This window comes from Shuttleworthella satelles DSM 14600 (assembly GCF_000160115.1).
GTDB lineage: Bacteria > Bacillota > Clostridia > Lachnospirales > Lachnospiraceae > Shuttleworthia > Shuttleworthia satelles.
In genome coordinates this window covers 57672-115342 of record NZ_GG665867.1, presented here as the reverse complement: position 1 = coordinate 115342, position 57671 = coordinate 57672, and the positions used below count along the sequence as shown (strand labels likewise).

Annotated in this window: 48 protein-coding genes (2 of these 48 cut by a window edge); 47 read left to right on the top strand and 1 reads right to left on the bottom strand. The window is 54.2% G+C overall.

Annotated features, from left to right (window positions below; genetic code table 11):
* The 35 genes from uvrB to pyk all read left to right on the top strand — a co-directional run.
* Positions 1 to 1517 carry the 3' portion of an excinuclease ABC subunit UvrB gene (gene uvrB / locus GCWU000342_RS07295; protein WP_006906728.1) on the top strand. Its footprint begins 478 nt before the window's first position, so the window shows 1517 of its 1995 coding nt (coding positions 479–1995); the start codon falls outside the window, past its left edge; it ends in the stop codon at positions 1515 to 1517.
* 11 nt (positions 1518 to 1528) lie between these two features.
* A complete protein-coding gene (gene uvrA, locus GCWU000342_RS07290) occupies positions 1529 to 4399 on the top strand; it encodes an excinuclease ABC subunit UvrA (RefSeq protein WP_045001068.1) in 2871 nt (956 codons plus the stop codon).
* Positions 4400 to 4632: 233 nt separating this feature from the next.
* Entirely contained in the window at positions 4633 to 5265 is a 633-nt protein-coding gene (eda, locus tag GCWU000342_RS07285; RefSeq protein WP_006906726.1) for a bifunctional 4-hydroxy-2-oxoglutarate aldolase/2-dehydro-3-deoxy-phosphogluconate aldolase, read from the top strand.
* Between the two features lie 274 nt (positions 5266 to 5539).
* The gene (gene mreB / locus GCWU000342_RS07280; protein WP_006906725.1) at positions 5540 to 6538 is read left to right on the top strand and encodes a rod shape-determining protein; all 999 of its coding nucleotides are present in this window, start codon (positions 5540 to 5542) and stop codon (positions 6536 to 6538) included.
* A gap of 274 nt (positions 6539 to 6812) precedes the next feature.
* Positions 6813 to 9065, top strand: a complete 2253-nt coding sequence (gene recD2 / locus GCWU000342_RS07275) for an SF1B family DNA helicase RecD2 (protein WP_006906723.1) — start codon at positions 6813 to 6815, stop codon at positions 9063 to 9065.
* A 48-nt stretch (positions 9066 to 9113) separates the two neighbouring features.
* Positions 9114 to 9890 carry a ComF family protein gene (locus GCWU000342_RS07270; RefSeq protein WP_006906722.1) on the top strand — a complete coding sequence of 259 codons (777 nt, stop codon included), beginning with the start codon at positions 9114 to 9116 and terminating at the stop codon, positions 9888 to 9890.
* A 68-nt stretch (positions 9891 to 9958) separates the two neighbouring features.
* Positions 9959 to 10354, top strand: a complete 396-nt coding sequence (locus GCWU000342_RS07265) for a hypothetical protein (RefSeq protein WP_006906721.1) — start codon at positions 9959 to 9961, stop codon at positions 10352 to 10354.
* Positions 10351 to 11295, top strand: a complete 945-nt coding sequence (locus tag GCWU000342_RS07260) for a hypothetical protein (RefSeq protein WP_006906720.1) — start codon at positions 10351 to 10353, stop codon at positions 11293 to 11295. Before GCWU000342_RS07265 ends, GCWU000342_RS07260 begins: the two co-directional genes overlap by 4 nt.
* The gene (gene cdaA / locus GCWU000342_RS07255) at positions 11292 to 12326 is read left to right on the top strand and encodes a diadenylate cyclase CdaA (RefSeq protein ID WP_006906719.1); all 1035 of its coding nucleotides are present in this window, start codon (positions 11292 to 11294) and stop codon (positions 12324 to 12326) included. Before GCWU000342_RS07260 ends, cdaA begins: the two co-directional genes overlap by 4 nt.
* The gene (locus tag GCWU000342_RS07250) at positions 12316 to 13551 is read left to right on the top strand and encodes a CdaR family protein (RefSeq protein ID WP_006906718.1); all 1236 of its coding nucleotides are present in this window, start codon (positions 12316 to 12318) and stop codon (positions 13549 to 13551) included. Before cdaA ends, GCWU000342_RS07250 begins: the two co-directional genes overlap by 11 nt.
* 72 nt (positions 13552 to 13623) lie before the next feature.
* Positions 13624 to 13902, top strand: a complete 279-nt coding sequence (locus GCWU000342_RS07245; protein WP_006906717.1) for an HPr family phosphocarrier protein — start codon at positions 13624 to 13626, stop codon at positions 13900 to 13902.
* A gap of 205 nt (positions 13903 to 14107) precedes the next feature.
* Positions 14108 to 15271, top strand: a complete 1164-nt coding sequence (gene glf, locus GCWU000342_RS07240; RefSeq protein WP_006906715.1) for a UDP-galactopyranose mutase — start codon at positions 14108 to 14110, stop codon at positions 15269 to 15271.
* Positions 15272 to 15312: 41 nt separating this feature from the next.
* On the top strand, positions 15313 to 16839 hold the full coding sequence (locus tag GCWU000342_RS07235) for a sugar transferase (RefSeq protein WP_006906714.1): 1527 nt from the start codon (positions 15313 to 15315) through the stop codon (positions 16837 to 16839).
* Complete coding sequence (locus GCWU000342_RS07230; protein WP_006906713.1) at positions 16840 to 17652, top strand: glycosyltransferase; 813 nt, start codon at positions 16840 to 16842, stop codon at positions 17650 to 17652.
* Positions 17649 to 18656, top strand: a complete 1008-nt coding sequence (locus GCWU000342_RS07225; RefSeq protein WP_006906712.1) for a glycosyltransferase family 2 protein — start codon at positions 17649 to 17651, stop codon at positions 18654 to 18656. The genes GCWU000342_RS07230 and GCWU000342_RS07225 overlap by 4 nt, the downstream gene beginning before the upstream one ends.
* Positions 18657 to 18796: 140 nt before the next feature.
* On the top strand, positions 18797 to 19576 hold the full coding sequence (locus GCWU000342_RS07220; RefSeq protein WP_006906711.1) for an ABC transporter permease: 780 nt from the start codon (positions 18797 to 18799) through the stop codon (positions 19574 to 19576).
* A 14-nt stretch (positions 19577 to 19590) separates the two neighbouring features.
* Positions 19591 to 20331: an ABC transporter ATP-binding protein gene (locus GCWU000342_RS07215; protein WP_006906710.1), complete on the top strand. Its 741-nt coding sequence runs from the start codon at positions 19591 to 19593 to the stop codon at positions 20329 to 20331.
* 2 nt (positions 20332 to 20333) lie between these two features.
* A complete protein-coding gene (locus GCWU000342_RS07210; RefSeq protein WP_006906709.1) occupies positions 20334 to 21383 on the top strand; it encodes an EpsG family protein in 1050 nt (349 codons plus the stop codon).
* 112 nt (positions 21384 to 21495) lie between these two features.
* On the top strand, positions 21496 to 22854 hold the full coding sequence (locus tag GCWU000342_RS07205) for a hypothetical protein (RefSeq protein ID WP_006906706.1): 1359 nt from the start codon (positions 21496 to 21498) through the stop codon (positions 22852 to 22854).
* A 90-nt stretch (positions 22855 to 22944) separates the two neighbouring features.
* The gene (locus GCWU000342_RS07200) at positions 22945 to 24168 is read left to right on the top strand and encodes a UTP--glucose-1-phosphate uridylyltransferase (RefSeq protein ID WP_006906705.1); all 1224 of its coding nucleotides are present in this window, start codon (positions 22945 to 22947) and stop codon (positions 24166 to 24168) included.
* Positions 24169 to 24258: 90 nt separating this feature from the next.
* Positions 24259 to 25296: a glycosyltransferase family 2 protein gene (locus GCWU000342_RS07195; protein WP_049921653.1), complete on the top strand. Its 1038-nt coding sequence runs from the start codon at positions 24259 to 24261 to the stop codon at positions 25294 to 25296.
* A gap of 104 nt (positions 25297 to 25400) precedes the next feature.
* The gene (locus tag GCWU000342_RS07190; protein ID WP_006906703.1) at positions 25401 to 27209 is read left to right on the top strand and encodes a glycosyltransferase; all 1809 of its coding nucleotides are present in this window, start codon (positions 25401 to 25403) and stop codon (positions 27207 to 27209) included.
* Positions 27210 to 27223: 14 nt separating this feature from the next.
* Positions 27224 to 28312: an LCP family protein gene (locus tag GCWU000342_RS07185; RefSeq protein WP_006906702.1), complete on the top strand. Its 1089-nt coding sequence runs from the start codon at positions 27224 to 27226 to the stop codon at positions 28310 to 28312.
* Positions 28312 to 28830 carry a GtrA family protein gene (locus GCWU000342_RS07180; protein WP_006906701.1) on the top strand — a complete coding sequence of 173 codons (519 nt, stop codon included), beginning with the start codon at positions 28312 to 28314 and terminating at the stop codon, positions 28828 to 28830. The genes GCWU000342_RS07185 and GCWU000342_RS07180 overlap by 1 nt, the downstream gene beginning before the upstream one ends.
* A gap of 82 nt (positions 28831 to 28912) precedes the next feature.
* Positions 28913 to 31579 (top strand): YfhO family protein, encoded by a 2667-nt coding sequence (locus GCWU000342_RS07175; RefSeq protein ID WP_169304669.1) that lies wholly within the window; start codon positions 28913 to 28915, stop codon positions 31577 to 31579.
* A complete protein-coding gene (locus tag GCWU000342_RS07170) occupies positions 31545 to 32489 on the top strand; it encodes a glycosyltransferase family 2 protein (RefSeq protein ID WP_045000867.1) in 945 nt (314 codons plus the stop codon). The genes GCWU000342_RS07175 and GCWU000342_RS07170 overlap by 35 nt, the downstream gene beginning before the upstream one ends.
* A gap of 12 nt (positions 32490 to 32501) precedes the next feature.
* Positions 32502 to 33278: a glucose-1-phosphate cytidylyltransferase gene (gene rfbF / locus GCWU000342_RS07165; protein WP_006906698.1), complete on the top strand. Its 777-nt coding sequence runs from the start codon at positions 32502 to 32504 to the stop codon at positions 33276 to 33278.
* Positions 33279 to 33280: 2 nt separating this feature from the next.
* The gene (gene rfbG, locus GCWU000342_RS07160; protein ID WP_045000865.1) at positions 33281 to 34351 is read left to right on the top strand and encodes a CDP-glucose 4,6-dehydratase; all 1071 of its coding nucleotides are present in this window, start codon (positions 33281 to 33283) and stop codon (positions 34349 to 34351) included.
* Between the two features lie 54 nt (positions 34352 to 34405).
* On the top strand, positions 34406 to 35740 hold the full coding sequence (rfbH, locus tag GCWU000342_RS07155) for a lipopolysaccharide biosynthesis protein RfbH (RefSeq protein WP_006906696.1): 1335 nt from the start codon (positions 34406 to 34408) through the stop codon (positions 35738 to 35740).
* Positions 35741 to 35842: 102 nt separating this feature from the next.
* Entirely contained in the window at positions 35843 to 37699 is a 1857-nt protein-coding gene (locus tag GCWU000342_RS07150) for a thiamine pyrophosphate-binding protein (RefSeq protein WP_006906695.1), read from the top strand.
* Positions 37700 to 37702: 3 nt separating this feature from the next.
* Complete coding sequence (locus GCWU000342_RS07145; protein WP_006906694.1) at positions 37703 to 38614, top strand: NAD-dependent epimerase/dehydratase family protein; 912 nt, start codon at positions 37703 to 37705, stop codon at positions 38612 to 38614.
* Positions 38611 to 39153 (top strand): GtrA family protein, encoded by a 543-nt coding sequence (locus tag GCWU000342_RS07140; RefSeq protein WP_006906693.1) that lies wholly within the window; start codon positions 38611 to 38613, stop codon positions 39151 to 39153. The genes GCWU000342_RS07145 and GCWU000342_RS07140 overlap by 4 nt, the downstream gene beginning before the upstream one ends.
* A 220-nt stretch (positions 39154 to 39373) precedes the next feature.
* On the top strand, positions 39374 to 41263 hold the full coding sequence (locus tag GCWU000342_RS07135; protein ID WP_006906691.1) for a trypsin-like peptidase domain-containing protein: 1890 nt from the start codon (positions 39374 to 39376) through the stop codon (positions 41261 to 41263).
* 241 nt (positions 41264 to 41504) lie between these two features.
* Positions 41505 to 42437 (top strand): carbamate kinase, encoded by a 933-nt coding sequence (gene arcC, locus GCWU000342_RS07130; protein WP_045000863.1) that lies wholly within the window; start codon positions 41505 to 41507, stop codon positions 42435 to 42437.
* Positions 42438 to 42557: 120 nt separating this feature from the next.
* A complete protein-coding gene (gene pyk, locus GCWU000342_RS07125; RefSeq protein ID WP_006906689.1) occupies positions 42558 to 44000 on the top strand; it encodes a pyruvate kinase in 1443 nt (480 codons plus the stop codon).
* A gap of 142 nt (positions 44001 to 44142) precedes the next feature.
* On the opposite strand, the gene GCWU000342_RS07120 is transcribed toward pyk, so the two are convergent.
* Positions 44143 to 44529, bottom strand: a complete 387-nt coding sequence (locus GCWU000342_RS07120) for a metal-dependent transcriptional regulator (RefSeq protein ID WP_006906688.1) — start codon at positions 44527 to 44529, stop codon at positions 44143 to 44145.
* Positions 44530 to 44803: 274 nt separating this feature from the next.
* Here GCWU000342_RS07120 and GCWU000342_RS07115 point away from each other — a divergent pair, with 274 nt between their 5' ends.
* From GCWU000342_RS07115 to GCWU000342_RS07065, 12 genes are all read left to right on the top strand, one after another.
* Entirely contained in the window at positions 44804 to 46414 is a 1611-nt protein-coding gene (locus tag GCWU000342_RS07115) for a xylulokinase (RefSeq protein WP_006906687.1), read from the top strand.
* 176 nt (positions 46415 to 46590) lie between these two features.
* Positions 46591 to 47286, top strand: a complete 696-nt coding sequence (locus GCWU000342_RS07110; RefSeq protein WP_006906686.1) for an L-ribulose-5-phosphate 4-epimerase — start codon at positions 46591 to 46593, stop codon at positions 47284 to 47286.
* Positions 47287 to 47463: 177 nt separating this feature from the next.
* On the top strand, positions 47464 to 47718 hold the full coding sequence (locus tag GCWU000342_RS07105) for a heavy-metal-associated domain-containing protein (protein WP_006906685.1): 255 nt from the start codon (positions 47464 to 47466) through the stop codon (positions 47716 to 47718).
* A 36-nt stretch (positions 47719 to 47754) separates the two neighbouring features.
* Positions 47755 to 47952: a FeoA family protein gene (locus GCWU000342_RS07100; protein ID WP_330360274.1), complete on the top strand. Its 198-nt coding sequence runs from the start codon at positions 47755 to 47757 to the stop codon at positions 47950 to 47952.
* Between the two features lie 84 nt (positions 47953 to 48036).
* On the top strand, positions 48037 to 48261 hold the full coding sequence (locus GCWU000342_RS07095; protein ID WP_044960070.1) for a FeoA family protein: 225 nt from the start codon (positions 48037 to 48039) through the stop codon (positions 48259 to 48261).
* A 9-nt stretch (positions 48262 to 48270) separates the two neighbouring features.
* The gene (gene feoB, locus GCWU000342_RS07090; RefSeq protein ID WP_006906682.1) at positions 48271 to 50580 is read left to right on the top strand and encodes a ferrous iron transport protein B; all 2310 of its coding nucleotides are present in this window, start codon (positions 48271 to 48273) and stop codon (positions 50578 to 50580) included.
* A gap of 134 nt (positions 50581 to 50714) precedes the next feature.
* Entirely contained in the window at positions 50715 to 50867 is a 153-nt protein-coding gene (locus tag GCWU000342_RS10520) for a FeoB-associated Cys-rich membrane protein (RefSeq protein ID WP_156784526.1), read from the top strand.
* 467 nt (positions 50868 to 51334) lie between these two features.
* Positions 51335 to 54001: a valine--tRNA ligase gene (locus GCWU000342_RS07080; RefSeq protein ID WP_006906680.1), complete on the top strand. Its 2667-nt coding sequence runs from the start codon at positions 51335 to 51337 to the stop codon at positions 53999 to 54001.
* 79 nt (positions 54002 to 54080) lie between these two features.
* The gene (locus tag GCWU000342_RS10655; RefSeq protein ID WP_006906679.1) at positions 54081 to 54227 is read left to right on the top strand and encodes a hypothetical protein; all 147 of its coding nucleotides are present in this window, start codon (positions 54081 to 54083) and stop codon (positions 54225 to 54227) included.
* Positions 54228 to 54236: 9 nt separating this feature from the next.
* A complete protein-coding gene (locus GCWU000342_RS07075; protein WP_006906678.1) occupies positions 54237 to 55721 on the top strand; it encodes a tetratricopeptide repeat protein in 1485 nt (494 codons plus the stop codon).
* A gap of 134 nt (positions 55722 to 55855) precedes the next feature.
* Complete coding sequence (locus GCWU000342_RS09995) at positions 55856 to 57280, top strand: DUF975 family protein (protein ID WP_006906677.1); 1425 nt, start codon at positions 55856 to 55858, stop codon at positions 57278 to 57280.
* A gap of 157 nt (positions 57281 to 57437) precedes the next feature.
* Positions 57438 to 57671: the start of a response regulator transcription factor gene (locus tag GCWU000342_RS07065; protein WP_006906676.1), read on the top strand. 480 nt of this gene lie beyond the right edge of the window; the window shows 234 of its 714 coding nt (coding positions 1–234); the start codon lies at positions 57438 to 57440; its stop codon lies beyond the right edge, outside the window.

Below are 57671 nucleotides of genomic sequence, written 5' to 3'. Positions count from 1 at the left end.
TCCGCCCGGGAATGGAGATTGACCGGGATGACGCCATTAAATCTCTGATTGATATGCAGTACACGAGAAGTGACCTGGATTTCTCCCGGGGAACCTTTCGCGTCCGGGGAGATGTCCTGGACATCTTTCCAGCTGTGGCCAGCGACTATGCCTACCGGCTGGAGTTCTTCGGTGACGAGATCGACCGCATCCTTGAGATCGATGTGCTGACCCAGGAGGCCAGGCACGAGATGGAGCATGTGGCCATTTTCCCGGCCAGTCACTATGTTGTGCCCCAGGAGAAGATTGACGCGGCCTGCAAGACCATTCAGGAGGAGCTGGACAGCCGGATCCGCTATTTCAAGCAGAATGATAAGCTCCTGGAGGCTCAGCGGATTGCGGAGCGAACCAATTTTGACATTGAGATGCTGCGGGAGACAGGCTTCTGCTCCGGGATTGAGAATTACTCCCGCCATATGACTGGGCAGAAGCCCGGCCAGGCCCCCTACTGCCTGATCGATTACTTTGGGGATGACTTTCTGATGATTATTGATGAGAGTCATATCACCCTGCCCCAGATCCGGGGAATGTACAATGGGGACCAGGCCCGGAAGCGGTCTCTGGTAGACTACGGATTTCGCCTGCCCTCAGCTCTGGACAACCGTCCTCTCAACTTCGCGGAATTCGAGAATAAGATCGACCAGATGCTCTTTGTGTCGGCGACACCCGGGGACTATGAGGCGGAGCACGAGCTGATGCGGACGGAGCAGGTGATCCGGCCCACAGGCCTTCTGGATCCGGAGATTTTCGTGCGCCCTGTGGAGGGGCAGATTGACGACCTAATCGGAGAAATCCGCGGGGAGACGAAGAAGGGACACAAGGTTCTGATCACGACCCTGACCAAGCGCATGGCAGAGGATCTGACCGACTATATGCTGGAGCTGGGAATACGGGTCAAATACCTGCACTCCGATATTGACACCTTAGAGCGGGCCCAGATCATCCGCGACCTCCGTCTGGATGTCTTCGATGTCTTAGTCGGCATCAACCTCCTGCGCGAGGGACTGGATATCCCGGAGATCACTCTGGTGGCTATCCTGGACGCGGACAAGGAGGGCTTCCTGCGCTCTGAGACATCCCTGATTCAGACCATTGGCCGCGCGGCCCGTAATTCAGAGGGCCATGTCATCATGTATGCGGACACCATCACGGACTCAATGCGGCTGGCCATTGAGGAGACCAACCGCAGACGGGCTATGCAGCAGGCCTATAATGAGGAACACAAAATTACGCCACAGACCATCCGAAAGAAGATCCAGGAGGTCATCGCCATCTCCAGGGAGCTGGCGAAAGAGGACGCCGCTTTTTGCAAGGAACCGGAGGATATGTCCGCAGAGGAGCTGGAGGAGCGGATCCTGGATATCCGCAAGAAGATGGAATCCGCGGCGGCAGATCTCAACTTTGAGCGGGCAGCGGACCTGCGCGATCAACTGATCGACCTGCGCCGGCATCAGGAGGATGCGAAGAAGCAGAGATGAATGAGGTAACTATGGCTGACAGCAGTAAGCGCAAATACATTAAGATCCGGGGCGCCAATGAACATAATTTAAAGAATGTGAGCCTGGATATTCCCAGGGATGAATTCGTTGTTCTGACCGGCCTGTCCGGCTCAGGGAAGTCCTCGCTGGCATTTGACACCATCTTCGCGGAGGGCCAGAGACGATATATGCAATCTCTCTCTTCCTATGCCAGGCAGTTCTTGGGACAGATGGAGAAGCCGGATGTAGAGAAAATCGAGGGCCTGCCGCCGGCGATTTCCATCGATCAGAAGTCCACCAGTCACAATCCGCGATCCACTGTTGGAACGGTGACGGAGATCTATGATTATTTTCGCCTGCTCTATGCCAGAGCAGGGATTCCCCACTGCCCCAACTGCGGCAGGGAGATTCACAGGCAGACGGTAGATCAGATGGTGGATCAGATCCTGGCCCTGCCTGAGAAGACCAGGATTCAGCTGCTGGCGCCGGTGGTTCGCGGTCGCAAGGGAACCCACGAGAAGCTCTTTGCCTCCGCCAGAAGGTCCGGATATGTCCGCCTGATTGCGGATGGAAACCCCTATGAGCTCTCCGAGGAGATCCGGCTGGAGAAGAACATCAAGCACAATATCGAGATCGTGGTGGACCGCCTGGTAGTCAGGCCCGGCATCGAGAAGCGACTGACAGACTCGATCGAAAACGTCCTCAAGCTGGCCAACGGTCTCATGATTGTCGATGTGATCGGAGGAGATCCCATCCGCTTCTCGGAGTCTTATTCTTGTCCTTACTGCGGGATTTCCATTGATGAGATCGAACCGAGAACCTTCTCCTTCAATAATCCCTTTGGAGCCTGCCCTGAGTGCTTCGGCCTGGGCTATAAGATGGAGTTCGACGAGGATCTGATGATTCCGGACAAGAGTCTCTCCTTCAATGAGGGCTGTGTGCAGGCGATGGGCTGGCAGTCGGCCAATGACGGAAAGTCCTTTACGAATGCCATTTTAAAGGCCCTGTCCAGAGAGTATGGGTTCTCACTGGATACTCCCTACGAGAAGCTGCCCAAAAAGATCCGCGATATGTTTATCAATGGCTTTCCCAAGAGCGTCAAGGTCCACTATAAGGGGCAGAGGGGCGAGGGGGACTATGACATTCAGTTCGAGGGACTGGTCGCGAATATGAACCGCCGCTACCGGGAGACGGCATCTGACTCGATGAAGGCGGAATATGAGACCTTCATGCGCTTTTCCGACTGCCCCCTCTGCCATGGGCAGCGGTTGAAGCAGGAGGCCCTGGCAGTCACTGTGGCGGGTAAGAATATCTATGAAGTGACCAATATGTCTGTCAAAAATCTCCTGACCTTCCTGCGGGAGATTGACGATAAGCTGACGGCTCAGCAGCACAAGATCGGCGATGTGATTTTAAAGGAGATCCGTGGGCGCGTGGGATTCCTCAACGATGTAGGTCTGGATTACCTCTCCCTGGCCAGAGCGACAGCGACCCTGTCCGGGGGCGAGGCCCAGCGGATCCGCCTGGCCACCCAGATCGGTTCCGGACTGGTGGGGGTCGCCTATATCCTGGATGAGCCATCCATCGGCCTGCACCAGAGGGACAATGACAAGCTTCTGGCCTCTCTGCGCGGTCTGCGGGATCTAGGGAATACCCTGATTGTCGTTGAGCACGATGAGGATACCATGCGGCAGGCGGATTTCTTGGTGGATATCGGACCGGGAGCCGGTGAACACGGGGGGAAGCTGGTAGCCGCTGGCAGCGTGGAAGATATTATGAATACGCCGGAGTCGATCACGGGCGACTACCTGGCGGGCAGGCGCAGGATTGATCTGCCCGGAGAGCGAAGAAAGCCCAGCGGTAAGCTGAAGATCAAAGGGGCAGTGGAACATAATCTCAAGAATGTCAATGTGGAGATCCCCCTGGGCGTCATGACGGTTGTGACCGGGGTATCCGGCTCCGGCAAGTCCTCTCTGGTCAATGAGATCCTCTATAAGTCCCTGGCTAAAAAGCTCAACCGGGCTCGTCTGGTCCCGGGGAAATATAAGAAGATCGAGGGCGCGGAGCAATTGGATAAGATCATTGACATCGATCAATCCCCCATTGGCCGCACGCCCCGTTCCAACCCCGCTACTTACACAGGGGTCTTTGACATGATCCGTGACCTCTTCGCCGGGACCCCGGACGCCAAGGCCAGAGGCTATAAGAAGGGACGCTTCTCCTTCAATGTCAAGGGAGGCCGCTGTGAGGCCTGCGCGGGCGACGGTATCATTAAGATTGAGATGCACTTCCTGCCGGATGTATATGTACCCTGTGAGGTCTGCGGGGGCAAGCGCTATAACCGGGAGACCCTGGAGGTCAGGTATAAGGGAAAGAGCATCTATGACGTTTTGAATATGACGGTGGAAGAGGCCCTGGAGTTCTTCGCCAATGTGCCGACAATCCGCCGCAAGATTCAGACCCTCTATGATGTCGGTCTGGGCTACGTGCGCCTGGGGCAGCCCTCTACGGAATTGTCCGGGGGTGAGGCCCAGCGGATCAAGCTGGCCACAGAGCTGTCTAAGCGGAGTACGGGCAAGACCATCTATGTGCTGGACGAGCCCACGACGGGACTGCATTTTGAGGACGTCAACAAGCTGGTCAAAATTTTGCGCCAGCTCTCTGAGGGAGGAAATACCGTCGTCGTCATCGAGCACAACCTGGACGTGATCAAGTGCGCCGATTATATCATCGACCTGGGTCCGGAAGGGGGCGATGGAGGAGGAAGAGTGATCGCCAAGGGTAAGCCGGAGGAGATCGTCAAGGTCCAGGAAAGCTATACCGGAGAGTACCTCGCGCCCTACCTCAAGACTGCAGCAAAAGGACAGCAGGTGAGAAAATGACAGGTATCCTGGAATGTATGAGAGGACTGGGGTTGCGACAGGTACCCTGCAACACGTGAGGGGACAGATAACCTGCCAGGTGACCTGCAATCCATGAGAGGTTGAATGGCTCGCAAGAAATGCCCTTCTGCGCAATATTTACAAATAAATAAGCAAGTTTATAGATTTCACCCGATCGAGAGGGGTGCTACTCTAAAACTATCTGATGACTGAATTCGAATGAGGAGGCAAGAATGAATCAGGAAGAGTTTATGCAGAAACTGGCGGCGATTAAGGTCTGTCCCGTTGTTGTCATTGACGATGCTGAGGATGCCGTACCTCTCGCCAGGGCCCTGGAGGCCGGGGGACTTCCCATGGCGGAGGTGACCTTCCGCACGGAGGCTGCCGCAGAATCCATCGCCCGTATTGCAAGAGAAGTTCCGGGAGTGATTGTCGGCGCAGGGACAGTTCTTGACAGAGAGCAGTGCGCAAGAGCCATCGACGCGGGTGCGCAGTTCATTGTCGCCCCCTCTTTCTCTGATGAGGTGGCGCAATACGCAATCGGCCATGGCGTTGCCTACTGCCCCGGCACCTGTACACCGACAGATATCGCCAATGCCCTGCGCTACAATCTGCCCATGGTCAAGTTCTTCCCCGCGGAGGCATACGGCGGTCTGAAAACGATCAAGGCACTGGCCTCCGTCTTCCCCCAGCTCAAGTTCATGCCGACCGGCGGTGTGAATCCGCAGAATGTCAACGACTATCTGGCCTTCGACAAGATTATCTCCGTTGGCGGTACCTGGGTCTGCAAGAAGGATCTGGTCAGGGCAAAGGACTGGGATGGCATCAGCAGGGCCTGCCATGAGGCTTACGAGCTGACCCACTGACCCTGAGATCAGGCGCCGCTCGGGAGAACCTGGGAGAATCCGGGAGAACCTGTAAAATTATCATTTCAAAGTGCTCCGGCCTGGCCGGGGCGCTTTTTTTGACTGGAACCGGAGCAAACCATTTCCTAAATTGAAATACGCGGATGATTCGCTATAATAATTAAGTAGTCCGCCCGGAAGCGGGCAGCCCATTTGAGAGATGACTTGTGATCCCGTGCGACGCCCCTGTGGGGGGCGAGGGATCTGCAGATAGAAGAAGGGGAAGGAGTTCCGAATGAATTCAACGGATATCGGTATTGATCTGGGTACGGCCAGCATTCTTGTATATGTGAAGGGTAAGGGAGTTGTTCTCAAGGAGCCCTCCGTAGTCGCTTTTGACCGTGACACCAACAAGATCAAGGCGATCGGTGAGGAGGCCCGTCTCATGATTGGCCGTACGCCCGGCAATATTATCGCGGTGCGGCCACTGCGTCAGGGAGTGATCGCAGACTACACGGTCACGGAGAAGATGATCAAGTACTTTGTTCAGAAGGCCATTGGCAGGCGGAGCTATCGCAAGCCCCGCATTTCCGTATGCGTGCCCTCAGGAGTCACGGAAGTGGAGAAGAGAGCGGTCGAGGACGCTACCTATGCGGCCGGCGCCAGAGAGGTCGCCATTATTGAGGAGCCAATCGCGGCCGCAATCGGGGCCGGGATCGATATCTCCAAGCCCTGCGGCAATATGATTGTCGATATCGGCGGAGGAACCTCTGATATCGCTGTAATCTCCCTGGGAGGCTCTGTGGTCAGCACATCGATAAAGATCGCCGGAGATAACTTCGACGAGGCTTTGGTTCGCTATATGCGCAAGAAGCACAACCTTCTGATCGGCGAGCGCACCGCGGAGGACATCAAGATCAAGATTGGCAGCTGCTATCCTCTGGATGAGACAAAGACGATGGATGTCCGCGGCCGGAATCTGGTTACCGGCCTTCCCAAGGTGATCACGGTTTCCTCGGAGGAGACGGAAGAGGCCCTGCACGAGCCAACGGTCCAGATTGTCGAGGCGGTGCATTCCGTCCTCGAGAAGACGCCTCCGGAGCTGGCAGCCGATGTGGCTGATCGGGGAATCATCCTGACCGGAGGAGGTTCCCTCCTTCGCGGTCTGGAACAGCTGATGGAGGAGCGCACCGGAATCAATGCGATGACGGCGGAGGAACCCATGACCTGTGTCGCGATCGGTACCGGCAAGTATGTAGATCTCTTGAGCGGCGATAAGCTGACGGCAGATTGAAGATTTTTGCTGATCTGTCTGAAAGCGCCGGGCTGCAGTTCACAGTCGGTCGTCTGGCTGTCAGTCGGAAATTTTTTGAAAATGCTGAGTCCCATGCAGATATCCGCCTGTTTTCAGCGGGGATGATGCGTGGGACTTTTTATGACGCTGGAGTCCACATCCCGTGCCTTCTATTGTCCGCAACAGTAGAAGGATCACAGAGCGATTGAAGCCGGAGCCATTGGCCTGCCCGACCATGTCGGACGGTGCTTTGGACTGCCGATGAGGAGTGAGCATGGAAATCCATGGCTATGTAGATCACATCATCTATCACAATATGGAGAATGCCTATACCGTGATGTCTGTGGCGGTCAACGGGGAACAGGAGGTGGTTGTCGGAACATTTCCGGGAATTTCAGAGGGAGAGAACCTGACCCTCCAGGGGGAATATGTCATGCATGCCTCCTACGGAGAGCAGTTCAAGGCGACTTCCTATGAGGTCCGCCCGCCGGAGGATGCCGTGGCCATGGAGCGCTACCTGGGCAGCGGGGCCATCAAGGGGGTGGGGCCAAAGCTGGCTGCCCGTATTGTCAAGACCTTCAAGGGAGACACCTTTCGGGTCATGGAGGAGGATCCGACCCGCCTGTCCAAGATCAAGGGAATCTCCGAGAAAATGGCCCTGGATATCTGCGGACAGATCATAGAGAAAAGGGATACCCGTGAGGCTATGGTCTTCCTGGAGAGCTATGGGATTCACTCGAATTTAGCCATGAAGGTATATAGGCAGTATGGCTCCCAGGTCTACAGCGTCATTGCCAACAATCCCTACCGCATGGCTGAGGATATCAGCGGAGTGGGCTTTAAGATCGCGGATGAGATCGCGTCTAAGGTCGGGATCAGCGCCAGCTCCGAATACAGGATCCAATGCGGCGTCCTCTATATCTTGAATCAGGCTGCTTGTTCGGGTCACACCTATCTGCCAAAGGAGCTTTTGCTGCGGAATACGGCACAGATGCTGGGACTGGATCCGCAAGATGTCGAAGCCAATCTTATGAACATGGCCATGGAGAAGAAGATTGTCATCCGGGGCCGGGAAGATCCGCAGGTCTATGCGGGGGCATTTTACCGCATGGAAGAAATGACGGCGGGGATGATGCTGGCTTTAAATCACAACTATCATGTGGAGGATGACCAGATTGAAGCGGCAATTGCCAGACTGGAGCAAGGCGAGCGGATGGAACTGGATCCCCAGCAGAAGGAGGCGGTCACCACAGCCATTCGCCATGGGGTCTGCCTGATGACCGGCGGGCCGGGGACCGGGAAAACCACGACCATTCGAGCCATGCTCAACTATTTTCTGGACCAGGGTCTCAATGTACAGCTTGCCGCCCCGACCGGTCGGGCGGCCAAGCGCATGTCGGAGGCGACCGGATGTCAGGCGAAAACCATCCATCGTCTCCTGGAGGTCAGCGGTGGCGCGGGAGAGGAGGGAGAGTCTCTGGGGAGATTTGAGCGCGACCAGTTCCACCCCCTGGAGGCAGAGGTCATCATTGTCGATGAGATGTCCATGGTGGATATTTCCCTCATGCACGCTCTGCTCAAGGCGGTCGCTGATCAGACCCGCCTGATTCTGGTCGGCGATATCAATCAGCTGCCCAGCGTTGGTCCGGGAAACGTTCTGCGGGATCTGATTGATTCGGGGGCCTTTCCGACCGTGCGGCTGGATCGGATTTTTCGCCAGTCTGAGGCCAGCGATATCGTGGTAAATGCCCACAGAATCAACCGGGGACAGACCGTCATTCTCGACAATAAGAGCAAGGACTTCTTCTTCCTGGAGAGAGAGGACGCGGATCATATCATCAGCGTGACCCTGCAGCTGATGCGGGATAAGCTGCCTGCCTATGTGGGGGCGGACATGTTCGACATCCAGGTCCTGACTCCCAGCAGAAAGGGACTGCTGGGGGTGGAGAGACTGAATGAAATTCTGCAGAAATATCTGAATCCCGAGGGGGAGTCCCGAAGGGAATACCGCTGCGGGGAGAGGATCTTTCGCGAGGGCGATAAGGTCATGCAAATCAAGAACAACTATCAGATGGAGTGGGAGGTTCGCAGCGAGTACGGCCTTGTCTTCGACCGGGGGACCGGAGTCTTCAACGGGGACATGGGGCGGATTGAGGAGATAGATCACTTCAGCCAGAGCCTGACGGTCCGCTATGACGAGGATCGTCTGGTGACCTATCCGTTCAAGCAGCTGGATGAACTGGAGCTGGCCTACGCGATCACGATTCACAAGTCTCAGGGGTCAGAGTATCCGGCAGTCATTATCCCGCTGCTGGACGGCCCCCGTATGCTCCTGAACCGCAATCTGATCTATACGGCGGTGACCCGCGCCAGATCCTGCGTCACCCTGGTGGGGAAGGAGCAGATTTTCCGGCAAATGTGTGACAACAACACGCAGGCCAGACGGTTCTCCGGGCTCTGTCAGCGGATCACAGAGCAGGTACAGACGCAGGAAAAGATGAATCAGATAACCCGGGAAAATGCCTGAGAAAAATGCTAAAATCGTAGATGAAAAGAGAGATGCGGGAGCATCATTATGAAATGGACGTCAATCATCTATCCGCCCACCTGTCCCGGATGCGACAGAGTTCTTCGACCGGAGGAGAGAGAAAGGGGCTTTTGCGGCTCCTGCCTGGAGCAAATCGTTCTGGCGGAGGAACCCTGCTGCAAGATCTGTGGCAAAGCGCTTGGCGACGAGAGACAGGAGCGCTGCGCGGACTGTCGGAAAGAGGAGCACCTCTTCACCCAGGGGAAGTCTCTCTTCATCTACAGGGGGCCTATGAAGGAGGCTATGTACCGTTTTAAGTACTCGCGCAGGCTGTCCTACCGGAGGATTTTCGCGGCGGAGGCCCTGAGGCGGTATGGGGCGGACCCGGATTGTCGGAGGGGGAAGAGAAATGGGGAGAATGCCATTTTGGCCGGAGCGGACTGGCTTGCCCGGATCCGAGTCAATTGGATTGTCCCGGTGCCCATGCACGCGGCCAAGGAGCGAAGGAGAGGATACAATCAGGCAGCCGTCTGGGGCCAGGGCCTGTCAGAGGCGGTGGGGATTCCCATGCTTTCTCGACTGCTGATTCGGACCCGGGATACAGCTCCCCAGAAGACTCTGAGCAGGGAGAAGCGGAGGAAGAACCTGGAAGGGGCTTTTGCCCTGGCCAGGGAGGATATCTGTCTGCGGGGAAATCGGATTCTTCTGGTGGATGATATCTACACCACAGGGAGCACCTGCGACGCCGCGAGCAAGGTCCTGCTTGAGGCGGGAGCGGAAGCGGTTTATCTGCTGACCATCTGCATCGGGCGGGATGATCTCTGAGGGACCCTTATGATATAATCACAGGAGAATTTGGCCTGTTACCGGGAGGAAAACGAAAGGGGCATAGCATGCTCAACGTTGATCGGGTCAGGTATATGACCCAACTGGCAATGTTCGAGAAGAACGAACTGCGGGAATACGCAGGAACCCAATCCTATACAAGAGACGATTATGTTCATACGAAGCTTCTTTTAGGACTGATCGCGGGGAGCATTTTCTACGCGATCGCTTACGCTGCCGGCATCGCTCTTCTGCTTGCTTTTGTGGTCAAAAGGATCAATTCGACTTTTCTGATTCTCGCGGTGACGATAGGACTTCTGGTCTACCTGCTGTTCATCTACATCTACCTGCGCGGGGTGGGGCAGAGGGCAAGAAGACGTTATGACAAGGGCCTTGAAGTGATGGCTCATTTTCAGGATCAGCTTGAGGGCCTGGAAGAGATCTACCGGAGGGAGGAAGAATGAATCTCTTAATTCAGTTAGAATCCCGCATAAACCGATTGATCAGTCGCCATGAGAAGGGGGCCGTCCGCGCAATGCGGGGAGCCTGTACTCTGGCCAGCCTTCTGGTGATTAACGGCTACTTCGGCTACCTGCCCTTTTTCAGATCTCCTCTGATGATTGTGGGGCTGACAATCTTTTGCGCCATGATTCCCTTGAGCGCGAGTTCGCTGGTTATTATGGGAATCCTGCTTCTGGAACTCTTCGCCCTGTCGACTCAGGTCGCCCTGGTGGGCCTGGGGCTCTTTCTTGTGGCCTTCTTTGTCACGAATTTCTATGGGGCCAAGCACCTTCACAATATTGTCTTTCTGCCGCTGGCCTATCCCCTGCAAATCCCCTATGCCCTGCCCATGATCTCCGCGCTGACCGGCGGCGTCCAGGAGGTGGCTGGGATCATCTGCGGAGGGATCCTCTCCTATTACTTCCTGCTTGTGCGAAGAAATTCCGCCCTGCTGATGGAGGGGGGCAAGGCCGCCTCCCTTCCCGGACTGCTCATGAGCAACATGTTCAGCAACAATCTCTTTTACTTCTATATGGTGGCGCTCATGCTGATGTTCATGGTCACATACACGGTCAGGGAGCGCGCCGTGCATCAGAGCTGGAGACTGGCGGCGGGAAGCGGAATCGTGACGGAGTTTCTTGTCATGATGGTGGGTTACCTTCTGACCGGCAACCGGGGACGCATCCTGAGTCTCTTTATTGTCAATGTCATCCTCTTTGCCCTCGGCGTCATCTTGAGCTTCTTCATCAAGAATCTGGATTACAGCCGGGTGGAGAATGTCAGCTTTGAAGACGACGAGTACTACTATTATGTCACTGCCGTGCCCAAGATCCGCTTGACAGAGGAGGAGAAGCACATTAAGCGCATCACGAAGGAAGCTGACAGAGGGGAGGCCGAGCAATGAGTCAGATCTTGGACAGTGTTTACGGGAGACTGACCGAGTATTTCGGCACCGGTCTGCCGAGCGTCAATGCCACAGATGTCATTGAGATCCTCCTGATCGCCGTCTTTCTCTATGAGCTTTTGATCTGGATCAAAAATACCAGGGCCTGGATGCTCTTCCGTGGGCTGATTGTCATCGTCGTATTCTTCATTCTGGCCGCGATCCTACAGATGAATACGATTCTCTGGCTGGGAGAGCGCCTGGTCAACGCCAGCGTGATTGCCCTGGTTGTCGTATTTCAGCCGGAGCTGCGCAGGGCTTTGGAGACGCTGGGGAGAAATGACTTCCGCCGGGTCCTTGACGCGTTTCGGATCACAAGGGCTGACCCCAAGCGCTTTGATGACAAGATGGTCTCTGATCTGACCAAGGCCTGTTTCAGTATGGGAGCGGTTAAAACGGGAGCCTTGATCGTCATCGAGGGAGATATGCGGCTGACGGAGTATATCCGGACGGGGATTGATCTGGACGCCCTTGTCACCAGTCAGCTTCTGATCAATATCTTCGAGAAGAACACTCCTCTGCATGACGGTGCAGTCATCATTCGAGGCAATCGCATTGTGGCGGCGACCTGCTATCTGCCCTTGTCTGAGAACATGGAATTCTCCAAGGACCTGGGGACCCGTCACCGGGCGGGGATTGGCATGTCCGAGCTGTGCGACGGTCTGGTGATTATTGTCTCAGAGGAGACGGGCGCCGTATCCACAGCCAGGGAGGGGGAGTTAAGGCGCAATCTGACGCCTGAGCAGTTGACCGAGGAATTGGTTCGGATACAGATCTTGCAGGAGACGCCTGAGAGCGGAAAGGACAAGGACCGACCGGATCCCACTCCCGCTGACAGCCCGTCTGCCGGCCAGACGGCCTCGGAGAGAAGAGCTTTTGCGGACAGCGCCCAGCTGACCAGGCCCATCGACCTGGCCAAGGCGGCGGGGGGAGATACCAGCCGCATGAAGCCGGTCAAATCCCGCAGGAAGGAGGCAGGCCATGGCAAATAAAGTGAGAGATCTCTTCCTGAAGAACCTGATCTTTAAGCTGCTGGCCCTTCTCTTTGCGATCCTTCTCTGGTGGATGGTCACAAGCGTCAGCGATCCGACCCAGTACAAGTCCTTCTCCGTCCCCGTCACGATGCAGAATGAGTCGGCGCTGACAGCGGCGGGCAAGTACTACACCGTCTTGAAGAACTCCGACACAGTCAGCGTGCGGGTGACGGCCAAGCGCTCGGTGATTGACAGGCTCTCCAGCGCTGATTTCACAGCGACGGCAGATCTGTCGCGCATTGAGAACAACAGTCAGGTTCCGGTGGAGATCAAGATCAACCGCTATGCCAATCAGGTCTCTGTCGGGGCCAAGAACTATTATGTCGACGTCAAGGTGACGAACGCCAGGACGACCCAGTTCACCATTGAAGCCAAGACCACAGGGAATCCGGCCGACGGCTACGCTCTGGGGGAGGTCAAATCGGATCCGGGCGTGGTGACGGTCACCGGTCCGGAGGATGTGGTGTCCTCCATCGCTGCGGTCGAGGCGAACCTGGATGTGAGCAAGGCGAACAGGAAGCTGTCCAAGAGTGTGGCGCTCAAGTACCTGGACAAGTCGGGAGAGGCAGTTGACACGACCAATCTGACCACGTCTGTTCAATCTGTCGATGTGAGCGCCGAGGTGTTCGCGACCAAGACGGTTCCCGTTACAGTGAATCAGTCTGAGAGCCCGGCCAATGGGCTGAACCTGGTCAGCGTCACCGTGTCGCCGCAGAGTATTCAGATTATGGGCAATGCCACCGATCTGAACAAGGTGACGGAGATTACGATTCCGGCCTCGGCAGTCAACCTGTCCAAGATCACGGCGACCAGTGATATCTCCGTGGACATCAGCTCCTATCTGCCCAGCGGCATCAAGCCGGTCGATCCCAACCAGAGCAAGGTGACGGTGATTGTGACCCTGGAGGGACAGGTGACCAGGCAGTTTGATATTCCGACAGCCAACCTGACCATCCAGAAGCTGCCCTCTGGCTACCAGGGTAAATTCGAGAGCCAGACCGTGACCGTGTCCATCACCGGAAGCGGGTCGGAGATCAATGAGCTGCAGGCGGAGAATATCACAGGAAGTGTTGACGCCAGCGGACTTACTGCGGGAAGCCATACCGTTCGCGTCAAGCTGAATCTGAAGGAGGATTTGCTGACGCCGGAGACGACAACCAGACTGACGGTGAGCAGTCAGTGAGTCAGTTCGCGGCCGAAGCATCAGCGGCGGCCGGGGACTGATAGCAACAAGAGCAACAGATTTGAGGATAAAATGGTTCATCAGACAGTGAAAATCGTGAATCCGGAGGGAATGAAAATAGGGCCGGCAGGCAAATTCTGTGAGACAGCCATGCACTATGACTGTCACATAGAATTTCATCTGGATGACAATATAGAGTCCAATGCCAAGAGCATGCTCTCGATTCTGGGAGCGGGAGCTCAATTCGGAGACGTCATCGACATCATCTGTGACGGTCAGGACGAGGAAGAGGCGCTCGCGGCCCTGGTCGAGCTGGTGGAGGGAGGCTTCGCAGACGAGGAGGAGCAGTAAGAGACTCCCGGTGCGAAAGATCAGCCGCCCGGCCTGAGAGGAAGGACGGACCGCGGAGCAGTGGCCGCCCGGCCTGAGAGGAAGGACGGACTGCGGGGCAGTAGCCGACCAGCCTGAGGCGGTGTGCTATAATGAGGACATCTTGCCGAAGAGGGGATGGACTTCCGGCGACAGATGACCGGCGGAGAAGACAGGAGATAAGGAGATGACTATGGCTAAGAAATATGATTATCTTGTGGTAGGAGCCGGACTTTTCGGCGCGACCTTCGCCTATGAGGCCAAGAAAAGGGGCAGGGACTGCCTGGTGATTGACAAGCGGAATCATATTGCGGGGAATATCTACACGAAGGAGGAAGAGGGGATCAACGTGCATATTTACGGCGCTCATATCTTCCACACCTCCAACAGGGAAATCTGGGACTACATCAATCAGTTTGCTGAGTTCAACAACTATATCAACAGCCCGGTCGCCGTCTATAAGGATGAGCTCTACAACCTGCCCTTTAACATGAATACCTTCTCCAAGATGTGGAACATCAAGACGCCCGCGGAGGCCAGGGCCAAGATCGACGAGCAGATCGCGCAGCTGAACATCACGGATCCAAAGAACCTGGAGGAGCAGGCCCTGTCTCTGGCGGGCAGAGACGTCTACGAGAAGCTGATCAAGGGCTACACGGAGAAGCAGTGGGGGCGGGACTGCAAAGACCTTCCCGCCTTTATCATCAAGCGTCTGCCCTTCCGATTCATCTACGACAACAACTATTTCAACGACCGCTTCCAGGGGATCCCAATGGGAGGCTACACGCAGATCATCGAGAAAATGCTGGAGGGAATCGATGTGAGGACATCCGAGGATTTCTATGATCTGCGCAAGACGGCAGTAAAGGACGCCGACGGCACATACACAGCCCGGCTGTCTGACGGAGCTGAGGTCAGCTATGACCGCATCCTTTTCACCGGCCAGATCGACGAGTACTTCGATTCCAAGTTCGGCCCTCTGGAGTATCGGAGCGTCCGCTTTGAGACCGAGACTCTGGATATGGAGAACTACCAGGGCAACGCGGTTGTCAACTACACCGAGAGAGAGGTTCCCTACACCCGCATTATTGAGCACAAGCATTTCGAGTTCGGCAAACAGCCCAAGACCATTATCTCCCGCGAGTACTCCACGGAGTGGAAGCCGGGGATCGAACCCTACTATCCGGTCAATAACGACAGGAATAATGCCCTCTATGAGAAATACGCCCGGGAGGCGGCAGCTGAGGGCGATGTGATCTTCGGCGGACGCCTGGGACAGTATAAGTACTATGACATGGACAAGGATCTGGCAGCGGCTCTGGACTGTGTCAATGAGGAGTTTGGGGAGTAAGCGCTTCAGGGTTTTGCCCTGTGACAGCGAAGGAGTTACCTATGCAAAAGCGACGCATCAACCGGCAGACCTGGAAATATGTCTACCGAACTTTCTTTGATGTGCTCATGGTGCTCATGTTCACCTGGACCTTCTCCTACTTCTGGAGAGACCGCCTGAATATGCTCCAGCCCATCGCGTTCCTGAACAAGGGAAATCTGCTGATCGAGATCATCTACGCGCTCCTTAGCTTTTCCTTCATCATGATGCTGGGCGGGTTCGGCTTCGGGAGAGGACGCAAATCAGCCCTTCTGATCGGACAGACCGTGGCCATGCTGATGACAAATGTCATCGCCCTGGGCATCACCACTCTGGTCATTGGCCGCGTGCTTTTTATCCAGTATATTCTGAGCCAGTATCTGATGATCATGCTGATTAATACGGCGGAACTCTTCGTTTACACCATTATTGTCACAGATCTCTACCGGCGGATATTTCCTCCCTTTGAACTCCTGCAGATTTATGGGAAGTATCAGAATACCCTGCCGCACAAGATGAATCTCAGAGACGACAAGTACCATATCGACGCCTCGATTTCTTATACGGAAGAGCTGGAGGAGGTCTTTGCCTGTATTGACCGCTATGATGCCGTCCTGATCAATGACATCCCGTCAGAGGTCAAGAACAAGATCCTCAAGTACTGCTTTGACCGTGACAAGAGAGTTTATTTCACACCTAAGATTTCCGACATTCTGGTGAAATACTCCGCTGAGGTCAATGTGGTGGATACTCCGCTCTATCTCTGCCGCAATCTGGGCATGTCTCTCCCGCAGCGTTTCGTCAAGCGGATCATTGATATTGTTCTCTCTTCCATTGGGATTGTGATTGCCTCTCCAATCATGCTGGCGGTTGCGATTGCCATTCGTCTCTATGACCATGGGCCCGCAATCTACAAGCAGGTTCGCTGTACCAGGGATCAGAGAGAGTTCAAGATGTACAAGTTCCGCTCTATGGTTCAGAACGCGGAGAAGGACGGCAAGGCCCGTCTGGCGGCCGAGAATGATGATCGGATCACTCCTGTAGGCAAGTTCATCCGGGCTACTCGTCTGGACGAACTCCCCCAGCTCTTCAATATTTTCATGGGAGATATGAGTATCGTCGGCCCCCGGCCGGAGCGCCCGCAGCTCATTCGAGAGTACCAGAGCACCATTCCGGAATTCGCCTATCGAACGCATGTGAAGGCGGGGCTGACCGGTTATGCCCAGGTCTACGGCCGTTATAACACCACCTCCTATGATAAGCTCAAGCTCGACATCATCTATGTTCAGCGCCAGTCTCTGGCCCTGGACCTGCAGCTGATCCTCATGACAATCTGTGTGGTCTTCATGAAGGACTCCACCCAGGGATTGGAAGAGGGAGCGACCAACGCCAATGTGCTGGGTGAGCGCAAGGATACAGAGGAGACCGGTGACGGTGATCCTGCTGAGTCCGCGCAGGAGAGTGAGGACGGAGTTTCGGAAACGGGGGAGACAGAAGAGTCCTGCGGTCAGCAGGAAGTGGATATCCTGGCAACTGATGAGGAGAAATAGATGGAATTCAGCCTTCTCATGTCCGTCTATGGACGGGAAAAACCAAAGTATCTGAAAGAGGCCATCGCCAGCGCCATGGACCAGACGCTCCCTCCAAAAGAACTGGTTCTGGTAGGGGACGGCCCTCTGCCTCTGCCCCTGGCAAGGACCGTGGAAGAGCTCTGCGGGCGTTATCCCGCCATCCGATTCGTGCCCCTGGCCGAGAATGTGGGACTGGGCAGGGCGCTGGCCATCGGCCTAAAGCACTGCTCCCATGACATTGTAGCCCGCATGGATACGGACGATATCTGTCTGCCCCGCCGGTTTGAGCTGCAGATGGCCTATCTGGCTGACCACCCGGAGTGCTCCGTCCTGGGCTCCTGGATCGAGGAGTTTGATCCGGCGCAGCCGGGAGAGGGACGGCTGAAGAAGATGCCTGAGACAGCAGAGGAAATCGCCGCCTATGGGAAATTCAGAAACCCCGTCAATCATATGACCGCTGTCTTTCGCAGGGAGAGGGTGGAGGCTGTCGGATCTTACCGGCACGATCCTCTTCTGGAGGACTATGACCTCTGGCTTCGAATGCTGGCGGCAGGGGAGAAGTTTTATAATCTGCCGCGGGTACTTGTGCGCATGCGGGTGGAGGGATCCACTTATGAGCGAAGAGGCGGGATACAATACTTCCGCCGCTATCTGAAGCTGCGAAGAGAGGAGAGAGAGCTTGGCCTTCTGCCGGGAAGCGATTATATCAAAGCAGTCCTGGGAACGGCCCTCATGACTCTGGTTCCGAGCGGCCTGCGCAGGCTCATTTATCAGAGAGGATTACGCCGATGAAGCTTCTGACGATCGTGATACCGGCCTATAATGTGGAGGCCTATATTGACCGCTGCCTGTCCTCTATGTGCCTGGATGACCCCGCCTGTATGGATCGGCTGGAAATCCTGGTCGTGGACGACGGGGGAGAGGACAGAACGGGTGAGATCGCGGCCGGTTACTGCGAGAGATATCCCGAGAGTATTTTCTTCTGCCACAAGGAAAACGGGGGACACGGATCCGTGATCAACTACGGGATCAAACGGGCCCGGGGGCGTTACTTTAAGGTGGTCGACGGGGATGACTGGCTCAATAGCCGGGAATTGCCGGGACTTTTAGACCTTCTGGCCAGGGAACCCGCGGATATCGTCGCCTCCGCCTACCGCTGTGTCGAGGACGAGAGCGGATGCCTGCTCTCGGTCAAAAAACCGACCAGGTGTGAGGAGAATTACGGGCATGCTGTCAGCTTTGACAGCGGTCAGGTGGACCAGGTCATCAAAATGCACTCGATGACCATTAAGACCAGTCTGCTCCAGGGGATGGGGCAGCAGATCGATGAGCACTGCTTCTATGTGGATGCCGAGTACATTGCCTACCCGATCCCCCTGGCCAAAAACGTATATTACGATGCGCGTGAGATCTACTGCTACCGACTGGGCCGGGGCGGCCAGTCCATGAGCTTAAAGAGCATGCAGAAGAATCATCGCATGCACCGCAGGGTCTTTGACAGTCTGGCCTCCTTCTATGAGAGGCTGCCCGATATGAGTGGGATCCGGCGTCACTATATCGTCTGCTGCTGCGCTCAGCTTCTGGAGAATGAATTTCAGATCTACATCAGCATGGGCAACCGTTTTTCTTCGATCGAACGCCTGCGCCGTTTTGACCGCGGGGTTCGCCTGGAGCATCCGGCCATCTATGGGGCGACAGACAAGAAGAGCATTCGTCTTTTGCGCGCCTGCAACTATCTGATCCTGCCCCTGGCCTATCTGGCTCTGCGGATCAAAAAACCGAAGGCCTTTCGCTGAGTGCATCCTGCCTTTCCTCAGTTGCTTCTCGCAGGCGCCTGGTGTATATTTACCGGGTTAAGCGTCACATGTGCAGGTGAAACCGAGAGATGAAGAGATAAGATTCCTGGCTCCGGGGGGAGCCAAAAGAGAGGTTAAGCATGAATCCGAATCGGAAAACGCTGTTTGGATATCGGGATCTTCTGAAGGAACTGGTATCGCGCGATCTCAAGCTCAAATACCGCAGGAGCTTTCTGGGCTATGTATGGAGTGTCTTAAATCCCCTGATGATCATGGTGATCATGTACATCGTCTTCTCCAATATCTTTCGCTGGAATATTCCCTATTATCCGGTCTATCTGATCTCCGGACAGATGATGTTCAACTTCTTCAGCGCCTCCACGACCCAGAGCATATATTCCATCACGGATAATGCCAGCCTTCTGAAGAAGACCTATGTCCCCAAATATATTTTCACCCTGTCCAAGGTAACCTCCGGGATGCTGGACTTCCTCTTTTCCCTGGGAGCTATGTTCCTGGTAATCATCTTCACCAAAACCCCCTTCCACTGGTCCATGCTGGCCATTCCCCTGGTGGCGGCCCAGCTCTACCTCTTCTGTCTGGGGGTCGGTCTTTTCATGAGCGCGGCCAATGTCTTCTTCCGGGACATCCAGTACATCTACAGTGCCCTGCTGACGGCCTGGATGTACGCGACGCCGATTTTTTATCCCTTTGAGCTTCTGCCGGACCGCCTTAAGGTCATCATCAAGCTGATCAATCCCCTATACTCCTATGTGACCCAGTTCCGCGACGTAATCATCTCAGGACATCTGCCGGGCTACCGGCTGCTCCTGATGGGGATCGGATTCTCCGCCCTGGCTCTGGCAGTCGGCAGCTTCACCTTCTCCAGAACACAGGACAAGTTCATCCTCTACATCTAAAGAGAGGCGGCAAGATGGAAGATTATATGATTGATGTCGATCATGTCACCGTTCGCTTCAATAAGGCGTCGGAGAATATCGACAATCTGAAAGAATACTTCATTAAATTAATCAAGCACCAGCTCATGTTCGAGGAGTTTCTGGCGGTCAAGGATGTCAGCCTCAAGGTCAAAAGGGGCGAGGCCTGGGGATTGATCGGGACCAACGGCTCCGGGAAATCCACCATGCTCAAGCTGATCTCCGGCATCTTAAAGCCGTACAAGGGGACGGTCAAGGTGGCGGGGACCATCGCGCCCCTGATCGAGCTGGGTGCGGGACTCGACATGAATCTGACGGCCAGGGAGAACATCTATCTGGACGGCACGCTCCTGGGCCACAGCCGCAAGTTCATGGAAGACCATTTCAATGAGATCGTCGACTTCGCGGAGCTCTGGGATTTTCTGGACATGCCGGTCAAGAATTACTCCTCCGGAATGCAGGCCAGGATCGGCTTTGCCATTGCGACCATCGTCCGCCCTGACATTCTGATTGTCGACGAGATTCTTGCCGTTGGGGATATGCATTTTCAGCACAAGTGCATGGACCGCATGAACGAGATGCTGAGTGGGGGAACGACCCTCCTCTTCGTTTCCCACAACATCGACGATGTGAGGCGCATGTGTGATCACGCGCTCTGGATCGAGAAGGGGAACGCGGTTATGTCCGGCCAGGTCAATGAGGTCTGCGACGCCTATTTCCAGTCCCAGCAGGAGTAAGCATGATCTACATAGGGATATTTATCGCTCTCTTTACTGTCGCCTGGCTGGCGGATCGATATCAGTTCACATGGGCGACCAGGGCGCAGCTTCTCTACGGCGAGACTGCGCTCCTTGTGCTTTTCGCGGGGCTGCGAAACAACAGCATCGGTCTGGACTCCGCGGACGGATACCATCGCTATTTCAACTTTCTTCTGGTGGGGAAGAGCCTGGATTCCTGGGTGGAGCCCCTCTATGTCTGGATGAACAAGGCGGTGATTTTCCTGGGGGGCAACTACCAGTGGATTCTCTTTCTGACAGCCCTGCTCTGCATCATTCCCATGGCCTACCTCTTTGACAGGTACACGGAGCATGCCCTCTGGGCCATGGCCCTGTATTACGGGCTCTACTTCTATCAGCAGACCTTTAATATCATGCGCCAGTGCATCGCCATGAGCTTCTGCTTTCTGGCGGTGGATATGGCCCTGCGTAAGAAGTATATCCGGGCGGGCCTGTGTATGCTGGTTGCGATCGGGTTCCATAAGACCGCCTGGATCTTTTTCCTGGGCCTTTTGATGATCTGGGTCCGCTTTAATCTGAGGCAGGCCGCTATCATTTTCCTGGGAACCTATCTGCTGGGTTTTATCATGACCACGAAGACCATCCTGCTCTTTGTGCCCAAGATTTACCAGCACTACTTTTTCAGAGAGGGCAATGCCATGCGAAGCGATGGCGGATGGGGGGTTCCCCTGCAGGTTTTCGGGATTAATCTGGCTGTCCTAGTGGCCTGCTACGCCTGCCCCAGGAGTCTGAAAAATCCCTGGATGAGAATCCTGGCGGCAGGGGTGGCCGTCTTAAATCTGACCCAGAATATGACCCAGGGCTATCGCCTGGCCCACTATTTTCTGCAGGCCCAGTGTCTGGCCATTCCAGAGGTTTTACATGTGCCCCGCGAGAAGAACCGGAAGCTGATGACCCTGCTCTTTCTGGTCATATCTCTGGCCCTCTTTGCCAGCAACCTGTCCATGCAGTGGAAATATATGACTCCCTATCGGCTTTTCTTTATGCCATAGTCGCTACTCAGAGGGGAGCCCGTTTGGCATCGCTTCAAACGGCAATGGCGGATCCGTTTTCTCTTTGGAATGAAACGCCGGAGGCCTCGGAGCTGAAAGTAGGTGAAGATCAATGCGAGAAAATCAGAGTCGAAATGGCCGCGCCATCAGCCTGACTGCTATCTTTCGAGAATATTGCATTCACTGGAAGGCCTTGGTTCTGGCCTGTTTGGTTTTGGGCAGTGCTTTGACAATCACGGATTACCGGAGCCGAATGGCAGGTTACCAGGTTCAGGCGGCCAAGGCGGGAAGAGTTCAGAAATCAGATCTGGAAGCCCGCCTCTCGGATGCGGAGAAGGGTGATGTCATGCGGGCGCTGGACTTAAATACCCACCTGCAGGAGAGGGTCAGCTACCAGAGGCAAAACCTGGTCAACCAGTTGAATCCCTATCACGAGGAATACCTGGAGATCCATTATTTGATCGGGGCCAGGATCAGCTCGGCTCAACTGATCAGCTATTTGCAGTCAGCGGACTTTAAGAGCCGTCTGGCGGTCGCCCTCTTCAGTCAGGTCTATCCCAAGTCCGACTCCCGCTATGTGCAGGAACTGATCGATGTGAGGACAGGGACTTTCGATGAGCTTGGAGATGTGGGGCTTACGATCGGGGTAAAGCTGACGGATGAATCTCTGCGGCAGAAGATCCTCGATTCCATTGACGCCTACATGGAGAAGACCTATCAGATGACGCATACCGATGAAAAAGAGACGATTCGGGTTGATCAGGAACTGGCACGGGCCCAGGTGGAGGGAGAGGCCTTCCTTTTGCAGATGAACCAGCAGTCGCAGGAATTGAGGGCCCGCCTGTCTGACGACCAGTCCAAGCTCTATCAGATGTATGTGGAGAATCGGCAGGATATTGTTACCAAGGCGCCTGAAATGCCGCAGGCGGATCCCCGTCAGTTTGCCATCGGACTCTTTTTAGGGGCTATTGCTGACCTGGCCCTGCTCTGCATCTATCTCATGTTCTCACAGACTCTGCGGGAACCGGAAGAGCTGCAGGAAATATGGAATCTCCCTCTTTTGGGCAAGAGTATGCAGAGGCAGGCGCGTGGTGTCCGCAAACTTCTTTTTTCCGGGGCGGCCTACCGGTATTTTCAGGGCAAGTATGCAGACGAGGAGCAGGCTATGGCGGATGCGGCCCGGCAGATCTGTTGTTCCTGCAATCTGCGGGGGATTGATCATCTGGAACTGGTCCCGATTGGGAAAACCATTGAGAAGGAAAACCGAAAGCTCCTGGAGCTTCTGTCCGAGAAGGGGATTCATATGACCATTCGCGACGTGGAGGAAGGAAATGGCGGATGCCGGGCCGGGACCGCAGTTGTCATCTCGGTCGCTGGTCGGGGCGCTCGTTATATGGAAATTGACCGGGCCCTGACCGATCTGGACGCGGCCGGAGTTGACCTTCTGGGGGCCTTCTATGCGGAGGCTTAAGTGGGGGACAAAATAGACAGTATAGACGGGGTGTGCTAGAATTTCTAGAGACTGTTGGGCCGTTGTGGCCCATGACCCAAGGAGGGGCATATGACTTACGAAGAGGCAGGCAGACTTCTTGCTGAAAAGGGGCAGGAACATGTGTTGGTGGGGTTCGACAGCCTGAGCAGGCAGGAACAGGAGAATTTGCTTGACCAGATTGCCCGGATCGACTGGGACGTCGTATCCATGGTCGGGGAAAAAGAGAAGCAGTCATTCGGAGAGATCAGCCGGCTTCCTGCGGTTGACATTGATGAGATTGAGACCAGAAAGAGCGAGTTTACAGAGGCCGGCCTTGCTGCTATCCGCCAGGGGAAGGTGGGAGCGGTTCTTTTGGCCGGAGGTATGGGAACCCGCCTCGGACTGGATAAACCCAAGGGAGAACTCGATATCGGGATTAACAGACCCCTCTATCTCTTCCAGAGACTGGTCATGAATCTGCAGGAAGTGACGGAAATGGCGGGGACGACCCTGCCCCTGTATGTGATGACATCAGAGAAGAATGATGCGGAGACTCGCCGCTTCTTCGCGGAGAATAACTATTTTGGCTATCCCGAGGAAGAGGTGTCCTTTTATGTGCAGGAGATGGCGGCGGCAGTCGACTATCAGGGCAAACTGCTCAAGGAGGCTCCGGGTCGTCTTGCGACTTCTCCCAACGGCAACGGGGGCTGGTTCTCCTCCCTGGCCAAAGCCGGACTGACAGAGGATCTGCACAGGCGGGGCGTTGAGTGGCTCAATGTCTTCGCTGTTGACAATGTCCTGCAGCGCATTGCAGATCCAAGCTTCGTCGGAGCTACGATTCTGAGCGGTAAAAATTCTGGATCCAAGGTGGTTCGCAAGGTGGATCCCTATGAGAAGATGGGGGTTATCTGTGCAAAGGACGGTGTTCCGGCCGTCGTTGAGTACTATGAGCTTACGCCTGAGATGGCTGAGGCCAGAGATGAGAAGGGCAATCTCATCTATGCATTTGGCGTCATCCTCAACTATCTCTTCTCTGTTGCCAAACTGGAGGAGGTAATGGCCAAAAAGATGCCGGTGCATGTGGTAGAGAAGAAGATTCCCTATATCGATGAGAAGGGCAGGTATCATAAGCCGGAGGAACCCAATGGATACAAGTTCGAGACACTGGCGGTAGATCTGGTTGCAATGATGGGGAATACTCTGCCGTACGAGGTGATCCGGGACAGAGAATTCGCCCCGATCAAGAACCTTCATGGGGTTGATTCTCTGGATTCGGCAAGGGAACTTCTGGAGAAGAATGGAGTTGAACTCTGAGGGGCGGGTGTCCGGAAGAGAACACCGGTCAGATCCACCGAAAAATGTGTCAGGCATTCGCCGGTGAGATCCGATAAGAGGAGCGATAGCGTGGAAGAGAAGATACTGTCTTTCATTGTTCCAAGTTATAACGCAGAACGCTTTCTGCAAAAGGGCCTGGACTCTTTTCTGATATCAGAAGAGGTCAGCAGGTATCTTGAGGTCTGGGTCATCAGTGACGGCGCGACAGACCGGACAGACGAAATTGCCAGGTCCTATGCCGCGCAGTACCCGGAGATCTTCCGATTCTTCCGCAAGGAGAACGGCGGTCATGGGTCAGCCATCAATGCCGGAGTTAAACTGGTATCAGGCAAGTACTTCAAGGTGCTCGATGCGGACGACTGGGTGGACCGACAGGGGCTTGAGACCTTCATCCGTGAACTCGCCGACTGTGACAGCGATGTTGTGATCAGCAATTATCGGGAATACGATATTTCCAAGGAAAAATACACCCCTCGTGTCAGCCACCTGTCTGATTACAAGAAGACCTATTGCCTGTCGGAACTGATGGAAGCCTGGGATAAGGTTCATGCCTGCATGGCCTTTTGGGGAATCACCTATCGGACGGACTTCTACCGCAGGCAGGGCTATGAACTTCTCGAGGGCGTCTTCTACGAAGACCAGGAATACGCGACGATTCCTCTGAGCCGGGCAGAGACGATTTCATTTTCCGAGGCCTCTGTTTATGTCTATCGACTGGGAGATGTCAACCAGTCTGTTTCCGGTGCCAATCAGGTCAGAAGGATCGGGCATCTGGCCAAGGTGATTCGGGCTCTGCAGGCTTTTGAGAGCCAGACGGATGGGCTTCCGGCCGGAGGCTTTGATTACTGGAAGAAGAAGACGGCCATGGTGCTGGTCAGCTTCTACCAGATCACCCTGCTCGTCAATCCTAACCGGGTTCAGGGAGAGAGACAGGCGGATCGGCTTAACGCCTGGTTAAAGAGGACCTCTCCCGTGCTCTTTGCCGCTGTTTACAGGAAGTATCGGATCTTTTTACTTTTTCACAGGGTACACATGTCGGAGAGAACCTATCGCTTCCTGATCCCACCGCTTCTTCGAATCCTGCGCAAGTTCAAAATATGGTCTTAAGGAACATATATTTTTGACAAACTCCGGGGAAAGAAGAAATCGTTTGTGGGGTTTGGGGGATCAGACGGCTATAATAGTCGGGTGCTAGGATTTAGGAGGAACGAATGGATCAGTTATTGCAGAATATCATTTTCCCGCAGAACTCAGAGCTGGAAGGGGATTATAAGCTCTTTTATCTGGGCGGACGCGGTATCTATGAAATGGAACAGAAGAAACTGCATCTTGCGGATTCTACCGTGACTGATTTCTGCAGTTATATGAATTCTTTTTCCCTGATCAAGTGGAAGGAGTATACGGCAGTCGGCTCCGTGCGCCTGACACTCGGTCTGTCCGGGAGGGGGCAGGTGGAACTGGTCGGCTATCACCTGAACGTTCACAGCCCGGTCCGCCGGACCTTCGGTCTCTATGATTTTGATTTCACAGATAAAAAAGAGCTTGAGATCCCTTTCCCGGAGAATGAGGAAATGGTGATCGGCTTTGAGATCCGTGCCATCTCCCATGTGACGGTATATGGCGGCGCCTGGTATGGGACCTATGATCCGAAACAGAAGAAAGACGTTGTCCTTTCCGTTGCGACGACGACAATGAAGAAAGAGGACTTCATTACGCGAAATATGGCTTCCCTGAAGAGGGAGATCTTGGATGCGGATGATGATATGAAGGAACACTTCTATATCCATGTTGTCGACAACGGCCGCACCCTGGACGCAGAAGCCATGAGTTCCTGGCATCTGACCGTCCATCCCAACAAGAACACAGGCGGCTCCGGGGGCTATGCCAGGGGGATGATCGAGGCCATGGAACAGGATCCGCCGGCGACCCACGTCCTCCTCATGGATGACGATGTCACCATTCAGCCGGAGAGTATCCGAAGAACCTATCAATTGCTCTCCTTCCTCAGGGATGAGTATAGGGATTCCTTTATCAGCGGGGCCATGTTGCTCTATGAGGAGATGCGCCTTCAGTACGAGGATGTGGGGGCGATTCGTGACGCGTGCACTCTGACGACACTCAAGGGCATCTTTGATATGACCGAAAAGAGAAACCTCCTGAGAAATGAGGAGGAGCCATGTGGTTACGGCCACCGCTACGCGGGCTGGTGGTATTGCTGTATTCCGACGCATATGATTCGGGAGAAGGGACTCCCCCTGCCTCTTTTTATCCGTTTTGATGATGTGGAATTCGGCCTGCGCTGTAAGCCCAAGTTCGTTACGATGAACGGAATCTGCATCTGGCATATGGGCTTTGCCGGCAAGTATAACCTGGCCATGGACCGCTACCAGATGTGCCGAAATCCGCTGGTCGTAGACGCGGTTGGCTCCATGCCTGGCACGGTGAACGCGCCCGACTATGTCCGCAAGGCCTTTCGGTCTGAGCTTCTTAAGTTCAACTACAATGCCGCAGAGTTGATCCTGCGGGCATTTAAGGACTTCCTCAGGGGGCCGGAGTTCTTCCAGATTGATCAGGGAGAAGAGATTATCAAAGAGAATGTTCAAAAGAACGAGAAGTATCAGCCTATGAATGGCTGGCCTGATATAGAGGTCAATTTCGACGAGATCTTAGAGGATTTTGATCGCAAGCCACTGGAGACATTCTGGTACCGCCTCACCTTCAACGGCCAGAGGCTCTGGCCCTTTCGGGCGCCCAAGAGGGGGATGATTCCCGTCTTCTTCTCCGATGTCTACCAGCCCGGACGCTATGTGGGACATGACGCAATGCTTGCCGTCAACGTTGACAACCGGACGGCGGTGGAGCGACATATGGATAAGGACAAGTACCGCAGCTTGAAGAAGGAGTGGGATCAGGCCTATCGCTATTACCGGAGGAACCGCGCCTCCATTGTGAAGTCTTATCGGGATGCGCAGCCATACTTGGTGTCTGTCGAGTTCTGGAAGAAATATCTTGAGATCTGATTGAGGTGAGAAATATGGCAAAGACCAAGAGCGATCCCGCGGCCCTGATTCGGAGCAGGCGAAGAAAGAGGAAGGTTCTTTTATTTTTTGAAATTGTTTTCTTCCTTCTTTTGATTGTCGGCGCCTATGTTTTTTCCAGAGCCGGCCTGATTAAGTATAAGGATATTAAGACGGAGAAGAACGAGGTCAGTGAACATGTCCAGGAGGCCATGTCCGGCTATACCAATATCGCTCTCTTCGGGGTAGATAATCGGACGGTTGGCAACTATGAGACCGGGAATTCGGACGCGATCCTGATTGCTTCCATCAATAATGGGACCAAGGAAGTCCGGTTGGTATCTATTTACCGTGACACCTACCTGGACGTGAACGGGCAACTCCTCCTGCGCAAGTGCAATTATGCCTACAATCACGGGGGAGTGACCGCCGCGGTCAATATGCTCAACCGCAATCTTGATCTGGAAATCAATGACTATGCGACCGTTGATTTCTACGCCTTGGCCGATGCCGTGGATGCCGTTGGAGGAATCGATGTCAATATTGACAGTAAGATGATGGCACAGGAGATCAATGATCTGCAGGTCGAGATCTTCGAGGTGACGGGAAAGAGGGCAAATGACCTTGGCGTGGGAGAACAGCATGTCAATGGCGCCCAGGCTCTGGCCTATGCCCGTGTCCGCCACCTGGAGGGGGGCGACTATGCCAGAGCCATGCGGCAGCGGGAAGTGGTATCCAAGATGATCGCCAAGGCCAAGACAATGAATGTGGCCCAGTTGGATCATCTGATCACATCGGTATTCCCTCATATCGACACATCTTTGTCTGTGACGGATATGATTTCCATGGCAACAGCCATGAAAGAATATAATTTGGTCGATACAAGCAGTTTTCCCAAGGATTTTGCGACCAGGAACATAGCTAATGGGATCGGATGGGTCGAGATACCGACGACTCTGGAGGTCAATGTCAAGAAGTTGCATGAATACCTTTTTCAGGATCAGGACTACACACCATCCGCGACAGTCTCAAAGATCTCCAAGCAGATCTCCAAGGTAACCGGAACGACGGAGAAGAGCACGCAGAGTCAGGATAATATGTATTGATGGAAGAGGTACAGCAAGCAATTTTTGACCGAGCCGTCCGGAGACTGACATCCTATCGGTGTCTGCGCTGGTTCGCTCCGGTGTACGAGAACCATCGGCAGTTCTGGCTCTATGCCCTTTTTGGCCTGGGGACCATTCTGCTCAGTATCAATCTCTATCTGCTCCTGACAGAGAAAATGGGAATGCCTGTTGTCCTCGCCAATTCCATTTCCTGGATATTTGCGACGGCATTTGCTTTTTTGACCAATCGCCGATGGGTCTTTGTCAATCACAAGTGCGGGATGGGGGCCTTTTTCCACCAGATGCTGTCCTTCTTCACGGGCCGCTTTTTTACCCTGATTTTAGAGGACTGGTTGCTCTATTTTCTGGTGGACGGTCTTGGCCTGTCCAATACCCTGATGAAGTATCTGGCTCAGCTACTGATCATTGCGAGCAACTACTTCATCTCAAAGCTCTTGGTCTTCCGCAGAAGACGGGCCCTGCGGGAACTGATTCGGGAGAAGGCGGGAAAAGGCTAGAAAAAGGTGAGGTCGGCTTTATTGATTCATGGCAATGAAATCCGCATCAAGGACGGATCCCATTACCCAAAAGGGAGGAATTGTGAGCAACAAGCATAGCGACAGGCGCAGATTTTATTTGACCTATCTCATCCTGTTTTTGTTCCTGTACTACATTTGTTTTCAGATTTTTTTCGCCAGGAATGGGAAATCCTATATCTGGTCTGTCGACGGAATGGAGACCCAGTACAATAAGTTTGTCTATTTTGGTCTCCTGGTCAAAAACAGTATCCGTACGCATTCGATTCCCCTATGGGATATGGCGATCGGCTATGGAAGTGATATACGCACTTTTTTGGGGGATTGTCTCTTTGATCCCTTTGTCTGGCTCTTTGCGGTGACCCCATCCGCAGTTTCCGAGCACCTGTTTGATCTGATTGTCATGCTAAAGATCGGTCTGTCCGGGATTGCCTTTGCGACCTGGTGCAGAAGCCGGGGACATCAGAATTATGCGGTACTCCTGGGAGCCCTGATCTACGCTTTCTCCGGCACGGTGATGATCGGCTTTAAGCAGGAAGCGTTTCTGAATATCTTTTATATTTTCCCCTTCTTAATGATCGGCGTGGACCGCATCTGGGAGCACCGGAGCGGGAAACTCTTCATATTTATGCTAGTCTGGTGCTTCTGCAATTCCTATTACTTCAGCCTAATGGCGGTTATTTTTTTGCTGGCGCATGCTCTGATCCGTTTTTTGACGGGACAAAAGCGGTCGCTCAGGGAATTCGGCTATCTGATCGCAAGATTCATGGCCAGCGGTACAATTGCCTTTCTCCTTGCAATCGGGCTGATCCTGCCGGATGTTATGGTGATTCTGCAGACCGACCGTCTGTCCTTTAAGCGGGTCATTCCGACCTTTTATGAGCACTGGTTCAACGGAAACGTTCTGGCCGGAATTATCGGGACCTATGATATGGGGACGGACTGCATTGTGGGCATCTGCAGTGTGGCCCTGGTCCTGCTCATCCTCATGCTGGTCGGAGTCAGAAAGCAGGTGAGGGTCAAGCTGGAGGTCCTCGCCCTGACCGCCTGCCTTTTCATTCCCTATGTCGGCCATGTCCTAAACGGTTTTAACTATTCGACCAATCGCTGGATCTGGGCCTGGCTTTTAGCGGTGACTTATGCGACGGTCCTCGTATTAGAGGGGCTGGAGTCGCTTAGGCTGATACACTATGGGCTGACGGCGGCAGTCCTGCTGGCTTATGCCCTGGTAGTCAAGGAGTACTATCACATCTGGTCCGCTGATTTCAAATGGCCTCTTTTGATTGCGGCAGTTTTCCTGGGGATGCTGATCCTCACAAGGGCGGCATCCCTAAAGAAGGCGAGACAGGTCTTATGTCTGCTCTGCCTGATTGCCTCTCTGTGGACAAGTGCATGCTACTATCTTACCTGGCGCGGAGATCGCTATATCTACCAGGAGCAGAACGCCGGCACTGCTCTGGGGGCGGCGGTATCGGACTCCAAGTCCATGCTGCTGGGGATGCCGGATCTAAAGCAGACAAGATATGAGACTTTTCTGCCAAGACTTCGCAATTCCAGTATGATTACGGGAACGAATGGCTACGACTATTACAACAGCTATTACAATAATGATATCGACAAGTATCACAGCCAGCTTGGCGTGATGACCCCCTATTTTGCGACAGCCTATCTGAATCTGAACAGCCGGTCTGTCTTAGAGCACCTGAATGCGACCAAATACTATATCGCCGAAAAGGGAAAAGAGGGTTGGATTCCTTACGGATATGACAAACTTGTCAAAACGCGGGAGAATATGAGCCTGTACACGACAGACGCGAAGGTGTCCATGATTCACAGCAGCACAAAGGCAATCTCTGAGGCCGACTATCTGAAGATGGACTTGGATGAGCGGGAGCAGGCCCTGGCACAGGCGGTTGTGCTCTCGGATCCGTCTCAGACCCCAAAAAGTGATGTCAAGCTCTATGATACGAAAGTCCCATACGAGATCGGGCAGAAAGACCCGGGTCTGCAGGTCCAGGGGAATCAGTTTTCGGCCTCGAAAGATAAGCAGGCGGTGACCCTGAACTTCCACCGGGAAATTCCGGCGAACGGGGAGCTGCTTGTCGAACTGGATAACCTGCAGAATGTAGGTGATACGCTGGCCTCTTATGATATTCATATGCAGGCCTACCACGGCAATCAGATTGTCGGTGACAGTCTCTTATCCGCGGCGACATACCACAGCCATATGTATGGAAACAAACACAATTGGCTTGCAAATCTCGGCTATATCAATGTTCCGGTCGACCGGCTCAAGATCACCTTCCGAAATGCCGGGACCTACAGTGTTGACCAGCTGAAAATCGTTCACAGGAGCAAGGACACTCTGGATTCCCTCCTAAAAACGATTGATTACAATGCCAAAGATCTGACAATCGACAACAATCGGATTTCAGCTGAGATAGAGCAAAAAGAGGACGGTTACACCATGCTCGCTGTGCCTTATTCCAAAGGATGGAAGGCGCAGATCGACGGACATCCGGCAGAGATTCTCAAGGTCGATAATGCCTTTATGGCAGTTTCCATGCCGGCGGGGACTCATCACCTGTCCCTGTCCTATCAGCCACCCTATGTCAGAGAGGGACTTGCCTTTACGGGAGCCCTTCTCATCCTGATTCTGATTGTCAATGCAGGTCTCGGACGGAGGAAGAGAGCAAATGAAAAAAATATCAATCATGGTTCCGTGCTATAATGAAGAGGAGAATGTGATTCAGATGCATGATGCTCTGACAGAACTCTTTCGCACGAAGCTGGAAGCCTATGACTATGAGTTCCTTTTTATTGATAACAAGTCCACGGACCGGACCAGGGAATTGCTTCGCGGGATCTGCGAGAAGGATCAGAAGACGAAGGCCATCTTCAACATGAAGAATTTCGGACAGTTTAACAGTCCCTACTACGGGATCACCCAGACGAGCGGGGATTGTACCATTCCGGTCTGCTGTGACTTTCAGGATCCCCTGGAATTGATCCCGATGATGATCCAGAAGTGGGAAGAAGGCAACAAGGTTATTTGTATGGTCAAAACTTCCAGTAAGGAGAGCAGCCTGATGTATTTCCTGCGGGGCGTTTACTACAAGCTGATCCACGCCATGAGCAATGTGGATCAGATTCAGCAGTTTACCGGTTTCGGACTCTATGACCGGAGCTTTGTGGAAGTCTTGCGGCAACTTAAGGACCCGACCCCCTTTATTCGTGGAATTGTGGCCGAGTATGCCCCGGACCACCTTGAAATTGCCTATGAGCAACCGCAGCGCAAGGCGGGGCGGACGCACAATAATTTCTTTACCCTTTTTGACGCGGCAATGCTTAGTTTTACCAGTTATACCAAGGGAGGTTTGCGTCTGGCCACATTCGGGGGCTTTGCGATTTCCGCCTTAAGCTTTCTTGTCGCCCTGATATACTTGATCTTAAAGATCCTGTACTGGGATCGATTCGGAGCAGGAAGCGCGCCGATTCTGATCGGTGTATTCTTCTTTGGCGGACTGCAGATGTTTTTTGTGGGATTGCTGGGTGAATATATCATGAGTGTCAATACCAGAGTGATCAACCGGCCTCTGGTGATTGAAGAGGAACGACTGAACTTCAAAGAAGACAAGTAGGAGGAAGGTGCAATGAAAGCGTTAATTCTGGCCGGCGGATTCGGAACGAGGATCTCTGAGGAATCTGTCTACAAACCCAAGCCCATGATTGAAATCGGAGAGAAACCGATTCTCTGGCATATTATGAAACTGTATTCTCATTACGGAGTTCGGGATTTTATTATTCTTGCCGGTTACAAGCAGTATGTGATCAAGGAATATTTCGCGGACTACTTCCTGCATAATTCAGATATTACTTTTGATCTCGCGTCCAATGATATGACGGTTCACAATAACAATTCCGAGAAGTGGAAGGTGACCGTTGTCGATACCGGGTTGAACACCATGACCGGCGGGCGCATCAAGAGGGTGCAGAAATACGTGGGCGATGAACCCTTTATGCTCACCTATGGAGACGCGGTTGCCGATGTCAATCTGGATCAGCTTCTGGCTTTCCACAGGGCAAACGGCAAGTATGCGACGATTACGACAACCTCTCTTGCCCAGCAGAAGGGTGTTTTGGATGTGAGCGAGGAAGGACAGGTTCGTTCCTTCCGCGAGAAGAGCGATGACGACGGGGCAACGATCAATGCCGGCTTCATGGTTCTTGAGCCGGAGATCTTCCGCTATCTGACGGATGATACAACGATCTTCGAGCAGGAGCCAATGCGCAGGCTGGTTGAAGACGGACAGCTGATGGGCTATCGCCATCTGGGTTTCTGGCAGTGCATGGATACGCAGAGGGAGAAGCAGAAGTTGGAAGAGCTGTGGGGGGCGAATGCGGCTCCCTGGAAGGTATGGGAGGATTGAGTATGGGACATTTTGAAGAGCTGAAGGCCTTCTATGCCGGCAAGAGGGTCTTTGTGACCGGCCATACCGGTTTTAAGGGAAGCTGGATGTGTAAGATCCTGTCTATTCTGGGAGCAGAGGTATACGGATATTCCCTGACGCCGCCCTCGGATCCGGCTGCTTTTGACATTATGGGGGTCGAGAAGGAAATTCACTCTACCATAGGGGATATCCGGGATTTTGAGGCTCTGAAGTCCGCCTACAGGCAGGCGAAACCGGACTGTGTATTCCATCTGGCCGCCCAGCCGATTGTCCGCGCATCTTATGATTTGCCGCGCTACACCTATGAGACCAATGTCATGGGAACGGTAAATATCCTGGAGTGCCTGCGCCTGTATCCGGGAGCTGAGAGTTTCTTAAATATCACGACGGATAAGGTCTATGAGAACAATGACCTTGCAGATCACGCCTTTCAGGAGGATGAAAAGCTGGATGGATACGATCCCTATTCGAACTCCAAGAGCTGTTCGGAGATCGTGACGCATTCTTACAAGAAGTCTTTTTTCAGTCACGAGGGAGATATTGCGATTTCCACAGCCAGAGCGGGAAATGTCATCGGAGGCGGCGATTTTGCGGCGGACCGTATCGTGCCGGATTGTGTGCGAAGCACGGTGGAGGGGAAGACGATCGGCATCCGAAACCCCTATTCGACCAGGCCCTTCCAGCATGTACTGGAACCCCTATATGTCTATCTGATGATTGTCATGAAGCAGGCCGAAGATCCTTCGTATGCCGGATATTATAATGTGGGACCGGTTGACGAGGACTGCATTACCGCGGGACAGCTGGCGGATTATTTCGTACAGTTCTGGGGACAGGAGGCCGCCTGGAAGAGTCAGGCAGAACCCGATGCACCCCATGAGGCGAATTTCCTCAAGCTGGACTGCTCCAAACTCAGGCATACCCTGGGCTGGAAGCCGGTATGGAGAGTTGATGAAGCCATCCGACACACGGTAGAGTGGTATCGGGCCTGGCATGAGGGGGCCGATATGGCCGCTCTGACAGAAGAGCAGATTCGCGCCTTTCTTCAATAGGCCGTGGAATATAAGAAATCAGGATGTATTTGATCTGACAGAGGAGGACAAGAAATGGGACAGAATGAAGACCGCCAGCAGATTTTGGATCAGGTGGCAGAGTACGCGAGAAAGTATCATAGTCAGAATCAGACGTTCACCCCCGGGGACCGTATCTCCTACGCTGCCCGGGTCTATGACGAGAGAGAGATGGTGAATCTGGTGGATTCGGCACTTGAGTTCTGGCTGACCTCCGGTCATTGGACAGAGCAGTTCGAGCGCGATTTTGCCAAGTATCTGGGGGTGAAATACGCTTCTCTGGTCAATTCCGGCTCCAGTGCCAATCTGGTGGCCTTCGCAACCCTGACCTCTCCCCTTTTGGGTGAGCGCAGAATTAAGCGGGGAGATGAGATTATCACAGTGGCCGCGGGTTTTCCGACGACTGTGACGCCGATCATTCAGTATGGCTGTATCCCGGTCTTTGTCGATGTTACGATTCCAGGCTATGACATTGATGTCAATATGCTGGAGAGCGCATACTCGGAGAAGACAAAGGCGGTTATGATGGCGCATACGCTGGGCAATCCATTTAATCTGAAGGCTGTCAAGGAATTCTGTGACAGGCACGGCCTGTGGCTGGTGGAAGACAATTGCGATGCCCTGGGAAGCACCTATACGATTGACGGACAGACTAAGCTGACAGGCACCATTGGAGATATCGGAACATCCTCCTTCTATCCGCCCCACCACATGACTATGGGCGAGGGGGGAGCCGTCTATACCGACAACCCGCTCCTGCACAAGATCATTCGCTCCATGAGAGATTGGGGACGGGACTGCATTTGCGCATCCGGTCAGGATAACCGATGTGGGCACCGCTTTACCGGCCAGTATGGCGAGCTTCCTTACGGCTATGATCACAAGTATGTATACTCTCACTTTGGCTATAACCTGAAAGCTACGGATATGCAGGCGGCAATCGGCTGTGCCCAGCTGGAGAAGTTCCCCTCCTTTGTCGAGAGGCGCAAGCAGAACTTCAGAACCCTGTATCATCTGCTGGCAGAAGGCGGCGCGGATGCAAAGCTGATCCTTCCGGTGGCGGAGGAGAATTCAGATCCCAGCTGGTTTGGCTTCCTCTTAACCTGCAAGGAGGGGATCGATTGCAAGAAGATTGTGGATTATGTCGAGGATCACGGCGTGCAGACCCGGCGTCTTTTTGCAGGGAATCTGACCAAGCATCCCTGCTTCGATGAGATGCGCGCATCCGGTCAGGGCTATCGGATTGTCGGTCAGCTGACCAATACAGACCGTATCATGGAGGATAGTTTTTGGGTAGGCGTATATCCGGGCATGACAGATGACAAGCTTGCCTATATGGCTAAGACAATTCTTGAGGCGATTGACCAATAAAAATACGATGTCCCCTGTTGCCTTTTATTGGGGACGGTCTATCGGCAGGGCGGTGTATCCCGCCTGCCGGTCTTGTATTTTACGCATCTAGAGGGAGTGAAAATGAAGCAGAGATTAGCAGATTATGTGGCAGATTACCTGGTGAATTGGGGCATTCGCAATTGCTTTACGGTGACCGGCGGCGGCGCGATGCATTTGAATGATGCCTTTGGGCATCATCCGGGCCTGAAGAGCATTTATAACCACAATGAACAGGGGAGTGCGATTGCCGCAGAAGCCTATGCCAGATGGAATAACAGACCAGCCCTGCTCTGCGTTACCACAGGCCCCGGCGGTACCAATGCGATTACCGGCGTGGTCGGCGGATGGCTGGATTCGATCCCCATGCTTATCATCTCCGGACAGGTGCGTTATGACACGACTGCCAGATATAATGAGCAGTTTACGCAGGGCTATCATCTGCGCGCAGTCGGGGATCAGGAATATGATATTACCAAGTCCGTATCCAACATGTGCAAGTTTGCCAAGATGATAGAGGATCCCAGGACCATCCGCCATGACCTTGAGAGAGCTCTCCACCTTGCAACGACCGGAAGACCGGGACCGGTATGGCTTGATATTCCCGTCAATTATCAGGGGGGAATCATCGAGACGGATGATCTTGTCGCTTACAGCCCGGAGGAGATGGCTGAGGATGACGCGGCGCAGAACCTGCCGTCGCCGGTATCCGCAGAGACCGTGCAGACCGTCTTGGACAAAGTTCGTGCAGCGAAGAGGCCAGTTCTTTATGCGGGCAACGGGATCCGTCTCTCCGGAGGCTATGATGCTTTCCGGGAGGCCGTTGAGAAACTGGGAATTCCGGTTGTCACCTACTGGGATGCGATTGATCTGATTGAGACGGATCATCCGCTCTACTGCGGGCGCGGCGGGAATATGGGAGACCGGGCCGGCAATTTCGCGGTGCAGAATGCAGATCTTGTTCTGGCGGTTGGAAATCGGCTCCCGATTCGTGTTGTGGGCTATAACTGGAAGACCTGGGCAAGAGAAGCAGAAGTCATTATGGTGGATGTGGATCCGGCAGAGCTTCGCAAGCCTACCATTCATGTAGAGATGCCCATTCATGCGGATGCAGGGGATTTCTTTGAGAGAGTCAATGCACTCTGCGAGGGGAATGACAAGCTTGTCAGCGCCGCATCGGACTGGAGACAGATCTGTGAGAACTGGAAGAAGGATTATCCCGTTGTTCTCCCGCGTCACAGAGAAGAGAATGACCGCTTTGCCAATGCCTATGCCGCATTTGACAGCATTAGCTCGAGACTTCCGGAGGGGACTCTTGTGATTACGAGCAACGGTACCTGCTGTGTGGCCGGTCATCAGAGCTGGGTTATCAAGAAGGGAACCCGTTTCTTCAATAACAATGCCATCGCAAGTATGGGATACGGACTTCCGGCAGCCATCGGAGGATGCATGGCTCATGATCAGAAGATGACGATCTGTCTTGAGGGAGACGGCAGTATAATGATGAATCTGCAGGAATTGCAGACGATTTCAACGAATCATTTGCCGATCAAGATCGTCCTGATCAATAATCAGGGGTATCACTCCATCCGGCAGACCCAGAACAACCTCTTCGGGGGAAGACCCAAGGTCGGGATCGGTCCGGAGAGCCATGATCTGTCTTTCCCGGAGTACCGTAAAATCGCGGCAGCTTTCGATATACCCTATGTGGAGGCTCACAGCAATGCCCAGCTTGCAGAAGGCTATGAGAAGATGATGGCTACCGATGGGCCGGTTCTCTTTGAAATCTTTGTATCCACGGAACAGATTTTTGAACCCAAGAGTTCGACGAAGCGCTTGGAAGATGGGACCCTGGTAAGTCCGCCGCTGGAGGATCTCGCGCCCTTCCTTCCGAGAGAAGAATTTTTGAAGAATATGTATATCAAGCCGGTGGAAGAGTAATTTATGGAGTCCAGGGAAAAAATCATCATTAGCGGTGCGACAGGTATGATTGGCAGAGCGATTGTCTGCCGCAAGATCCAGGATGGGGATGAAGTGACCTGTATTGTGCACCGCAACACGAAGAGGCTGTCGAACCTGCCGGACAGTGAGCGCTTGAAGGTGCTGGAGTGCAATCTGGATGAATACGGGTCCCTGTCCCTTGACGAATCCTATGATGTCTTCATTCACCTGGCCTGGGATGCGACAAGCGGGGCGGGCAGAGACGATGCCGATCTGCAGATGCGCAACATTCAATATACGCTTGACGCCGTGCATCTGGCCCATCGGCTGGGCTGCCGCAAGTTCATTGGTGCCGGCTCGCAGGCGGAATACGGAGTACAATCTTCTCCTTTGACGGGAGATCTGGCAGTAAATCCGCAAAGCGGCTATGGGATTGCCAAGTTTGCCTCCGGGAAGCTGGCCATGATGCTCTGCCGGTCTTTGGGCATGGAGTCGAACTGGGTTCGCATTTTGAGTGTCTACGGACCGGGCCAGGGAAAACAGACCCTGATCGCCTACTTGATCGATTGCATTCAGAGCGGGCAGACACCGGATCTGACGCCCTGTGAACAGACCTGGGATTATCTTTACAGCGAGGATGCCGCAGAGGCGATCCTGAGGATTGCAGACAGCGGTGTGAACGGTAAGGTCTATCCGCTGGGAAGTGGTTGCGGCAGGCACCTGGCGGACTATATTCGGGACTTGAGGGATGCGGTCAATCCGAATGTAGAGCTGGGTTTCGGCAGGAAGGAATATTATCCGCATCAGCCCATGTATTTGCTGGCGGATATATCTGAATTGACCCGGGATACAGGCTGGAAACCGGTGACATCTTTTTCGGAGGGGATCCGAAAGACCTTGGAGAAGAGCAGATGAGTTCAGAAAAACAGTCATCGCAAAAAGCGGGCAGGGGCCTCTGGCAGGCCGTTGAAGTTGCTGTGAGATTTGCACTGGGGATACTCTGTCATATCTTTCATCGAGAGCTGAGTGAGAATACGGTCAACACCTGTTTGCAATTTGTAAAGTTTGGCATTGTGGGAGTGAGCAACACCCTCCTGTCTTATCTGCTCTACACGGGGGCGCTGATTCTCTTTCGAATCCTGGGCTGGTTTGGCCGGGCAGATTATTTACTGGCTCAGGTCGTGGCCTTTATCCTCAGTGTGGCCTGGTCCTATTACTGGAACAATAAAATGGTCTTCAAGCTGGGGGAAGGAGAGACGAGATCTGTCTGGAAATCTCTCTTAAAGACCTATATATCGTATTCTTTTACGGGATTGTTTTTGAATACATTTCTTTTGATCCTGTGGGTCAGAATCATAGGGATCTCTGAATTTATCGCTCCCCTGATCAACCTCCTGATCAGCGTACCGCTCAACTTTGTCATTAATAAGTTCTGGGCATTTAAAAAGGAATAGGAGATCTGCGGATGAATTTGCGCGAACAGGCGATCGAGGGGGATTTGTTCAAAATAGGGCATGGAAAGAGGCAGTGCAGGCTGAGTGCCTGCAGGGCCTTTTTATTTTCCTGACAGGAAATGTTATTATTACTTATTTGTTTGAACACGAATAAGACACAAATGATACGTAAGATGAAAAACAGGTAGAAAATATCGTGAGAAAGATGAGGATTTGATCTATGGCTGATATGGAGAGAGAAAACGGAGAGCGCCGGACAGACTGGATCGGCTCTGATGGTCAGGCGCCTGTGTCAGCGCATGAGGAGGACAGCAGTGCGTCAGTGCCGGTGAGAGAGGAGGCGTCGATCCACGAGACTGTTGATCCGCAGTCTGTTGACCCGCAGTTTGTTGATTCGGAGGCGTCCTCTTTCGGACAGGAGGATTTGCAGGCAGGGCAGGTAGAGACAGACGGAACAGGTGTCGAAGGGTCTCAGGAGTCTTATGAGAGTCAAGCCGATATGGGGTCTCAACAGGGAACTTACGAGAGCCAGGCCGATATGGGATCTCAGCAGGGATCTAACGAGGGCCAGGCCGATATGGGGTCTCAGCAGGAATCTTACGGCAGCCAGGCCGATATGGGATCTCAGCAGGGATCTAACGAGGGCCAGGCCGATATGGGGTCTCAGCAGGAATCTTACGGCAGTCAGGCCGATATCGGATCACAGCAGGAGTATGACGAGCAGCCCCGGTATAACTGGCAGCAGGGGCAGGGAAGCTACCGGAGCAGAGAGGCAGACAGGCAGACAGAAGACAGCTACCGCGGGCCCTCCTTTTCCGGAGGCACCGAGGGGATCGGCGCCCGCAATATGCATGCCAGGAGCAAGAAAGAGGGCTTTTGGAGGCGGCTGGTCGCAGCCGCCGTGGTCTTTGGCCTGGTGGCCAGCCTGGTATTCTCCGGGACCAATTATCTGACAGGCAAAATCAGCGGCAAGACGCGGACGGCAGCCAGTGTCAATTCCTCTTCCGGGCCCCTGTCACAGACAGTGGTGACGGATGGAGGAACGACGGACGTGGCTACGATTGCCGCTAATGTCATGCCGGCTATTGTCCAGGTGACCAATGTGTCCATTGAGCAGTATCGGAGCATCTTTGGCCAGAGCCAGAACAAGGAGTCCACCTCCGCCGGCTCAGGGATCATCGTCTCTCAGGATGACGCCTATACCTATATCGCGACCAATAATCACGTCGTCGCCAACAGCAGTGAGCTGACGATTACATTCGTGGACGGCAAAACGGCAGCCGCCCAGGTGGTTGGAGTGGATGCCCAGCACGATCTGGCGGTGGTCAAGGTCAAGACCTCTGACATGGATTCTTCTACTGTGTCCGCGATTAAGATAGCGACGCTCGGGGATTCTGATTCTGCCAAGGTCGGTCAGGCCGCCATTGTCATCGGCAATGCCCTCGGTTACGGCCAGTCTGTGACGACAGGGGTCATTTCGGCCAAGGAGAGAGAGGTTACCTTAAAGGACGACTCTGGGAACAAGATCAGCAATAAGTTGATCCAGACGGACGCGGCGGTCAATCCTGGCAACTCCGGCGGCGCTCTCTTAAACAGCAACGGCCAGGTTATCGGCATTGTGTCCGCCAAGTACTCCGACACTTCCGTTGAGGGAATGGGCTATGCCATCCCGATCTCTCAGGCCAAGACCATCATCGATGACCTGATGCAAAATGGAAGCAAGACCAGCAGCGACTCGTCTAAGGGATCCAATTCCGGAAATTCATCCGGCAACAGCTCAGGGGATTCATCCGCCGGCAGTCTTCCCTCCGGAAGCACTTATCTTGGGATCGCCGGGGCTGACATCAGCTCCAGCCAGGCGTCTCAGTACAATGTACCCGCGGGCATTTATATCTCCAGGGTGAGCGAGGGAAGTCCTGCCCAGCAGGCCGGACTCGCCAAGGGAGACATCATTACCGGGGTGGATGACAGCAGCATAGGGAGTATGCAGGATCTTAAGAGCCTGATCAGCGGCAAAAAGGCCGGCGACCAGATCAAGATTCGCTATGCCTCCCGCGCGGACAACTATAAGAGCAAGACAGTGACAGTGACTCTGGCGACGGTGCAGTAGATGAGCAGCGCGCGCAGGGCCAGCTGACGGCGAAAAAGACAGAAGATCAAGAGATGAAGAGAAGTCCCGATACATGTTCGGCCGGGCCGCCGCGTGTGTCAGGACTTCTTTTTGCCGCACGGAACCGTACTAAGGTATTTTTGCCGCATCGGGCCGCATCGGGGATTTCTTTTTACATAGTAAAAGAGCCCCGGATATGCTATTCTAGGGACAAGTTTTCATGCGAAATGGGAGGTACGCAATGAAGAAAAAGAGAATTGCCATTGCCCTGGGACATGAGGCGCTTGGAACCACTCTGCCGGAGCAGAAGGAGGCGACGGTCAAGACGGCAAGGGCAATCGCCGAGTTCATCGAGAAGGACTATCAGGTGGTGATCACGCACTCCAACGGTCCTCAGGTTGGCATGATTCACGCGGCCATGAATGAGTTCTCCAAGAATCACAGCGAGTATACCTCCACGCCCATGTCTGTTGCCTCCGCCATGAGCCAGGGTTATATCGGCTTCGATCTGCAGAATGCCATCCGGGGCGAACTGAATCGCAGGGGTATTTATAAGAATGTCGTCACGCTTCTGACGCAGATGACGGTGGATCCCTATGATGAGGCCTTCTACCATCCCAGCAAGGTGATCGGCCGCGTCCTGAATGAGGAAGAGGCCAGGGCACAGGAGAAGAAGGGCAATCATATTGTGGCGGTTGACGGCGGATATCGCCGCATTGTGGCAACGCCGAGGCCCATAGATATTGTGGAGGCAGACGCTATCAACGCGCTTCTGGAGGCGGATCAGCTCGTGATTGCCTGCGGCGGCGGCGGAATCCCGGTTTTGGAGCAAGGGCAGGACCTCAAGGGAGCCTCTGCTGTCATTGAGAAGGATACCGCGGCGGGACTTTTGGCGCAGACGGTAGACGCGGATATGCTGGTGATTCTGACCTCTGTCGACAAGGTCTGTCTTCATTTCGGAACAGAGCAGGAGCAGGCGCTGGATTATCTCAGCGTTGAGGACGCCGCGAGATATGCGGACCAGGGGATGTTCGGCGCGGACGATATGCTCCCTAAGATCCGGGCTGCCATTGAGTTTATCGGGGATTCCGCCATTCGCAAGGTTTTGATCACGCGGCTGAAGGGTCAGGAGAAGACCATCGCGGGACAGAGAGGGACGATGATCGGAAAGTGATTGCCCATGAGGATTCACGCGCGTCAAGGCAATCGTTGACCAAAAAGCGATCGTCGCCATGAGGGCGTGAGGATCTACGCGCGTCAGGGCAATAGAGAATAGAGAGAAGGAGAATTTTTCATGGATTACAAGCGCAAGACGAAAATCATCTGTACCATGGGACCATCCACTGACAGGGATGGGGTGATGGAGGAACTGGTCAGGGCCGGTATGAACGTCGCCCGCTTTAATTTCTCCCATGGAGATCACGAGGAGCAGCTGGGACGTCTGGTCAAGCTTCGTGAGATCAGGCACAGGCTGCACCTGCCCGTTGCGGCCCTGCTGGATACCAAGGGGCCGGAGATTCGTCTTCGGGACTTCAGAGACCGGAAGGTGATGCTCGAGGATGGCCAGACCTTTACGCTTACGACCCGCCAGGTTGAGGGAACGAATGAGATTGTCACGGTTTCCTATCGGGATCTGCCCAAAGATGTCGAGGTCGGGTCCCATATCCTGATCGATGATGGCCTGGTGGAACTTGAGGTTACCGGGCTGACCGATACCGATATTACCTGCAGAGTCTTAAACGGCGGACCGGTGTCGAATCGGAAGGGGGTCAATGTTCCCAATGTGGACCTGACCATGGATTATCTGTCAGAGCAGGACAGATCCGATCTGATCTTTGGCTGCCAGGAGGGCTTCGATTTTATTGCGGCTTCCTTTACCCGCACAGCGGAAGACATCCTGGAGATCAAGAAGATCCTTCATGAGCATGGGGGAGACAATATCAAGATTATTGCGAAGATTGAATCCAACCAGGGCGTTTCCAATATCGACGCGATTATTGACGCCTGTGACGGTATTATGGTGGCCCGTGGAGACATGGGTGTTGAGATCCCCCTGGAGGATGTCCCGATCCTTCAGAAGGAGATTATCAAGAAGACCCTCTTCAAGGGGAAGTTGGTTGTCACGGCAACGCAGATGCTGGACTCCATGATTACTCATCCGAGACCGACCAGGGCCGAGGCGGGAGATGTGGCCAATGCCGTATTTGACGGGACATCGGCTGTGATGCTCTCCGGTGAGACAGCAGCCGGTAACTATCCGGTCCAGGCAGTGAAAACCATGGCCCGGATCTGTGTGCGCACGGAACAAGATATCAATTACAAGGCCCGTCTGAAAGAGCGCGGCGTATCAGCGATCGAGGCTAAGGAAGAGGACGGGGTCGCCCTGTCGATTGCCCATACGGCCTGCACGCTGGCCGCTGATATCGACGCTGTAGCCATCATCAATGTGACGAAATCCGGTCATTCCTGCACACAGATTTCCAAATTCCGTCCGGCCAATCCGATTATTGCCTGCTGTACCGATAAGCAGGTCATGAGACAGATGAACCTCTACTGGGGCGTGACACCTGTCATGATTGAGACCGAGAGCGATATTGACAGACTGCTTGATGATGCCGTCGAGGCTGCGGTCCGGGCGAATTTGATGGAGAAGGATCAGCTGGCGGTTGTTACCGCGGGCCTTCCCCTGGCTGTCGAGGGCAAGACCAATCTGCTTAAGGTACACCAGGCCAGATAAATTTTGCCTGATTATGTATCTGTTCTGAAAACTTCTGTAATATGCAATCGATATTGAGAAGGCCCCTGCGATCGCAGGGGCCTTCTCAAATATTCCGTCTGACAAAGACGCTGTCCTATGAACAGCTTTTATCCCGGGAATCTTATTTCCCGACTTCTATTTCCGCGGATGTGCCGAAGTGTTCCTTGAGAGCCTTGAAGGTGTCAGCGGAGATATAGTGCTCCATGCGGCAGGCGTCTCGAACGGCGATCTCCTCCGGGACGCCGATGCTCTCGAAGAAGGCGGAGAGAAACTTGTGGCGCTCATACATCTCGACGGCGACCTGGCGGCCGGCCTCAGTCAGGCTGATATGCTTGTGTTCATCCATGCTGACGTAACCGTTCTCTCTGAGCTGCTTCATGAAGACGGAGACGGTTGCTCTGGCATATCCGAAATAGGCGCAGATGTCAGTGGCGCGGACATAGTCCTGCTTCTGGGAGAGGATGAGAATGGATTCTAAGTAATCCTGGGCCGATTCCTGCATTTTCATAAGCACACCCCTTGTGGTTGCAAAATAAGCTTGCACAAAAAAGATTTTATACAACTGATATGATAAGACTCTCAGAGAGGAAAAGCAAGCGCTAACCTGATTCCCGATTGTATCAGCAGGCGAAAAGCTGATTCCCGATTGAAGAATGCCCGTCAAGCTGATAGGATAGAGAAAACGTGCACGTGCACACAAACCGAAAGACAGTGATAATTGATAGAGGAAAGCATAAGGCGGAGGAAAGACGGAAAATCTCCCGCGGAAAAAAGGAGGAACTATGGGGGCGAAAGAGACAATTGCAGAGGGAAAAGCAGTACTGGGAATCGAATTCGGTTCCACCAGAATCAAGGCGGTTCTGATCGACGAGAGTCACCGGCCGATCGCCGGGGGAGACTACACCTGGGAGAATCGACTGGAGAATGGCATTTGGACCTATCATCTGGAGGACGTCTGGAAGGGCCTGGCTGCTTGCTATGCCTCCATGAAGAGGGATGTCTTCGATCGCTATGGGGTAAAGCTGTCCAAGCTGGCAGCGCTCGGAGTCAGCGGGATGATGCATGGCTACCTGGCCTTTGACCGGGACAAAAATCTGCTGGTTCCCTTCCGAACCTGGCGCAACACGATGACAGAGAGGGCGTCGGACCGGCTCACAGAACTCTTTTCCTATCATATTCCCCAGCGCTGGAGCGTCGCCCACCTCTACCAGGCCGTCCTGAATGGGGAAGAGCATGTGGCCAGGATTGATTTTCTGACAACGCTGGCGGGCTATGTGCACTGGAAGCTGACCGGGGAAAAGGTGCTGGGAATCGGAGATGCCTCCGGCATGTTCCCGATTGACGAGAAGACCCGGAATTATCGGGCGGATCACATTGCCAGTTTCCAGGTGGATCCTGTCATTGCCGGTCTGAACCTGGACCTGATGAAGATTCTGCCGAAGCCCCTGTCGGCCGGACAGAGGGCGGGCTACCTGACAGAGGACGGGGCCAGATGTCTGGATCCCGAGGGGGATCTGATCCCCGGAATTCCGCTCTGCCCGCCGGAGGGAGACGCGGGAACAGGTATGGTCGCGACTAATAGCGTGGCCGCGGGCAGCGGGAACGTGTCCGCAGGGACCTCTATTTTCGCGATGATCGTCATGGATCACTTCTTTTCCCATATCCACCGTGAGCTGGACCTGCTGACGACAGCGGACGGAAAGCCCGTCGCCATGGCCCACTGCAACAACGGCACCAGTGACCTCAATGCCTGGGTTCAGCTCTTTGCGGACTATAATCGACTGGCCGGAATAGAGATGGATATGGACAGTCTCTACGGCAAGCTATATGAAGAGGCTCTGGCCGGAGAGGCGGATTGCGGAGGCCTGATCTCCTACAATTATTTGTCCGGGGAACATGTGACCGGCTGCTCTCTTGGCCGTCCCATGCAGGTCAGACGACCGGAAGACCATTTCACACTGGCGAATTTCATGCGATCCAACCTCTATTCCTCCATGGCTACGCTCAAAATCGGCATGGACATCCTGCTCAAGGAAGAGGGCGTGCCGCTGGAGCGCATGTACGCGCACGGAGGCCTCTTCAAGACCAGAGGAGTAGGACAGCGCTTCATGGCGGCCGCTCTGAACACCCCTGTCTCACTTCTGGCGACGGCCTCTGAGGGAGGCTCCTGGGGAATCGCCGTTTTAGCGGCATACATGCTGACGGAATCAATGGCTCGGCCGGATCTGGCGACCTATCTGAAGAAGGAGGTCTTCTGTCGGATGGAGACGAAGACTATGACGCCGGATCCTGAGGATGTCGAGGGCTTTGAGCGCTACATGCAAGACTATCGGGAGGGACTTGCGCTTGAGCGGCTCGCCGGAGAACGCTTACAGAGCAGAAGGCAGGATTAGACTCTTCAGAACAGGCGGCCCTTGTGAGCCGACAGGAGCGGGTCAAAGCCGGTCTAAGGCGACTCTTTGAGTGCGGGCAGGCTTATTCAAATAAGAAGGATGGCAGGCAGTGAACAGAAGCGGACAGGGTCTGTCCACACAAAGATAAGGTAGAGAGACAAAAGAAGGAGAAGGATATGCTGGAAGAATTGCGGATGGAAGTCTACCGGGCCAATATGGAGCTGCCCGCGCGCGGGCTGGTGACCTATACCTGGGGCAATGTCTCGGGGATTGACCGGAAACGCGGCTTGATTGTCATCAAGCCGAGCGGCCTTAACTATGAGGATCTGACCCCGGAGAAGCTGGTCGTTTTAGACCTTAAGGGCAGACAGGTAGAGGGAGATCTGCGCCCCTCTTCGGATACGGCAACGCATCTGCGGCTCTACCGGGCCTGGCCCCAAATCGGGGGCATTGTTCACACCCATTCTTCCATGGCGGCTTCCTGGGCTCAGGCGAGACGGGATATCCCTCTCTACGGGACGACGCACGCGGACTATTTCTACGGTCCCGTTCCCTGCACCAGAGATCTGACGCCGCAGGAGATAGAAACGGCCTATGAGGAGGAGACGGGCAATGTCATCCTGGAGACCTTCGACGAGCGGGGACTGAATCCGGTCTTCACGCCGGCGGTTCTCTGCGCCAGCCACGGACCCTTTTGCTGGGGGAAGGATGCCGCTCAGGCGGTTTACCATGCCGTCGTTCTGGAGGAGCTGGCTCGAATGGCCTGTCAGACAGAGCAAATCAATCCACAGGCCAGACCGGCTCAGGACGCCATCCGCGACAAGCATTTCTATCGCAAGCATGGGGCCCATGCCTACTATGGGCAGGGCTAATGCGGTCGGCCAAGCGCGTTTTGAGGAAGGATATGAGAATTTTTGCAGAAGCATTTGAGAATAGAGGTAATTTTTTGTTGAAAATCGCCTGTTAGGCTAGGCAAATCTGTGCAATTTGACTATGGAAGTAAGGGTACCCTTACAATATACTATTACTGGTTAGAAAGGACTAACTGGATGTATCAGACGAAAGCCAAAATTGAAGGTATGATGTGCAACATGTGCGAGACGCATATCGCCGAAGCAATCCGCAAGGCCGTCCCATCGGCGAAGAAGGTGAAGGCGGACCGCAGGAAGAAGCAGGCTACCTTCCTCACAGAGGAGAAGGTGGATCTGGACGCTCTTGAGGCGGCGATTCAGGAGACCGGGTATGACTACCTGGGTGCTGAGTGCCTTCCCTGCCAGAAGAAGGGGCTGTTCGGACGCTTCTGAGAGAGAATCGAGGTGATGTTGATGATGCCGCTTTCCATGGCAGATCAGGGCAGCAAGAATACGATCATTAAAATCAACGGGCGCGACAGTGTGCGCAACCACCTGTCCGAGCTGGGCTTCGTCCCCGGCGAAGAGGTCATGGTGGTCAGTGATAACGGAAGCAACTTGATTGTACAGATCAAGTCCTCTCGCGTTGCGATTGATGCAGGTATGGCGAACCGGATTATGGTATAGAGAGAGTCCGGACACCGAGCAGTATGGTTTGGCAATGCCTGAGGCAAGAGCAGCAGGCATTTTATTGTGCAGAAAGAGGAGAATATGAAAGTACTCAAAGATGTTAAGGTTGGGGAAAAGGCGACGGTCAGACGTCTGCACGGAGAGGGCCCGACCAAGCGCCGTATCATGGATATGGGGATCACTAAGGGAGTAGAAATTCTGGTTCGCAAGGTGGCTCCCCTGGGCGATCCCATGGAGTTGAATGTGCGCGGTTATGAGCTCTCCATCCGCAAGGCGGACGCAGAGATGATTGAAGTAGAAGAGTAGGAGGCAAGTGTGAGTATCAAAATTGCTCTGGCAGGTAACCCCAACTGCGGTAAAACGACGTTGTTTAATAACCTGACTGGCGCCAGACAGTATGTCGGTAACTGGCCCGGTGTTACGGTTGAGAAGAAGGAAGGTAAACTCAAGGGTCACAATGATGTGACGATCCAGGATTTACCGGGTATCTATTCTCTCTCTCCCTACACTCTGGAGGAGGTCGTCTCCAGACAGTATCTGGTAGAGGAGAAACCGGATGTTATTTTAAACATCGTCGACGGAACCAATATTGAGCGTAACCTCTATCTGACAACCCAGCTGATGGAGCTGGGGACTCCTGTGGTTTTAGCAGTGAACATGATGGATCTGGTTCGGAAGAACGGAGACTCCATCGACGTCAAGAAACTGGCTGTGGAGCTGGGGGTCCCGACAATCGAGATCTCCGCGCTCAAGAATGAGTCCACCACGCAGGCGGCGGAGCTGGCGGTAAAGGCTGCCAAGTCCAAGCAGGGGGTCGTCGCTCCGGCCATCTTCAGCGGAGAGGACCAGGTTGCGATTGACAAGATCGAGAACCTGATCGCGGGCAAGGTCGACGCCAGGTTCGCGCACTGGTACGCCATCAAGCTCTTTGAGAGAGACTCCAAGATGATGGAGTCAGGCCGCTTTAAGGACGTCGAGAGCCAGATTGAGGACATCGTCTCCGCCTGTGAGGATCACTACGACGACGACTCCGAGTCGATTGTGACCAATGCCCGCTATGAGTATATTGCAAAGATTATCTCCTCCGCGGTCAAGAAGAAGGCGGGCAAGCACGCCATGACCATATCCGACCGGATCGACCGCATTGTCACCAACCGCTGGCTGGGCCTGCCGATTTTCGTTGTTATCATGGCCTTCGTCTATGCCGTTTCCATGGGCGGCGCCAACGGGGACTTCGGCAGTCATATCGGAATCGGAACCATCGCGACCAACTGGATCAACGAGGAACTCTTCGCCAAGCTGGTTCCGGCCTGGATGGATATGCTCCTCTTAGGTGTCCTGCACCTTAAGGAGGGAGGAATTATCTACTCTTTGATTCAGAGCGGAATTATCCCGGGTGTCGGGTCTGTGCTGGGCTTCGTTCCCCAGATCGTCGTTATGTTCCTCTGCCTGGCGATTCTGGAGGACATCGGATATATGGCCCGTGTCGCCTTTGTCATGGATCGTATCTTCCGCCAGTTCGGCCTGTCCGGCAAGTCCTTCATTCCGGTTTTAGTCGGCGTCGGCTGCGGCGTTCCCGGAATCATGGCAACTCGTACCATTGAGAATAACCGTGACCGCCGTCTGACGGTTATGATTACCACCTTTATCCCCTGCGGCGCCAAGATGCCCATCATCGGCCTGATCGCCGGAGCGATCTTCGGAGGCAACTCCCTGATCGCCGTGTCCGCTTACTTTATCGGAATGGCTTCCATTGTTCTCTCAGGAATTATTCTGAAGAAATTCAAGGCCTTCGCGGGAGAGCCGGCTCCCTTCGTTATGGAGCTGCCCGCCTATCATGTGCCCTCCGTGGGCAATGTCGCCCGCGCCACCTGGGAGAGAGGCTTCTCCTTCGTAAAGCGCGCCGGTTCCATGATTATTCTCGCGACCATGATCATCTGGTTCGCCTCCAACTTCGGCTTCATTGAAGGGAAGTTCTCCTATCTGCAGGATGACAACTGGGACAACGCGGTCGAGGAGAATCCGCAGATCGTCACTGATCTGGCGGAGAAGATGAATGTGGATGAGGATGAGGTCTCCTATATGGACTCCTCCATTCTGGCTACCGTCGCCCAGCCCATTTCTACCATCTTCAGACCCAATGGCTTCGGCTCCTGGAGACCGACCGTCGCGTCTGTGACCGGACTTCTGGCCAAGGAGAATGTAGTCGGCACCTTCGGCGTTCTCTATAACTATCAGGGAGATGATGATCTGGAGGACGACGGTGAGCAGATCTGGGACAATGTGGCCAAGGACTACACCCCCATTTCCGCCTATGCCTTCATGTGCTTCAACCTGCTCTGCGCCCCCTGCTTTGCCGCTATGGGCGCCATCCGCAGAGAGATGAACAACCGCAAGTGGTTCTGGGCCGCAGTCGGCTGGATGTGCGCTTGGGCCTATGTTGTGTCACTGATCGTCTATCGTGTCATCGGTCTGGCCTTCGGCGTACCCTTCACCGCCGCGTCTGTTTTGGGCTTCATCCTCCTGGCAGGCGTTCTCTACCTGCTCTTCCGCAAGGGCTATGTACCTGAGGAGACAGTGAGAGGCGAGACCTCTGTTGAGGCTTTGGAGAAGAATAAGCAGTAATGAATTTCTCATTGCCGTAAATGCAAATCAATGCGTGCAGATCTGTCTTTGATCTGCGCGCATTTGAAAAATATCAGTGTTATTATTGTCGTCAGAGTTCCTTCGCCAAGGGATCTGATGAGAAAGGAGCAAATATGCCTACGATTGTTGGAAGTATCATTGCGATTGTTGCCATTGTGGCACTGGTGATCGGCTGTGTTCATGTGATCCGTCATTCCGGAGGCTGCATCGGCTGCAGCGGAAACTGCGCAGATGGATCCTGCTGTACCGAGGAGAAGAAGGGCTGATATTCCAGGCAGGAGAGCGGATATTGATTTTGTGCTCCTGGAGTAAAGGGAATCAGATCTGTGCCCGTGGGCACTTATCTGTCACGGATGATAGGGCACGGTCGGCGCTTCATGCCGGCTGTGCTCTTTTACGTTGCTTTTGCCTTGCCTGATTTTTGCCTGTCTGGGCGGATCTGTAACCCGGACGGGCGGGCAGGCTTGAGCGGCAGGCTTGGGTGCCCGTCCGGTGTGGGTTTGAGTGCCTGTCCGGCACGTTGACAAGCCCCCCGGATCCGCTTAAAATGACTAGAGATTACGGCTTTGGCGCAGGAAACAGAGAGTAGAGCCAATCGGAAGGAAGAGGCATGACGAGGCTGTGAAATGCCATGCTGGTCGCCATATATCGCGCGGGAACAGGAATGTCATCGCGAGTATGGCGGTCGGTATGCGCTGTTTCACGGTCTTTTTCGACCAGGGAAGGAGTTTGTATGAGCAGGGAGCTTGCCAAGACCTATGATCCTAAGGGGATTGAGGTCCGCCTGTATGAGAAATGGGAGAATAAGGGATATTTTCACGCTCAGGTGAACCGGGATAAGAAGCCCTTCACCATTGTCATGCCCCCTCCCAATATCACCGGAAAGCTGCATATGGGTCATGCCCTGGATAATACCATGCAGGATATTCTGATCCGCTACAAGCGCATGCAGGGCTATGAAGCCCTCTGGCAGCCGGGGATGGATCACGCGGCCATCGCCACGGAAGTCAAGGTGACCAATGCCCTGAAGGGAAAGGGGATTGACAAGCTGGCCATCGGCAGGGAGAAGTTCCTGGAATACTGCTGGGACTGGAGAGAGGAATACGGCCGCGCGATTATTAATCAGCTGAAGAAGCTGGGGAGTTCCGCGGACTGGGAGAGGGAGCGCTTCACTATGGACCGGGGCTGCTCCGAGGCGGTCGAGGAGGTCTTCTGCCGCCTGTATGAGAAAGGCTATATCTATCGGGGCAGCCGGATCATCAACTGGTGTCCCAGCTGTCAGACCTCCCTGTCTGACGCGGAGGTCGAGCACGAGGAACAGGAGGGCAGCTTCTGGCATATTAAGTACCCGATTGAGGGAGAGGAGGGCCGGTTCGTTGAGATCGCGACGACCCGTCCCGAGACCCTCCTGGGGGATACGGCTGTCGCTGTCAATCCTGAGGATGACCGCTATCGGGACCTGGTCGGCAAAATGCTCCTCCTTCCCCTGACGGACCGGAAGATTCCGGTGATCGCCGACGAGTATGTCGACAGAGAATTCGGAACCGGCTGCGTGAAGATCACGCCCGCCCACGATCCCAATGATTTCGAGGTGGGCAGGCGCCATCAGCTGGAAGAGATCAACATTTTAAATGACGACGCCACATTGAATGACCGCTGCGGCAAGTACGCGGGCATGGACCGCTATGAGGCCCGCAGGGCCATGGTGGAGGACTTGGATCGGCTGGGCCTTCTGGTCAAGGTTGTTCCCCACACCCATGCCGTCGGCACTCATGATCGCTGCCACACGACGGTTGAGCCTATGATCAAACCCCAGTGGTTTGTCCGTATGAAGGAGATGGGGAAGGAGGCACTCGACTCTTTTCACCGGGGAGAGATGCGCTTTGTCCCCGAGAACTACGGGAAAACCTATGAGCACTGGCTGGAGAACATCAAGGACTGGTGTATCTCCCGTCAGCTCTGGTGGGGACACCGGATTCCGGCCTATTACTGCCAGGACTGCGGCCGGATTGTCGTGAGACGGGGCGGAGCCCCGGAGATCTGCCCTCAGTGCAAGGGCAGGCATTTCGTCCAGGATGAGGACACCCTGGATACCTGGTTCTCCTCCGCCCTCTGGCCCTTTGCCACCCTGGGCTGGCCAAAGGAGACGCCGGAGCTGGACTACTTCTATCCGACTGATGTTCTGGTAACGGGATACGACATCATCTTCTTCTGGGTCATCCGCATGATGTTCTCCGCCCTGGAGCAGACCGGTAAGGCTCCCTTCCACCATGTCCTGATCCACGGCCTGGTCCGCGACGACCAGGGGCGCAAGATGTCTAAGTCTTTAGGCAACGGGATTGATCCCCTGGAGATCATCGACCGATACGGGGCCGACGCCCTGCGCCTGACTCTGATCACGGGAAACGCGCCCGGCAATGACATGCGCTTTTATATCGAGCGTGTGGAGAACAGCCGCAATTTCGCCAATAAGGTCTGGAACGCCTCCCGCTTCATCCTGATGAATCTGGACGGGGTCAGCCTGCATGAGCCGGCGTCCAGTGAGTTGAAAATAGAAGATCGCTGGATCAAAAGCCGCCTGAATACCGTGGTAAAAGAGCTTACGGACAACATGGAGAGGTATGAGCTGGGGATCGCGGTACAGAAGGTCTTCGATTTTATCTGGGATGAGTTCTGCGACTGGTACATTGAGATCGTCAAGCCCCGCATGTACCACAAGGAGCAGGATCCGGACTCCGCCAACGCAGCCCTCTATACCCTGAAGGGAGTTCTGGCGGAGGCCTTAAAGCTCCTCCACCCCTTCATGCCCTTTATTACGGAGGAGATATACTGCAGCCTGCGCCCGGAGGAGAAATCCATTATGATCGCGGACTGGCCCGTTTACTCCGCGCAGGCCTGTGATCCGGAGGCGGAGCAGGCTCTGGAGCACGCCATGGATTTGGTTCGGGCCGTTCGCAATGTCCGGACGCAGATGGATGTGCCCAACAGCCGTAAGTCCAAGCTGATTATCGTGTCTCAGGACGCGGGGATTCGGGAGATTTTTTCGCAAAATCAAACAACCTATGCCGGGCTCGCCAACGCTTCTGAGGTCTGTGTCCAAGCGGACGAGAGCGGGATCGGCTCAGACGCGGTGTCGGCAGTGATTCCCGACGCGGTCATCTATATGCCCCTGGCGGATCTGGTCGATTTGACTAAGGAGAAGGAACGCCTTACGAGGGAGCAGAAACGTCTGGAGGGAGAATTGAAGCGGTCTCACGGCATGCTGAGCAATGAGCGCTTCCTCTCTAATGCCCCTGCGGATAAGGTGGCGGCTGAGCGGGATAAGCTGGCTAAGTATGAGCAGATGATGGCGGATGTCACAGCCCGACTCAAGTCCATCGAGGAAGGGCTGTCCGTGTGAGAGCCCTGCGTCGGAGGGAGATAAACCCTGCGGCGCGTCCCTGTGAAATGTATTCCGGTAGCCGGGGGAAGGATTTTTCATGATAGATTTTGAGGAAGAGCTGAAGCATTACGAGCCCATTATGGAAGTTGAAGAGGCGGAAGACGCTATTCACGGGAAAGACCTGACAGATTTGACAGATCTCATGCGAGAGATTGTCAAAAATGGCGGAGCGCTACGCCGTTAGGGGGCTGCTATGAATTGTTTTTATTGCGGCTATGAGATCGACAGGGAGGAATACTGTCCCATATGCGGCGCCAATCTGAGGGAGTACCGCAGGGTCAGGGCCAGGGGTCAGCAGCTCTATAACGAGGGCCTGCGCCGGGCACAAAACAGGGAGATTTCTTCCGCTATTGAAAATCTGGAGACTGCCCTGCACTGCGACAAGGGGCTGACGGATGCAAGAAACCTGCTGGGACTGTGCTACTATGAGATCGGCGAGACGGTTTTAGCCCTGAACGAGTGGGTGATCAGCAAGAATCTGCAGCCGGAAGGCAATCGGGTGGATTTTTACCTGGAGGAGATCCAGAAGAGCAGGGGCGCCCTGGACAAGATCACCAATACCATGCACAAGTTCAACCAGGCGGTTCGCTACTGTAAGGAGGGAAACCGAGACCTGGCGAGGATTCAGCTCAAGCGGGTTATGGAGATGAATCCGCATATGGTCAAGGCCTATCAGCTCTTTGCCCTCTGCCAAATCGCGGACGGCAATTACGAGGAAGCGGACAGGGCCTTAAAGGTGGCCCGGAGGATTGACGCCTCTGACCCCGTGACCGTTCGCTACAGCAAGGAGACCCGGGAGGGCCTTAAGAAGGCCGCCCAGTCACACAGGGGGAGCCGACGTCGTCTTCCCCGGGCTTCTATACTGGGCAGTGATGAGATACCCCTGGAGGATCATCGCTCTGTCTTAGACTATTTTGACGGGGTCAGAGGGAGCTTCCTCAATATCCTTGTGGGGATCATCACAGGGATTCTGATCTCGGTCTTCCTCATTTACCCGGCGGTCAGAGCGCACAATAACAGCACGGCAGCCGATGCCTTAGTATCCGCCAATCAGCAGAAGGAGGCGTCGGACACCAGTATTTCCTCTTTGCAGAAGCAGGTGGAGAGTCTGCAGAGTCAGCTATCCAATTATACCGGCAAGGCGGATGCGGTGACTTCCTATGAGAATCTAATCGAGGCCAAGAGAAAGCTGGCGGCCAATGATCAGGCGGGGGCCTATCAGGCCTTTTCCTCCGTGAACCGAGATCTTTTGGGAGACACCGGCAAGGCCGACTATGACGAGCTCAACAATAAGCTGGCTGATTTCAAGAAGAAGTCGGCGTATACAGCGGGCAATACGGCCTACAGCGCCGGCAACTGGCAGGAGGCGGTCAACCAGTACCTGCCCCTGGTTCAGGACAAGGCCAGTGCCGGATATGAGGACGGCGCCGCCCTCTATCGGCTGGCCTCTGCCTACAATAAGCTGGGCGACCGGGACAATGCCGTCAAGTATTACGAGCAGCTTTTGACGGATCTGACCGGTTCTCACTATCGCACATCAGCCAAAAAAGACTTAAAGGGGCTTGGGGTCACGGTAAATAAGGATAACAGCTTCACGGACAGCAATGCCCAGGGAAACGCGCCTGAGGCGGGGCAGGACAGCGTTCGCCAGAATAATGCCAATCTGCAGACCAGGTGAAGACAGGTCAACCCGAAAGGGCAGCGGGAGGAATCAGGGCTTTTTAAGAATCTTTTAAGGTTTTTCTATTGCGGGAATAAGGTTATACTCCTATGATTTGACTTGAAAAACAAGTCTCTGATAGGAGTATTTTTATGTGGGAAAGAAAAGATTTAAAGGATCGAGCCAAGAAGGCCTTTCGAGGCAACTACTGGCGTACACTGCTGGTGACCATTGCCTTTATGATGGCGACTGCCGGAGGCGGTATTGCCAGCGGTTGGGTCAACGGCATTTCCGTGGCTACAGTTGTGGGAACGATCGCATCTGGAGCAAATTATTGGGAAGATCTTCTCTTCTCCGCAGTTCCCAGGACAGATTCCAATGGCTATGTGCAGTCTGATTTGGTCTATCCGGCCTCCTATCAGACCAATCCTGACCGCAGCTCTCTCCTGGACGATGAGGATCTCTCCCGTCTGTTTCGCAATAATTATTCCAGCGGTTACAGCAATTCCTACAGGGACAGCTATCAGTATAACAGGGACTATTGGAATTCCCGTCGCATTCAGGATACAGTCTGGGCCCGGATCTATGTGATGTTCTTTGCGTTTCTGGCCCTCGGGTTCGCTCTGATCCTCATCCTGGGAACCATCCGACTGCTTGTCTCCGTCTTTGTCTATGGTCCTCTGGAACTGGGAGCCAGCCGCTTCTATTTAGACAATCTGCATGGCCCCGGTCGGGTGTCCAGCCTGGGTCACGGCTTCGATCATCACTACATGAACGGAGTGAAGATCATGTTCCTGCGGGGACTCTTCACATCCCTGTGGAGTTTACTCTTTTTGATCCCAGGCATCGTCAAGTCCTACGAGTATCAGATGATTCCCTATTTGCTGGCGGAGTATCCGGATATGCCGAGAGAGGATGCCTTTGCTGTCTCCAGGTATATGATGAATGGCAATAAGTTCAGATCTTTTGTTCTGGATCTCTCCTTTATCCCCTGGTTCCTGCTTGGGACTGTGACATTGGGAATTTCCAATTTCTTCTGGGCCAATCCATATGTTGTACAGACGAGGGCTGCCCTCTATGAGGCTATCAAGGAGGAGAAGCGTCCCTTCGACCGTGTGGACAGTCCGATTGACCCGACACCGCAGGTTCCTCAGGAGCCGGTCTCTCCGGTAGCGCCGACGTCCCCCTTTGCTTCGGAGGCCAATCTGGTGACAGAGGAGAATAACCCCTTCAACCACATCAGGAGGGAAGGAGCTGTGTCCGGCCAGGGCCAGGCGGCTGTACAGAAGGAGGGATCGACTGCTGAGGGCCAGGTAGCTGCGCAGAAGGCAGATACAGCCGAAGGCCAGGGGGTCACTCCAAGGGAGGAAACCGCTGCTGAGAGCCAGGCACCGGTGCAGACAGAAGAAGCTGGCCAGGGAGCCGCGCAGACAGAGGAAGCTGGACTAGGCCAGATAGCGCAGTCTGAGGAAAGTAAGGGAAAGGCGACAGAGGGAGGTCTCGACCCTGACGCGGAGACCTTTGCTCAGGCAATTGAGGCGAGCCGTTCCGCCGACCGGGAGGATCAGTCCCGCTAAGAAGCAATTCGATGAAACGTGAAATGTGAAGACAGGGTCGACCGGTATCTGTCGCGGCGCTGCGGAATGCGCGCATGCGATACATGAGGTCGACCCTCTTTGTTATAATAGATGCGGTGAATACAGGGAATTGAGTGAAAGGATAAGGGCGCGGAAGATGGAATATACAATCCTGCTGGCAGACGATGAGGCCGAAATCCGTGAACTCCTCCGTCTGTACCTGGATCATGAGTCCTATCGGGTTTTAGAGGCCAATGACGGCCTGGAGGCCCTGGATCTGCTTAAGAAAGAGCATGTGGATCTCTGCGTGCTCGACGTCATGATGCCCAAGATGGATGGCTTTTGTCTGCTCAAGGAGATTCGGAAGAAGAGCAACATGCCAGTTCTCATG

Excerpts from the sequence above, each read along its gene's own strand:
- rfbH (WP_006906696.1), top strand. The coding sequence starts at position 34,406 with ATGGGACAGAATGAAGACCGCCAGCAGATTTTGGATCAGGTGGCAGAG.
- GCWU000342_RS07110 (WP_006906686.1), top strand. The coding sequence starts at position 46,591 with ATGCTGGAAGAATTGCGGATGGAAGTCTACCGGGCCAATATGGAGCTG.
- glf (WP_006906715.1), top strand. The coding sequence starts at position 14,108 with ATGACTATGGCTAAGAAATATGATTATCTTGTGGTAGGAGCCGGACTT.
- GCWU000342_RS07235 (WP_006906714.1), top strand. The coding sequence starts at position 15,313 with ATGCAAAAGCGACGCATCAACCGGCAGACCTGGAAATATGTCTACCGA.
- GCWU000342_RS07145 (WP_006906694.1), top strand. The coding sequence starts at position 37,703 with ATGGAGTCCAGGGAAAAAATCATCATTAGCGGTGCGACAGGTATGATT.
- GCWU000342_RS09995 (WP_006906677.1), top strand. The coding sequence starts at position 55,856 with ATGTGGGAAAGAAAAGATTTAAAGGATCGAGCCAAGAAGGCCTTTCGA.
- GCWU000342_RS07245 (WP_006906717.1), top strand. The coding sequence starts at position 13,624 with ATGGTTCATCAGACAGTGAAAATCGTGAATCCGGAGGGAATGAAAATA.
- GCWU000342_RS07215 (WP_006906710.1), top strand. The coding sequence starts at position 19,591 with ATGGAAGATTATATGATTGATGTCGATCATGTCACCGTTCGCTTCAAT.
- GCWU000342_RS07205 (WP_006906706.1), top strand. The coding sequence starts at position 21,496 with ATGCGAGAAAATCAGAGTCGAAATGGCCGCGCCATCAGCCTGACTGCT.
- GCWU000342_RS07115 (WP_006906687.1), top strand. The coding sequence starts at position 44,804 with ATGGGGGCGAAAGAGACAATTGCAGAGGGAAAAGCAGTACTGGGAATC.
- arcC (WP_045000863.1), top strand. The coding sequence starts at position 41,505 with ATGAAGAAAAAGAGAATTGCCATTGCCCTGGGACATGAGGCGCTTGGA.
- GCWU000342_RS07080 (WP_006906680.1), top strand. The coding sequence starts at position 51,335 with ATGAGCAGGGAGCTTGCCAAGACCTATGATCCTAAGGGGATTGAGGTC.
- eda (WP_006906726.1), top strand. The coding sequence starts at position 4,633 with ATGAATCAGGAAGAGTTTATGCAGAAACTGGCGGCGATTAAGGTCTGT.
- GCWU000342_RS07180 (WP_006906701.1), top strand. The coding sequence starts at position 28,312 with ATGGAAGAGGTACAGCAAGCAATTTTTGACCGAGCCGTCCGGAGACTG.
- mreB (WP_006906725.1), top strand. The coding sequence starts at position 5,540 with ATGAATTCAACGGATATCGGTATTGATCTGGGTACGGCCAGCATTCTT.
- GCWU000342_RS07185 (WP_006906702.1), top strand. The coding sequence starts at position 27,224 with ATGGCAAAGACCAAGAGCGATCCCGCGGCCCTGATTCGGAGCAGGCGA.
- GCWU000342_RS07100 (WP_330360274.1), top strand. The coding sequence starts at position 47,755 with ATGGCAGATCAGGGCAGCAAGAATACGATCATTAAAATCAACGGGCGC.
- GCWU000342_RS07150 (WP_006906695.1), top strand. The coding sequence starts at position 35,843 with ATGAAGCAGAGATTAGCAGATTATGTGGCAGATTACCTGGTGAATTGG.
- GCWU000342_RS07140 (WP_006906693.1), top strand. The coding sequence starts at position 38,611 with ATGAGTTCAGAAAAACAGTCATCGCAAAAAGCGGGCAGGGGCCTCTGG.
- GCWU000342_RS07135 (WP_006906691.1), top strand. The coding sequence starts at position 39,374 with ATGGCTGATATGGAGAGAGAAAACGGAGAGCGCCGGACAGACTGGATC.
- GCWU000342_RS07270 (WP_006906722.1), top strand. The coding sequence starts at position 9,114 with ATGAAATGGACGTCAATCATCTATCCGCCCACCTGTCCCGGATGCGAC.
- GCWU000342_RS07210 (WP_006906709.1), top strand. The coding sequence starts at position 20,334 with ATGATCTACATAGGGATATTTATCGCTCTCTTTACTGTCGCCTGGCTG.
- GCWU000342_RS10520 (WP_156784526.1), top strand. The coding sequence starts at position 50,715 with ATGCCTACGATTGTTGGAAGTATCATTGCGATTGTTGCCATTGTGGCA.
- GCWU000342_RS07225 (WP_006906712.1), top strand. The coding sequence starts at position 17,649 with ATGAAGCTTCTGACGATCGTGATACCGGCCTATAATGTGGAGGCCTAT.
- GCWU000342_RS07190 (WP_006906703.1), top strand. The coding sequence starts at position 25,401 with ATGGATCAGTTATTGCAGAATATCATTTTCCCGCAGAACTCAGAGCTG.
- rfbF (WP_006906698.1), top strand. The coding sequence starts at position 32,502 with ATGAAAGCGTTAATTCTGGCCGGCGGATTCGGAACGAGGATCTCTGAG.
- GCWU000342_RS07220 (WP_006906711.1), top strand. The coding sequence starts at position 18,797 with ATGAATCCGAATCGGAAAACGCTGTTTGGATATCGGGATCTTCTGAAG.
- recD2 (WP_006906723.1), top strand. The coding sequence starts at position 6,813 with ATGGAAATCCATGGCTATGTAGATCACATCATCTATCACAATATGGAG.
- GCWU000342_RS07260 (WP_006906720.1), top strand. The coding sequence starts at position 10,351 with ATGAATCTCTTAATTCAGTTAGAATCCCGCATAAACCGATTGATCAGT.
- GCWU000342_RS07230 (WP_006906713.1), top strand. The coding sequence starts at position 16,840 with ATGGAATTCAGCCTTCTCATGTCCGTCTATGGACGGGAAAAACCAAAG.
- GCWU000342_RS10655 (WP_006906679.1), top strand. The coding sequence starts at position 54,081 with ATGATAGATTTTGAGGAAGAGCTGAAGCATTACGAGCCCATTATGGAA.
- GCWU000342_RS07105 (WP_006906685.1), top strand. The coding sequence starts at position 47,464 with ATGTATCAGACGAAAGCCAAAATTGAAGGTATGATGTGCAACATGTGC.
- GCWU000342_RS07120 (WP_006906688.1), bottom strand. The coding sequence starts at position 44,529 with ATGAAAATGCAGGAATCGGCCCAGGATTACTTAGAATCCATTCTCATC.
- rfbG (WP_045000865.1), top strand. The coding sequence starts at position 33,281 with ATGGGACATTTTGAAGAGCTGAAGGCCTTCTATGCCGGCAAGAGGGTC.
- GCWU000342_RS07170 (WP_045000867.1), top strand. The coding sequence starts at position 31,545 with ATGAAAAAAATATCAATCATGGTTCCGTGCTATAATGAAGAGGAGAAT.
- GCWU000342_RS07200 (WP_006906705.1), top strand. The coding sequence starts at position 22,945 with ATGACTTACGAAGAGGCAGGCAGACTTCTTGCTGAAAAGGGGCAGGAA.
- GCWU000342_RS07265 (WP_006906721.1), top strand. The coding sequence starts at position 9,959 with ATGCTCAACGTTGATCGGGTCAGGTATATGACCCAACTGGCAATGTTC.
- GCWU000342_RS07075 (WP_006906678.1), top strand. The coding sequence starts at position 54,237 with ATGAATTGTTTTTATTGCGGCTATGAGATCGACAGGGAGGAATACTGT.
- GCWU000342_RS07095 (WP_044960070.1), top strand. The coding sequence starts at position 48,037 with ATGAAAGTACTCAAAGATGTTAAGGTTGGGGAAAAGGCGACGGTCAGA.
- pyk (WP_006906689.1), top strand. The coding sequence starts at position 42,558 with ATGGATTACAAGCGCAAGACGAAAATCATCTGTACCATGGGACCATCC.
- uvrA (WP_045001068.1), top strand. The coding sequence starts at position 1,529 with ATGGCTGACAGCAGTAAGCGCAAATACATTAAGATCCGGGGCGCCAAT.
- GCWU000342_RS07250 (WP_006906718.1), top strand. The coding sequence starts at position 12,316 with ATGGCAAATAAAGTGAGAGATCTCTTCCTGAAGAACCTGATCTTTAAG.
- cdaA (WP_006906719.1), top strand. The coding sequence starts at position 11,292 with ATGAGTCAGATCTTGGACAGTGTTTACGGGAGACTGACCGAGTATTTC.